Source organism: Microbacterium sp. MEC084 (genome assembly GCF_004514465.2).
Classification (GTDB): domain Bacteria; phylum Actinomycetota; class Actinomycetes; order Actinomycetales; family Microbacteriaceae; genus Microbacterium.
Genome location: NZ_MYFP02000011.1, coordinates 1 through 55,570, shown reverse-complemented (window position 1 = coordinate 55,570; position 55,570 = coordinate 1). Strand labels below are relative to the sequence as shown.

At 72.4% G+C, this 55,570-nt stretch carries 52 protein-coding genes and 1 pseudogene (1 of these 53 cut by a window edge); 31 read left to right on the top strand and 22 right to left on the bottom strand.

Annotated elements, in window-relative coordinates; genetic code table 11:
• Window positions 1-654: the final stretch of a glutamine-hydrolyzing GMP synthase gene (gene guaA / locus B5M43_RS10480; RefSeq protein WP_055992324.1), read on the top strand. The gene continues 960 nt to the left of window position 1, outside the view; only the last 654 of its 1,614 coding nucleotides appear in the window; its start codon lies off the left edge, out of view; its stop codon occupies window positions 652-654.
• Window positions 655-772: 118 nt separating this feature from the next.
• Here guaA and B5M43_RS10475 read toward each other — a convergent pair whose 3' ends face one another.
• Window positions 773-1,690 carry a LysR family transcriptional regulator gene (locus B5M43_RS10475; protein WP_134746016.1) on the bottom strand — a complete coding sequence of 306 codons (918 nt, stop codon included), beginning with the start codon at window positions 1,688-1,690 and terminating at the stop codon, window positions 773-775.
• Between the two features lie 167 nt (window positions 1,691-1,857).
• Between B5M43_RS10475 and B5M43_RS10470 the strand changes: the two genes are divergently transcribed.
• The 10 genes from B5M43_RS10470 (at window position 1,858) to B5M43_RS10425 (ending at window position 10,937) form a co-directional block, all read left to right on the top strand.
• The gene (locus tag B5M43_RS10470) at window positions 1,858-3,225 is read left to right on the top strand and encodes an MFS transporter (RefSeq protein WP_134746017.1); all 1,368 of its coding nucleotides are present in this window, start codon (window positions 1,858-1,860) and stop codon (window positions 3,223-3,225) included.
• Entirely contained in the window at window positions 3,222-3,980 is a 759-nt protein-coding gene (locus tag B5M43_RS10465) for a 3-hydroxybutyrate dehydrogenase (protein WP_134746018.1), read from the top strand. Before B5M43_RS10470 ends, B5M43_RS10465 begins: the two co-directional genes overlap by 4 nt.
• Before the next feature lie 122 nt (window positions 3,981-4,102).
• Window positions 4,103-4,990: a formate/nitrite transporter family protein gene (locus tag B5M43_RS10460; protein ID WP_055992333.1), complete on the top strand. Its 888-nt coding sequence runs from the start codon at window positions 4,103-4,105 to the stop codon at window positions 4,988-4,990.
• Window positions 4,991-5,064: 74 nt separating this feature from the next.
• Window positions 5,065-6,351: a histidine kinase gene (locus tag B5M43_RS10455; RefSeq protein ID WP_134746019.1), complete on the top strand. Its 1,287-nt coding sequence runs from the start codon at window positions 5,065-5,067 to the stop codon at window positions 6,349-6,351.
• Window positions 6,339-7,016 (top strand): response regulator transcription factor, encoded by a 678-nt coding sequence (locus B5M43_RS10450; RefSeq protein ID WP_134746020.1) that lies wholly within the window; start codon window positions 6,339-6,341, stop codon window positions 7,014-7,016. The genes B5M43_RS10455 and B5M43_RS10450 overlap by 13 nt, the downstream gene beginning before the upstream one ends.
• Window positions 7,013-7,897 carry a hypothetical protein gene (locus B5M43_RS10445; protein WP_134746021.1) on the top strand — a complete coding sequence of 295 codons (885 nt, stop codon included), beginning with the start codon at window positions 7,013-7,015 and terminating at the stop codon, window positions 7,895-7,897. The genes B5M43_RS10450 and B5M43_RS10445 overlap by 4 nt, the downstream gene beginning before the upstream one ends.
• A 77-nt stretch (window positions 7,898-7,974) precedes the next feature.
• Window positions 7,975-8,322 (top strand): helix-turn-helix domain-containing protein, encoded by a 348-nt coding sequence (locus B5M43_RS10440; RefSeq protein WP_134746022.1) that lies wholly within the window; start codon window positions 7,975-7,977, stop codon window positions 8,320-8,322.
• A 78-nt stretch (window positions 8,323-8,400) separates the two neighbouring features.
• Window positions 8,401-9,030: a ClpP family protease gene (locus B5M43_RS10435; protein WP_134746023.1), complete on the top strand. Its 630-nt coding sequence runs from the start codon at window positions 8,401-8,403 to the stop codon at window positions 9,028-9,030.
• Window positions 9,030-9,620 (top strand): ClpP family protease, encoded by a 591-nt coding sequence (locus B5M43_RS10430; protein WP_134746024.1) that lies wholly within the window; start codon window positions 9,030-9,032, stop codon window positions 9,618-9,620. The genes B5M43_RS10435 and B5M43_RS10430 overlap by 1 nt, the downstream gene beginning before the upstream one ends.
• Window positions 9,621-9,653: 33 nt before the next feature.
• On the top strand, window positions 9,654-10,937 hold the full coding sequence (locus B5M43_RS10425) for an alpha/beta fold hydrolase (protein ID WP_205829498.1): 1,284 nt from the start codon (window positions 9,654-9,656) through the stop codon (window positions 10,935-10,937).
• A 70-nt stretch (window positions 10,938-11,007) separates the two neighbouring features.
• On the opposite strand, the gene B5M43_RS10420 is transcribed toward B5M43_RS10425, so the two are convergent.
• A complete protein-coding gene (locus tag B5M43_RS10420; protein ID WP_055992357.1) occupies window positions 11,008-11,886 on the bottom strand; it encodes a Bax inhibitor-1/YccA family protein in 879 nt (292 codons plus the stop codon).
• A gap of 155 nt (window positions 11,887-12,041) precedes the next feature.
• Here B5M43_RS10420 and B5M43_RS10415 point away from each other — a divergent pair, with 155 nt between their 5' ends.
• On the top strand, window positions 12,042-13,052 hold the full coding sequence (locus B5M43_RS10415) for a glycerophosphodiester phosphodiesterase family protein (RefSeq protein ID WP_055992360.1): 1,011 nt from the start codon (window positions 12,042-12,044) through the stop codon (window positions 13,050-13,052).
• 8 nt (window positions 13,053-13,060) lie between these two features.
• Here the strand turns inward: B5M43_RS10415 and B5M43_RS10410 are convergent, their stop codons facing one another.
• Entirely contained in the window at window positions 13,061-13,780 is a 720-nt protein-coding gene (locus tag B5M43_RS10410; protein ID WP_134746025.1) for a hypothetical protein, read from the bottom strand.
• Between the two features lie 159 nt (window positions 13,781-13,939).
• On the opposite strand from B5M43_RS10410, the gene B5M43_RS10405 reads away from it, so the two are divergent.
• Window positions 13,940-16,357 carry an ATP-dependent helicase gene (locus B5M43_RS10405; RefSeq protein WP_134746026.1) on the top strand — a complete coding sequence of 806 codons (2,418 nt, stop codon included), beginning with the start codon at window positions 13,940-13,942 and terminating at the stop codon, window positions 16,355-16,357.
• Between the two features lie 42 nt (window positions 16,358-16,399).
• On the opposite strand, the gene B5M43_RS10400 is transcribed toward B5M43_RS10405, so the two are convergent.
• Window positions 16,400-17,044 (bottom strand): YigZ family protein, encoded by a 645-nt coding sequence (locus B5M43_RS10400; protein ID WP_134746027.1) that lies wholly within the window; start codon window positions 17,042-17,044, stop codon window positions 16,400-16,402.
• 96 nt (window positions 17,045-17,140) lie between these two features.
• Here B5M43_RS10400 and B5M43_RS10395 point away from each other — a divergent pair, with 96 nt between their 5' ends.
• Together B5M43_RS10395 and ligD are read left to right on the top strand one after the other, a co-directional pair.
• Window positions 17,141-18,409 (top strand): SseB family protein, encoded by a 1,269-nt coding sequence (locus B5M43_RS10395; protein WP_134746028.1) that lies wholly within the window; start codon window positions 17,141-17,143, stop codon window positions 18,407-18,409.
• 149 nt (window positions 18,410-18,558) lie between these two features.
• On the top strand, window positions 18,559-19,608 hold the full coding sequence (ligD, locus tag B5M43_RS10390) for a non-homologous end-joining DNA ligase (protein WP_055992375.1): 1,050 nt from the start codon (window positions 18,559-18,561) through the stop codon (window positions 19,606-19,608).
• Window positions 19,609-19,622: 14 nt separating this feature from the next.
• Here ligD and B5M43_RS10385 read toward each other — a convergent pair whose 3' ends face one another.
• Complete coding sequence (locus B5M43_RS10385) at window positions 19,623-20,165, bottom strand: RimK/LysX family protein (protein ID WP_055992378.1); 543 nt, start codon at window positions 20,163-20,165, stop codon at window positions 19,623-19,625.
• A gap of 34 nt (window positions 20,166-20,199) precedes the next feature.
• Between B5M43_RS10385 and rimK the strand changes: the two genes are divergently transcribed.
• Window positions 20,200-21,393: a 30S ribosomal protein S6--L-glutamate ligase gene (gene rimK, locus B5M43_RS10380; RefSeq protein WP_134746029.1), complete on the top strand. Its 1,194-nt coding sequence runs from the start codon at window positions 20,200-20,202 to the stop codon at window positions 21,391-21,393.
• 321 nt (window positions 21,394-21,714) lie between these two features.
• On the opposite strand, the gene B5M43_RS10375 is transcribed toward rimK, so the two are convergent.
• From B5M43_RS10375 to B5M43_RS10365, 3 genes are all read right to left on the bottom strand, one after another.
• Window positions 21,715-22,779, bottom strand: a complete 1,065-nt coding sequence (locus B5M43_RS10375) for an ATP-dependent DNA ligase (RefSeq protein ID WP_134747166.1) — start codon at window positions 22,777-22,779, stop codon at window positions 21,715-21,717.
• A gap of 182 nt (window positions 22,780-22,961) precedes the next feature.
• A complete protein-coding gene (locus B5M43_RS10370) occupies window positions 22,962-24,413 on the bottom strand; it encodes an NAD(P)/FAD-dependent oxidoreductase (RefSeq protein WP_134747164.1) in 1,452 nt (483 codons plus the stop codon).
• 252 nt (window positions 24,414-24,665) lie between these two features.
• A complete protein-coding gene (locus B5M43_RS10365) occupies window positions 24,666-25,895 on the bottom strand; it encodes an acyl-CoA dehydrogenase family protein (RefSeq protein WP_134747162.1) in 1,230 nt (409 codons plus the stop codon).
• Between the two features lie 135 nt (window positions 25,896-26,030).
• On the opposite strand from B5M43_RS10365, the gene B5M43_RS10360 reads away from it, so the two are divergent.
• The 3 genes from B5M43_RS10360 (at window position 26,031) to sucD (ending at window position 28,476) form a co-directional block, all read left to right on the top strand.
• The gene (locus tag B5M43_RS10360) at window positions 26,031-26,189 is read left to right on the top strand and encodes a hypothetical protein (protein WP_156377179.1); all 159 of its coding nucleotides are present in this window, start codon (window positions 26,031-26,033) and stop codon (window positions 26,187-26,189) included.
• 190 nt (window positions 26,190-26,379) lie between these two features.
• On the top strand, window positions 26,380-27,546 hold the full coding sequence (sucC, locus tag B5M43_RS10355) for an ADP-forming succinate--CoA ligase subunit beta (protein ID WP_055992393.1): 1,167 nt from the start codon (window positions 26,380-26,382) through the stop codon (window positions 27,544-27,546).
• Window positions 27,547-27,573: 27 nt separating this feature from the next.
• Complete coding sequence (sucD, locus tag B5M43_RS10350) at window positions 27,574-28,476, top strand: succinate--CoA ligase subunit alpha (RefSeq protein WP_055992396.1); 903 nt, start codon at window positions 27,574-27,576, stop codon at window positions 28,474-28,476.
• A gap of 132 nt (window positions 28,477-28,608) precedes the next feature.
• Here the strand turns inward: sucD and B5M43_RS10345 are convergent, their stop codons facing one another.
• Complete coding sequence (locus tag B5M43_RS10345) at window positions 28,609-29,046, bottom strand: nitroreductase family deazaflavin-dependent oxidoreductase (protein WP_055992399.1); 438 nt, start codon at window positions 29,044-29,046, stop codon at window positions 28,609-28,611.
• 76 nt (window positions 29,047-29,122) lie between these two features.
• Here B5M43_RS10345 and B5M43_RS10340 point away from each other — a divergent pair, with 76 nt between their 5' ends.
• Both B5M43_RS10340 and B5M43_RS10335 read left to right on the top strand, forming a co-directional pair.
• Window positions 29,123-29,563 carry a nitroreductase family deazaflavin-dependent oxidoreductase gene (locus tag B5M43_RS10340; RefSeq protein ID WP_055992402.1) on the top strand — a complete coding sequence of 147 codons (441 nt, stop codon included), beginning with the start codon at window positions 29,123-29,125 and terminating at the stop codon, window positions 29,561-29,563.
• A 144-nt stretch (window positions 29,564-29,707) separates the two neighbouring features.
• Window positions 29,708-30,991, top strand: coding sequence for a DUF6350 family protein (locus B5M43_RS10335; RefSeq protein ID WP_205829530.1), 1,284 nt, complete (start codon window positions 29,708-29,710; stop codon window positions 30,989-30,991).
• 41 nt (window positions 30,992-31,032) lie between these two features.
• Here the strand turns inward: B5M43_RS10335 and B5M43_RS10330 are convergent, their stop codons facing one another.
• Together B5M43_RS10330 and fdhA are read right to left on the bottom strand one after the other, a co-directional pair.
• A complete protein-coding gene (locus B5M43_RS10330) occupies window positions 31,033-31,437 on the bottom strand; it encodes a heme-binding protein (RefSeq protein WP_134746635.1) in 405 nt (134 codons plus the stop codon).
• Window positions 31,438-31,453: 16 nt separating this feature from the next.
• The gene (fdhA, locus tag B5M43_RS10325) at window positions 31,454-32,674 is read right to left on the bottom strand and encodes a formaldehyde dehydrogenase, glutathione-independent (protein ID WP_134746637.1); all 1,221 of its coding nucleotides are present in this window, start codon (window positions 32,672-32,674) and stop codon (window positions 31,454-31,456) included.
• Between the two features lie 137 nt (window positions 32,675-32,811).
• On the opposite strand from fdhA, the gene B5M43_RS10320 reads away from it, so the two are divergent.
• The 7 genes from B5M43_RS10320 (at window position 32,812) to B5M43_RS10290 (ending at window position 42,578) form a co-directional block, all read left to right on the top strand.
• On the top strand, window positions 32,812-34,062 hold the full coding sequence (locus B5M43_RS10320; protein ID WP_230667945.1) for a LuxR C-terminal-related transcriptional regulator: 1,251 nt from the start codon (window positions 32,812-32,814) through the stop codon (window positions 34,060-34,062).
• Between the two features lie 99 nt (window positions 34,063-34,161).
• Entirely contained in the window at window positions 34,162-34,749 is a 588-nt protein-coding gene (purN, locus tag B5M43_RS10315) for a phosphoribosylglycinamide formyltransferase (protein WP_134746641.1), read from the top strand.
• Window positions 34,750-34,786: 37 nt separating this feature from the next.
• Window positions 34,787-36,397 (top strand): bifunctional phosphoribosylaminoimidazolecarboxamide formyltransferase/IMP cyclohydrolase, encoded by a 1,611-nt coding sequence (purH, locus tag B5M43_RS10310; RefSeq protein ID WP_055992417.1) that lies wholly within the window; start codon window positions 34,787-34,789, stop codon window positions 36,395-36,397.
• 118 nt (window positions 36,398-36,515) lie between these two features.
• Window positions 36,516-38,087, top strand: a complete 1,572-nt coding sequence (locus B5M43_RS10305; protein WP_230667942.1) for an AlkA N-terminal domain-containing protein — start codon at window positions 36,516-36,518, stop codon at window positions 38,085-38,087.
• On the top strand, window positions 38,084-38,578 hold the full coding sequence (locus tag B5M43_RS10300; RefSeq protein WP_134746643.1) for a methylated-DNA--[protein]-cysteine S-methyltransferase: 495 nt from the start codon (window positions 38,084-38,086) through the stop codon (window positions 38,576-38,578). Before B5M43_RS10305 ends, B5M43_RS10300 begins: the two co-directional genes overlap by 4 nt.
• A 287-nt stretch (window positions 38,579-38,865) precedes the next feature.
• Window positions 38,866-40,767: an ABC transporter ATP-binding protein gene (locus B5M43_RS10295; RefSeq protein WP_134746645.1), complete on the top strand. Its 1,902-nt coding sequence runs from the start codon at window positions 38,866-38,868 to the stop codon at window positions 40,765-40,767.
• Window positions 40,764-42,578 carry an ABC transporter ATP-binding protein gene (locus tag B5M43_RS10290; protein ID WP_134746647.1) on the top strand — a complete coding sequence of 605 codons (1,815 nt, stop codon included), beginning with the start codon at window positions 40,764-40,766 and terminating at the stop codon, window positions 42,576-42,578. Before B5M43_RS10295 ends, B5M43_RS10290 begins: the two co-directional genes overlap by 4 nt.
• Window positions 42,579-43,208: 630 nt before the next feature.
• Here B5M43_RS10290 and B5M43_RS10285 read toward each other — a convergent pair.
• The 3 genes from B5M43_RS10285 to B5M43_RS10275 form a co-directional block, all read right to left on the bottom strand.
• Window positions 43,209-43,658, bottom strand: coding sequence for a GNAT family N-acetyltransferase (locus B5M43_RS10285; RefSeq protein WP_055992427.1), 450 nt, complete (start codon window positions 43,656-43,658; stop codon window positions 43,209-43,211).
• A gap of 61 nt (window positions 43,659-43,719) precedes the next feature.
• A complete protein-coding gene (locus tag B5M43_RS10280) occupies window positions 43,720-45,210 on the bottom strand; it encodes a L,D-transpeptidase family protein (protein ID WP_055992430.1) in 1,491 nt (496 codons plus the stop codon).
• A 161-nt stretch (window positions 45,211-45,371) separates the two neighbouring features.
• Window positions 45,372-46,808, bottom strand: a complete 1,437-nt coding sequence (locus tag B5M43_RS10275; protein WP_134746649.1) for a family 20 glycosylhydrolase — start codon at window positions 46,806-46,808, stop codon at window positions 45,372-45,374.
• Window positions 46,809-46,979: 171 nt separating this feature from the next.
• Here B5M43_RS10275 and nagB point away from each other — a divergent pair, with 171 nt between their 5' ends.
• Window positions 46,980-47,759: a glucosamine-6-phosphate deaminase gene (nagB, locus tag B5M43_RS10270; RefSeq protein ID WP_134746651.1), complete on the top strand. Its 780-nt coding sequence runs from the start codon at window positions 46,980-46,982 to the stop codon at window positions 47,757-47,759.
• Between the two features lie 259 nt (window positions 47,760-48,018).
• On the opposite strand, the gene B5M43_RS10265 is transcribed toward nagB, so the two are convergent.
• The 7 genes from B5M43_RS10265 to B5M43_RS10235 all read right to left on the bottom strand — a co-directional run bounded on the left by B5M43_RS10265 (window position 48,019) and on the right by B5M43_RS10235 (window position 53,409).
• Complete coding sequence (locus B5M43_RS10265; protein WP_134746653.1) at window positions 48,019-49,383, bottom strand: FAD-binding oxidoreductase; 1,365 nt, start codon at window positions 49,381-49,383, stop codon at window positions 48,019-48,021.
• Between the two features lie 3 nt (window positions 49,384-49,386).
• On the bottom strand, window positions 49,387-49,764 hold the full coding sequence (locus B5M43_RS10260; RefSeq protein ID WP_134746655.1) for a YrdB family protein: 378 nt from the start codon (window positions 49,762-49,764) through the stop codon (window positions 49,387-49,389).
• 125 nt (window positions 49,765-49,889) lie between these two features.
• The gene (locus B5M43_RS10255) at window positions 49,890-50,234 is read right to left on the bottom strand and encodes a hypothetical protein (protein WP_134746657.1); all 345 of its coding nucleotides are present in this window, start codon (window positions 50,232-50,234) and stop codon (window positions 49,890-49,892) included.
• A 123-nt stretch (window positions 50,235-50,357) separates the two neighbouring features.
• A complete protein-coding gene (locus B5M43_RS10250; protein WP_134746659.1) occupies window positions 50,358-51,341 on the bottom strand; it encodes a hypothetical protein in 984 nt (327 codons plus the stop codon).
• 156 nt (window positions 51,342-51,497) lie between these two features.
• Window positions 51,498-52,145 (bottom strand): hypothetical protein, encoded by a 648-nt coding sequence (locus tag B5M43_RS10245; protein WP_055992454.1) that lies wholly within the window; start codon window positions 52,143-52,145, stop codon window positions 51,498-51,500.
• Between the two features lie 42 nt (window positions 52,146-52,187).
• Complete coding sequence (locus tag B5M43_RS10240) at window positions 52,188-52,490, bottom strand: hypothetical protein (RefSeq protein ID WP_055992457.1); 303 nt, start codon at window positions 52,488-52,490, stop codon at window positions 52,188-52,190.
• Between the two features lie 217 nt (window positions 52,491-52,707).
• The gene (locus B5M43_RS10235) at window positions 52,708-53,409 is read right to left on the bottom strand and encodes a DUF3800 domain-containing protein (RefSeq protein ID WP_055992460.1); all 702 of its coding nucleotides are present in this window, start codon (window positions 53,407-53,409) and stop codon (window positions 52,708-52,710) included.
• Between the two features lie 213 nt (window positions 53,410-53,622).
• On the opposite strand from B5M43_RS10235, the gene B5M43_RS10230 reads away from it, so the two are divergent.
• Together B5M43_RS10230 and B5M43_RS10225 are read left to right on the top strand one after the other, a co-directional pair.
• Entirely contained in the window at window positions 53,623-53,877 is a 255-nt protein-coding gene (locus B5M43_RS10230) for a hypothetical protein (RefSeq protein WP_230667935.1), read from the top strand.
• Window positions 53,874-55,319: pseudogene (locus B5M43_RS10225) on the top strand (FAD-dependent oxidoreductase); the annotation flags it as partial. The gene B5M43_RS10230 and the pseudogene B5M43_RS10225, both read left to right, overlap by 4 nt.
• Window positions 55,320-55,350: 31 nt before the next feature.
• On the opposite strand, the gene B5M43_RS10220 reads toward B5M43_RS10225, so the two are convergent.
• Complete coding sequence (locus tag B5M43_RS10220) at window positions 55,351-55,497, bottom strand: integrase core domain-containing protein (protein ID WP_374198165.1); 147 nt, start codon at window positions 55,495-55,497, stop codon at window positions 55,351-55,353.
• Window positions 55,498-55,570 lie beyond the last annotated feature (73 nt).

Sequence of the window (55,570 nt, the reverse complement as noted above, 5' to 3'; positions counted from 1 at the left end):
ATCCGCGCGTTCGAGAAGGTGCAGAAGGACCTCATCCGCGAGGCGGCCGCCGAGGGCGAGCCCATCAAGTTCCTCGTGCAGGGCACGCTGTACCCCGACGTCGTCGAGTCGGGCGGCGGCACCGGCACCGCGAACATCAAGAGCCACCACAACGTCGGCGGCCTGCCCGAGGACCTCGAGTTCGAGCTCGTAGAGCCGCTCCGGACGCTGTTCAAGGACGAGGTCCGCGCGATCGGCCGCGAGCTCGGCATCCCGGAGGCGATCGTCGGCCGCCAGCCGTTCCCCGGCCCGGGCCTCGGCATCCGGATCATCGGCGAGGTCACGCGCGAGCGCCTCGAGATCCTGCGCGAGGCCGACGCGATCGCCCGCGAGGAGCTCACCAAGGCCGGTCTGGACGGCGAGATCTGGCAGTGCCCCGTGGTGCTGCTGGCCGACGTCCGCTCGGTGGGCGTGCAGGGCGACGGCCGCACGTACGGCCACCCCATCGTGCTGCGCCCCGTCTCGAGCGAGGACGCCATGACCGCCGACTGGACGCGCCTGCCGTACGACGTCCTCTCGAAGATCTCGAACCGCATCACGAACGAGGTGCGCGAGGTCAACCGCGTCGTGCTCGACGTCACGTCGAAGCCCCCGGGGACGATCGAGTGGGAGTGATCCCGCCCCTTTCGTGAGAGCACGTGTCCTGAGCGAGGACACGTGCTCTCTGCGTCGAGAGGGCGTGTCGTCGCTGACAACACGTGTTGTGAGGGGCCGGGGGTGTGGTGCCCGCGGCTCAGGGGGCGCGCTCGCCCAGGAGGACCTCGCGCTGGGCGGCGGTCTCCGCCACGATGGCCTCCATCACGGCCGCGACGGCGGGCCGCCGCCAGCTCTCGAGATGCACCACGGCGAAGTAGGGGAGGCGGTCGTGCACCTCATCCGGCAGCAGCCGCACGAGATCCGGGTGCCGCGATGCCATGAAGCAGGGCAGGAAGCCGATCCCCGCGCCCGCGCGGGTGGCCTCGAGGTGCACGAACACGTTGGTCGAGGTCAGCGCGTCGCGGATCCCGGGCAGCAGCCGGCGGGGCGCGTCGAGCGCGTCGACCTGCAGCATCGAGTCGACGAAGTAGACCAGGCGGTGCCCGAGCGCCTCCTCGACCGACGCGGGCGCGCCGTGGCGCGCCACGTAGTCGCGCGACGCGTACAGCCCGAGCGCGTACTCGCCGAGCTTCACCGCGCGGGCGCGGCTGACCTGCGGGGTGCCGACGACCACCTCGATGTCGACGCCGGAGCGGTGCTGCGCGGCCAGGCGCGTGACCGTGACGATCTCGACCGAGAGATCCGGATGCCTCTCCCGCAGCCGGGCGATCGCCGGGGACGCGATGTAGGCGGCGAAGCCGTCGGTCGTCGACATCCGCACGACGCCCGTCACCATGTCCTGCTCGCTCTCGTCGCCGCCCAGCGCGGACATGGCCGCGGCGATCGTCTCGCCGGCGCGCACCGCGCGCTCGCCCAGCCGTGTGAGCTCCCAGCCGTCGGCGCCGCGCACCAGTACGCGCCCGCCCAGGGCGTGGTCGAGCGCCGCGATGTTGCGGGCCACCGTGGTGTGGGTGAGGCCCAGCGCCTGCGCCGCGGTCGTGTACCGGCCGGAGCGCGCGACCTCGAGCAGCACGAGCAGGTGCTCGGGGGAGGGCGCGGGCGACGGTGCGGGCATGGAGGCCACGGTACCCCCCGATGTGCAGAATCGTTCACCGCGTGTGCCGAGTTGACCATTGTGTGCACATGCGGGGATCGCGAGGATCGTGACGTCACGCGACCCGTGACCCGCGCACCGGCAGAGCGGCCGGCGCGACGTCGATGAAGACGACCCAGGAGGATCCCATGGCTGCCGACAGCGCGCCGTCCACATCCGCACCCGCCCGCGACCAGTCCCTGCTGCGCAGGGTGGTGGCCGCCTCGATGGCGGGCACCGTGGTCGAGTGGTACGACTTCTTCCTGTACTCGACCGCGTCGGCGCTGGTCTTCTCGAAGGTGCTGCTGCCGCAGATGGGCAACGTCTACGACGGCATCATCGCCGCCTTCGTGACGTACGCGGTCGGCTTCGCGGCCCGTCCGCTCGGCGGCATCGTGTTCGGCCACATCGGCGACCGCCTGGGCAGGAAGCACACCCTGCAGCTGACCATCATGCTGATCGGCGTCGCCACGGTGCTGATGGGATGCCTGCCCACGTACCAGCAGATCGGCGTCGCCGCGCCGATCGCGCTCGTGCTGCTGCGCTTCGTGCAGGGCCTGGCGCTCGGCGGCGAGTGGGGCGGCGCGGTGCTGCTGGTCGGCGAGCACGCCCCGGACGACCGGCGCGCGACCTGGACGGCCTGGCCGCAGGCCGCCGTGCCCGTCGGCAACCTGCTCGCCACGCTCGTGATGGGCGTGATGTCGGGCGTGCTCAGCGAGGAGGCGTTCCTCGGCTGGGGCTGGCGCGTCGCGTTCTGGCTCTCGGCCCTCGTCGTGCTCGTCGGGTACTGGATCCGCACGACCGTGTCCGAGTCGCCCCTGTTCGAGGCCGCGCGCAGCGAGCAGTCCGCCGAGGAGTCGGCCGGCTACGGCGTCGTCGAGGTGCTGCGCCGCTACCCCCGCCAGGTGCTGATCGGGATGGGTCTGCGGTTCGCGGAGAACATCATGTACTACCTGGTCGTGGCCTTCTCGATCGTGTACCTCAAGGAGGGGCTCGGGATGGACACCACGTCGGTGCTGGGCCTGATCGCGATCGCGCACGTCAGCCACTTCGTCGTGATCCTCGCCGCGGGGCGCGCGATCGACGCGCTCGGCCGCAAGCCGGTGTACCTCGCCGGCGCCATCCTCGGCGGCACGTGGGGCTTCTGGGCGTTCCCGCTGCTGGGCACCATGAGCACGCCGCTCATCCTCGGCGCGATCATCGTGGGCCTCGCGTTCCACGCCATGATGTACGCCGGCCAGCCCGCGATCATGGCCGAGATGTTCCCGACCCGCACCCGGTACTCCGGGGTGTCGATCTCGTACCAGGTGACGTCGATCTTCGCGGGCTCGCTCGCGCCGATCCTCGCGACCACGTGGCTGCGGGACACGGGGTCGTGGGTGCCGACAGCGGTGTACCTGCTGGTCGCGGGCGCCGTCACGGCCGTCGCGGTGCTGATGCTGCGCGAGACGAAGGGGGCCTCCCTGACCGAGCTCGACGCCGCCGATGCGGCGCGGCGCGAGCGGGTGCCGGCGTGACGGATCCCGCGGCGACGCTCGCCGGCCGGAAGGCGCTCGTCACGGGCGGCGCCTCCGGCATCGGCGAGGCCGTCGCCGCCGAGCTCGCGGCCCGCGGCGCGCACGTCACGGTCGCGGACGTCGCCGCCGACGCCGCCGAGCGCGTCGCGGAGCGGATCGGCGGCACCGCCTGGGCCGTGGACCTGTCGGACACGACGGCGCTCGACGACCTGTCGCTCGACGTGGACGTCCTGGTCAACAACGCGGGCATCCAGCACGTCCGGCCCCTCGAGGAGTTCGAGCCCGACGCGTTCCGGCGCCTGCACGCGATCATGCTGGTCGCGCCGTTCCTGCTGATGCGGGCGGCGCTGCCGGGGATGTACGCGCGGGGCTGGGGGCGGATCGTGAACATCTCGTCGGTGCACGGGCTGGTCGCCTCGCCGTACAAGAGCGCGTACGTGTCGGCCAAGCACGGCCTCGAGGGGCTCAGCAAGGTCGCCGCGCTCGAGGGCGGTCCGCACGGCGTCACGAGCGTGTGCGTCAACCCCGGCTACGTGCGCACGCCGCTCGTCGAGAAGCAGATCGCGGATCAGGCCGCCGTCCACGGCATCGGCGAGGACGAGGTGCTGGAGCGCGTGCTGCTGGCCGAGCAGGCCGTCAAGCGCCTGGTCGAGCCGCACGAGGTCGCGTCCCTCGTCGGCTGGCTGACGGGACCGGACGGCGCGATGGTCTCGGGCGGCTCCTGGACCATGGACGGGGGCTGGAGCGCCAAGTGATCTCACACCCCGCCGCCGCGGCGGGTGAGGGAATCTGTCGCTGCCTGTAACGTGCGGGCGCGGGTGGGCGTAACGACCGTGGGCGATCCTGGGGGACGACCCAGCCCCCGAGGAGTCCCGCCATGTCGTACGTGAAGCCCGCCGAACTGATCACGCAGATGATCGACGCCGGCGAGTCCAAGGTCCTGATGTCGACGCGCGACACCCTGATCCGCGCCTTCATGGGCGGCGCGACGCTGACGATCGCGGCCGCGTTCGCGGTGACCGTGTCGACGAACACGGGGCAGCCGCTGATCGGCGCGCTGCTGTTCCCGGTCGGGTTCGTGCTGCTGTACCTGCTCGGCTACGACCTGCTCACGGGCGTGTTCACGCTGGCTCCGCTCGCGCTGTTCGACCGCCGCCCCGGCGTCACGCTCGGCGGCATCGGGCGCAACTGGGGCCTCGTGTTCCTCGGCAACTTCGGCGGCGCCTTCACGGTCGCGGTGCTGATGGCGATCTACTTCACGTACGGCTTCACGACCGAGCCGAGCGCCGTCGGGCAGGCGATCGGCGAGATCGGCCACGGCCGCACCGTCGGCTACGCGGAGCACGGCTTCGGCGGCATGCTGACCCTCTTCGTCCGCGCGATGCTGTGCAACTGGATGGTCTCGATGGGCGTGGTCGCGGCGATGATCTCGACCACCGTGACGGGCAAGGTCCTCGCGATGTGGCTGCCCATCATGCTGTTCTTCTACATGGGCTTCGAGCACTCGATCGTGAACATGTTCCTGTTCCCCGTCGGCCTGCTGATGGGCGCCGAGTTCACGCTGATGGACTACCTGATCTGGAACGAGATCCCGACCGTGCTGGGCAACCTGGTCGGGGGCCTGAGCTTCGTGGGCCTGATGATCTTCGCCACGCACGGCCGCACCGCGCCCAAGCGGGTGGTGCTGACCCGCCCGAACGGCAAGAGCTTCGCGGCGTCGCCGACCCGCGTCCCGGCCCACATGGCCGACCAGGCGCGCGACTGACTTTCCGGATAACCCGAACGGGAGCGGGGGCTCCCTCGGCGGTGCGGCGAGCGCCTCCGGCCTAGCTTTGAGGCATGACCTCACAGCCCACCTCCGCTCCCGCCCGCCGGATGCCGGAGCACGCCTCGCCGGCGCGGCTCGCCGGTGCCGCGGCCCATCTCGCGGCGCTCGGCGTCGTCGGCCCGATCGTCGTCACGATCCTGGCCACGCTGTTCGGCCTCGGGCTGGGCCTGCTGCCCGTGCTCGGCATCGGCCTCGTCTTCCTCCTCGCCTTCGTCTACGGCCTGTTCGTCGTCGCCGCCCTCGAGACCGCCCGCATCGACGGGCTGTACGGCGCCGGCCTGCCCCCGCTGCGCGCGCGGCGGGCGCAGCGCCCCGGCTTCGGCGGGTTCCTGCGGATGGTGTGGGCGCAGTTCACCGACCCGGCCATGTGGCGCGCGCTCGCGAACGCCGCCGTCGCCACCATCCTCGGCATGCTGACCCTGCCGGTCGCGGCGCTCCTCGCGTCGAGCGTCGCGCTCGCCTTCTCGCCGCTCTACGCGACCGAGGGCGTCGCGAGCCTCGCGGTGTTCGACCTGCTCGACCTCGACATCCCCACCGCGTGGGCGCCGCTGGTCGGCATCCTCGGGTTCCTGGCGGCCGCCGCCGCGCTGCTGGGCCTGGCGCTCCTGCACGGCGTGCTGGCGCGGGTCATCATCGTCCCGGCCCGCGAGGCACAGCTGGCCGAGCAGGCCCGGGTGTCCGACGCGCAGCGCGCCGGCGCCATGCGCGCCTCCGAGGTGGAGCGCACGCGCATCGAGCGCGATCTCCACGACGGCGTCCAGCCCCGGCTCGTCTCGGTCGGGATGACCCTGGGCCTGGCCCAGCAGAAGATCGCCAGCGACCCGGACGCCGCGCGGGCCCTCATCGAGGAGGCGCACACCTCCACGAAGGCCGCCATCACCGAGCTGCGGCAGCTGGCGCGCGGCATCCACGCATCCGTGCTCGACGACCGGGGGCTCGACGCGGCGCTGTCCGCGCTCGCCGGCCGCTCGCACATCCCCGTGCACCTCGACGTGCGCATCGACGGGCGCTGCAGCCGCGACGCCGAGGCGGCCGTGTACTTCGCGATCGCCGAGTCGCTCACGAACGCGGCCAAGCACTCGCGCGCCGGCGGATGCCGCGTCACGGTGCGCCGACGCGAGGACGGCACGCTGTGGGCCCGCGTCGAGGACGACGGCCTGGGCGGCGCCCGCATCCTGCCCGGCGGCGGCCTCGACGGCATCTCGAACCGCGTGCTCGCCGCCGGCGGCACGTTCCGCCTCGACAGCCAGCAGGGCGGGCCGACGGCTCTGGAGGTGAGCGTCCCGTGCGCATCCTGATCTGCGAGGACTCCGTCCTGCTGCGCGAGGGCCTCGTGCGCCTGCTCGAGGACGGCGGCCACACGGTCGTCGCCTCGCTCCCCGACACCGCCGGCCTCACCGAGGCGGTCGACGAGTACGACCCCGAGCTGTGCATCCTCGACGTGCGGCTCCCGCCGACGTTCACCGACGAGGGCATCCGCGCCGCGCTCGAGCTGCGCTCCCGCCGCCCGCACCTCCCCGTGCTCGTGCTGTCGCAGTACGTCGAGGAGCGCTACGCCAGCGAGCTCATCACGAGCCCGGGAGGCGCGCTCGGCTACCTGCTCAAGGACCGCGTGGCCGACGTGTCCGAGTTCCTCGAGTCGGTCGATCGCATCGGCCAGGGCGCCACGGTGCTCGACCCCGAGGTGGTCGCGCAGCTGCTCACGCGGCGGCGGCAGGACGACCGGATGGCGCACCTCACGGAGCGCGAGCGCCAGGTGCTCGCCCTGATCGCCGAGGGCAAGTCCAACCAGGCCATCGCGTCGCTGCTCTTCCTCTCCGAGGGGAGCATCGAGAAGCACATCACCTCGATCTTCCAGAAGCTGGGCCTCGAGCCCGACGAATCCGGCAACCGTCGCGTGCTCGCGGCGCTGGCCCACATCGAACGGAGCGGCGGATCGCCGCAGACAGGATCGGCACGATGAACGACATGCTCACCCCTCCCGCGGCCCCAGCGGCTCCCGCGGCCCCCACGCCTCCGCCGCCGTCCGGGACGAGCCCCGGCGGCGCCGGCCGGGTGGTGTCGATCCTCGCGATCGTCCTGGGCGCGCTCATCCTGCTCGGCACCGTGACCGGCGCCGTGGTGGGCACGGTCCGCGACGCCCTGCGCCAGAGCGGCACGTGGACCGCGGACGCGAGCGGCATCAGGTCGCTCGACGTGGAGGCGGCCGCCTCGCTCGTGACGATCGAGTTCGGCGACGTCGACGAGGCCGTGCTCGAGGTCACCGACGCGCGGCGCGGGGACTGGCGGCTCGAGCGCGAGGGCGACCGGCTCGTGCTGCGCAGCCCCGACCGGATGTTCGGCTGGGGCCCCGACTGGACGTGGGGCGGCTGGGGCGACGACGGCGAGACCGCCGTGCTGACGCTGCCCGAGAGCCTGCGCGACAGCGGGCTCGACGCCGACCTCGCGCTGTCGGCCGGCGAGCTGCGGGCCGACGGCGAGTTCGGTCGCCTGGCGCTCGAGCTCGGCGGAGGCGCGATGCACGTGACCGGCTCGGCCGAGACGCTGCACGCCGACGTGAGCGCGGGGCAGACCCAGATCGACCTCGAGGGCGTGACCGAGGCCACCTTCACGGTGTCGGCCGGGCGCCTGTTCGGCGACCTGACGGGCGACGCACCGGACGCGGTCGCGATCGACGTCAGCGCCGGATCCCTCGAGCTCGAGCTGCCCGACGACGAGTACGACGTGCGCTCGGACGTGTCGGCCGGCTCGTTCGACAACGGCCTGGACGTCGCCGCCTCCGCGCCGCACGAGGTCACGGTCGAGGTCTCCGCCGGCCGCGTGCAGCTCACCGAGGGCGACTGACGCCGCACCGCGCGCATCCCGTTCTGCTGTCGGCGGAACGGGATGCGCGCGTCCGCGCCCGCGCCTACCGTGAGGCCATGGCCGAGCTGCTGCCCCTGCGGAAGTCCCCGACCGTCGCGCCCGCGGAGCCGGATCCGCTGTGGCGCCACCTGGCCGGCGACCGGCTGCGGCGCATGCGACGCGAGCGGGGTGAGACCCTCGCCGAGGTCGCGCGCCGGGCGGGCATCTCGGTGCAGTACCTCTCCGAGATCGAGCGGGGCCGCAAGGAGCCCTCGAGCGAGATGGTCGCGGCCGTGCTGGGGGCGCTGGGCGGCACGCTGCTCGACCTGACGGCCGGCATCGCCGAGGACCTGCGCGCCGCAGCCCCGGATCGCGCGATCCACGGCGTCGCGCTGTCGGCCGGGGCGCTGGCGCTCGCCGCCTGAGCGGCGCCTCTGCCCACGGCGGATCGGCCCACGGCGGATCCGGCCCCGCGGCGGCCCGCCGCGGCGCACGCTGGGCGCATGGCTGACGAACCGAAGATCCCGCAGTTCACCCCCGAGGCCCGCCGCGAGCTCGCGCACCGCCGCGTGCTGATGCTCGACGGGCCGCTCGACGACGACAACGGCACCCTGCTGGCGACGCAGCTGCTCGCGCTCGCCGCGGAGGATCCAGTCTCCGACATCGCGCTCTGGATCCACTCGCCGGGCGGATCCGTCGCGTCGATGCTCGCGATCCGCGACATCCTGCGGCTGGTGCCGTGCGACGTGTCGACCCTCGCGATCGGCATGGCGGCCAGCGCGGGCCAGTTCCTGCTCACCGCCGGCACTCCGGGAAAGCGCCGCGCGCTGCCGCACGCGCGCATCCTGCTGCACCAGGGCTCGGCCGGCATCGGCGGCACCGCGGTCGACGTGGAGCTCCAGGCCGAGGACCTGCGGCACATGCGCGACACGGTGCTCGGGATCACGGCCGCGGACACGGGCCAGCCGCTCGAGCGCGTGTTCGAGGACTCGCTCCACGACCACTGGTACACGGCCGGCGAGGCCCTGGAGTACGGGTTCATCGACGCGATCGTGGAGCGCTTCGACGAGATCATGCCGCGCCCGCGGTCCCGCATCGGGATCGGCGCCGACGTGCGGACGGAGGCCGCGTGATGTCCACCTACCCCATCCCCAACGTGATCGCGCGGGACCCGCGCGGCGAGCGCATCCTCGACGTGTACTCGCACCTGCTGTCGGAGGGCGTGGTGTACCTCGGCACGGCGATCGACGCCGGCGTCGCGAACGCGCTCATCGCGCAGCTGCTCCACCTGGAGGCCGACGCCCCCGACCGCGAGATCCAGCTCTATCTCAACTGCGAGGGCGGCGATCCCTCGGCCATGCTCGCGATCCACGACACGATGCGGTACATCCGGCCGGACGTCGCGACGACGTGCGTCGGCCAGGCGGTCGGCGCGGGCGCCGTGCTGCTGGCCGCCGGGGCCGCGGGGCGCCGGGCGATCCTGCCGCACGCGCGCGTCGTGCTGCACCAGCCCGGCGCGCAGAGCCGGGGAGCCATCCCGGACCTGATCCTGCACGCCGACGAGCTCGTGCGCGTGCGGGGCGACATGGAGGAGATCCTCGCCGCGCACACGGGACGCACGCGCGAGCAGCTGCGGCACGACACCGACCGGGACCGCGTGTTCACGGCCGCGGCGGCGGTGGAGTACGGGCTCGTCGACCGGGTGCTGGCGCGCCGCGAGTGACGTCACCCGGCGGCGGCGGGGCAGGATGGTCGCATGACGACCACCTCCTATCGGATGCGCGACCGGATCATCCGGGACCACACCGTGACCGTGCCGCTCGACTGGTCCGCGCCGGACGACGGCCGGACCATCGAGGTCTTCGCGCGGGAGGTGGCGGACGTCGAGCGCGTGGACGCGCCCGTGCTGGTGTTCCTGCAGGGCGGGCCGGGCGGCAAGGGCCCCCGGCCCATGCCCGGCGGCGACTGGATCGACGAGGTGCTGCACACGCACCGCGTGCTGCTGCTCGACCAGCGCGGCACGGGCCGCTCCACGCGGATCGAGACCTCGTCGGTCGCGGGGCTGACGCCGGAGGAGGGCGCGGAGCTCCTCATGAAGTTCCGCGCCGAGCAGATCGTCGGCGACCTCGAGCACATCCGCCGCGAGATCTACGGCGGCGTGCGCTGGGAGACACTCGGGCAGAGCTACGGCGGGTTCCTCACGCTCACGTACCTGTCGCTGCACCCGGAGGCGCTGTCGGCCGCGTACGTCACGGGCGGCCTGACCTCGTTCGAGCCCGACGCGACCGACGTCTACCGGCGCACGCTGCCCCGCGTGGCGGCCAAGACCGCCGAGTTCTACCGGCGCTATCCGCAGGACGCCGACACGGTCGCGCGCATCGTCGACGTCGTCGAGGGCTCGGACGTGCGCCTGCCCAGCGGCGACCGGCTCACGGCTCGGCGCCTGCAGACGCTGGGCATCGAGTTCGGGATGCAGCCCGGCTACGACCGCGTGCACTGGATGCTCGACGAGGCGTTCACCGCGCGGGGGCGGCTGAGCGAGAGCTTCCTCGCCGAGGTCGACGCGCACACGCAGTACTGGGGCGCGCCGCTCTACGCGCTGCTGCAGGAGGAGATCTACGCCGACGGCCCCGGGGCCACGGCGTGGGCCGCCGAGCGCGTGCGCGCCGAGCTCGGCGGATTCGAGGCGGCCGGCGCGCCCGTGCCGTTCACGGGGGAGATGTTCTTCCCGTGGCAGTACGACGAGATCGCGTCGCTGCGGCCGTTCCGCGACGCCGCTCACGCGCTCGCCGAGCGGGAGGACCATCCGCGCCTCTACGACCCGGACCGGCTGCGCCGAAACGAGGTGCCGCTCGCGGCGGCCATGTACTACGACGACATGTACGTCGACTTCGGCTATGCCGAGGACGCCGCGGCGGCGATGCCGAACACCTACCTGTGGGTGACCAACGAGTATGAGCACGACGGCCTGCGCCAGGACACCCGCGTCGTCCGCACGCTCATCGACCGCGTGATCGCCGAGGGCGGCCCGCTCGCCTGAGCGGATCGAGCGGCGCCCATGACAAAGGGCCGCCCCATCCGGGACGGCCCTTCTGTCGTGAAGCGGTGCGTTACTCGTTGCCGCGCAGGATCGCGAGGATGCGCAGGATCTCGACGTAGATCCAGACGACGGTCGAGACGATGCCGAACGAGGCCTTCCAGCCGAGCTTGCGCGGCGCGCCGTTGCGGGCGCCGGTCTGCACGAACTCGAAGTCCATGACGAGCGAGTACGCGCCCATCAGGACGGCCAGGGCGCCGATGATGACGCCGAGCGGGATGCCCATGATCTCGACGGAGCGCATGCCCCAGGCGAGGTCGCTGAACGGGCCGCCGAAGACCATGAAGCCCAGGTTCAGCAGGCTGAAGGCCAGGTAGCCGAGCATCGCGACCATGAAGATCTTGGTCATGCGGGGCGAGGTGCGCACCTTGCCGTTGGCGAACAGCGCCAGCGTGACGCCGACGACCGCGACGGTCGCGAGCGTGGCCTGCATCACGACGCCGGGGAACATGATCTCCATGAGCAGCGAGAACGCGCCGATGAAGAGGCCCTCGAACGCGGCGTAGCCGAGCACCAGCGCGGCGCCGGGCATGCGCTTGAACGCGTTGACGAGGCCGAGCGCGAGGCCGCCGAGCAGGCCGACGAGCGCGAGGCCCATGCCCATGCCGGGGTTGAAGGCGGTGGCGAACCAGCCGACGACGCCCGTGACGAGCAGCACGCCGAACGACGCGAGCGTCTTGTGGATGGTGTCCTCGACCGTCATGCGGCCGGTGTCGACCGAGCTCGCGGCCGGGGCCGCGTACATGCCCTCGAGGCGCTCGGCGGGCGGCGGCACGAGTCCGGTCTGGCCCGCGAGAGGGCCGCCGGGGTAGGTCTGCGCGGCGTACGACGGCGCCTGCGGCGGGCGCGTGTCAGTGTGGAACGCGGGGTCCGTGAATCCGAACTTGGCCATGATGGTCAGCTCCAAATGGTTGCGGGACAGCGGTGTGAAGGCTGTGGTTCCACAGTACCCACGACACGCTATGGCTGAGCTGTGATCTCTACGCCCCCGGCGAACGGGAGCCGGGCGCTCAGGGAGGGCCTCGGGCCCGTGAATACGCTGGGCTCATGCCTCGTCCCCGTCCGCTCGTGATCGGCCACCGCGGCGCCCCCGGGTACCGCCCGGAGCACTCGCGCTCGTCGTACGACCTCGCCCTCGAGCTCGGGGTGGACGCGGTCGAGCCCGACATCGTCGCGACGCGCGACGGCGTCCTGGTCGTCCGGCACGAGAACGAGATCTCGGGCACCACGAACGTGGCCGACCGCCCGGAGTTCGCCGACCGCCGCACCACCAAGACGGTCGACGGCGTGAAGCTCACGGGCTGGTTCACGGAGGACTTCACGTGGGAGGAGCTGTCGACCCTGACGACGCGCGAGCGGATCCCGCAGATCCGTCCGCGCAGCGCGACGTTCGACGACGCGCAGCCCGTCCTGCGGCTGACCGACGTGCTGGATCTCGTGCGGGAGACGTCGCTCGCGCAGGGGCGCGAGATCGGCGTGGTGCTGGAGATCAAGCACGCGACGTACTTCTCCTCCGTCGGCCTCGACCTGGTGCCGCTGATCGAGGCCGACCTGCGCGCCACGGGATGGGCGACCGGCGAGCTGCCGCTCACGATCGAGGCGTTCGAGTCGACCGTGCTGCATCGGCTGCGGGAGCGCGGCGTGCCGGCGACCTACATCTACCTGCTCGAGGCGAAGGGCAGGCCGTTCGACCTGATCGCGGCGCGCGGCGACGCGGCCCCCACGTACGCGGCGACCGCGCGGCCGCGGGGCCTGGACCAGCTGGTCGGCAGGGTCGACGGCATCAGCGTCGACAAGCGGATGATCCTCGCCCCGGATCGCCTGGGCCGCGCGACGGGCCCTTCGCCGGTGGTCGCCGACGCGCACGAGCGCGGCCTGCAGGTGTACACGTGGACCGCGCGCCCGGAGAACGCGTTCCTCACCCCGGAGTTCCGCACGAAGGGCGGCAAGGCGGCGTACGGCGACTACGAGGCCGAGTGGGACGTCATCCGCCGCTCCGGCGTCGACGGCGTGTTCGTGGACCACCCGGACCTCGGGATGGCCTTCTTCCGCGAGTAGGTGCAGGGTCAGTCGATGCAGGGCGGGAAGCCGCCCTCCGGCTGCCGGTGCGTCAGGAAGAGGTCGATCCGGCCGTCGGGCACCTCGTCGCCCGAGGCGTAGGCCCAGCTGATCGCGAGCGACGCGCCGTCCGCGTCGCGCTGCTCCCAGGTGACGCCGCCGCCCCCGCCGAACGAGGGGTGGGTGTACGGGCCGCGGATCGCCGCCACCTCGGCGTTCGCCGTGCCGAGCCGGATGCCGTCCGCGGTCCGCGGGCCGGAGGCCGGGGCGTCCCGTCCCTCGGTGAGCTGGAGGCCGATCGTCCGCGCGGTGCCGTCCGTGCCGGCCGCCGACAGCACGAAGTCGCCCACGCGGTAGGCGGTGATCCCGGAGCAGCCCACCATGTACTCCGCGGCGGTGTAGGTCTCGACCCCGAGCAGCGCCGCGACGTCGTCGATGTCGTCGCCGAGCGCGATCGGGCCGATGCGGCTCGTGGTGATCCGCCAGGTGGCGGGGTCATCCGGGTCGTCGGCCGCGGGCTCCTCGGTCTGCGGCGGCTCGGGCGCGGACGTCGGTTCGGCCGCGGGCGCGTCCGGGGTCGGCTCCGGGGTCGGCTCCGTGGCGGTCGGCTCCGGGGTCGCGGACGGCGATCCGGATGGCGCGGCTCCGGCGCCGACGGGCGTCGCGCACGCCGGCAGCAGCAGGACGAGGGCGAACGCGGTCGCGAGACCGGCGCGTGTGCGGTTCATGGCGTTCCCTTGCGGTGCGGGGCCCCGGCGGGGCCGTTCACCAGGTATTGCACCGGGGGAGCGCAGTGCTTCGCATGCGCCGGTATCGCTTGCGTAACGGGTCGCGCCCTGTGGGCGGGCCAGCTCGGTGTCGGCCGCGCCGCCTAGACTCGAAGGGCCATGACCGACGCCTCCACCCCCATCATCGTCAGCGGCGGATCCGGTCCCCAGGGCCCCCGATCCAGCGCCGACGAGCTGCTCGACGGCCTCAACCCGCAGCAGCGCGAGGCGGTCGAGTACCGCGGCCCCGCCCTCCTGATCGTGGCGGGCGCCGGATCCGGCAAGACCCGCGTGCTGACCCACCGCATCGCGTCGCTGCTGCGCAGCCGCGAGGCGTGGCCGAGCCAGATCCTCGCGATCACGTTCACCAACAAGGCCGCCGGCGAGATGCGCGAGCGCGTCGAGCAGCTAGTCGGCGACAGCGCGCGCGGCATGTGGATCTCGACGTTCCACTCGGCCTGCGTGCGCATCCTGCGCCGCGAGGCGGACCAGTTCGGCTTCACCAAGGCGTTCACGATCTACGACTCGGGCGACTCCCGCGCGCTCATCAAGCGGCTCGTCAAGGAGCACGAGGCCGACGCGCTCGGCCTCACGCCGGCCGCGGTGCAGTCGAAGATCTCCAAGCTCAAGAACGAGCTGGCCGACGCCGAGTCGTACGCGCGCGACGCGAACATGAGCGACCCCGTCGAGCGGATGTTCGTGGAGCTGTTCGCGGACTACCAGCGCCAGCTGCAGCGGGCGAACGCGTTCGACTTCGACGACCTGATCGCGCAGACCGTGTACCTGTTCCGCGCGTTCCCGCAGGTGGCCGACGTCTACCGCAAGCGGTTCCGGCACATCCTGGTCGACGAGTACCAGGACACCAACCACGCGCAGTACGCGCTCATCCACGAGCTGACGCGGCCCGTCTCGTCGCAGACGGATGTCGGCGGCGGCATGCTCGCCCTCATGGACGAGGCCGAGGGTGCATCGCTCACGGTCGTCGGCGACTCGGATCAGTCGATCTACGCGTTCCGCGGGGCGGACATCCGCAACATCAGCGAGTTCGAGCGCGACTTCCCGGGCGCCAAGGTCGTGCTGCTCGAGCAGAACTACCGCTCGACGCAGAACATCCTGACGGCGGCGAACTCGGTCATCCGGAACAACTTCGACCGCAAGGAAAAGCGCCTCTGGAGCGACCAGGGCGACGGCGAGAAGGTCGTCGGCTTCACCGGCTACTCGCAGCACGACGAGGCGCAGTTCGTGGCCGACGAGATCGAGGCGCTGCGCCGCAAGGGCGTCGACTACGGCCAGATGGCGGTGTTCTACCGCACCAACTCGCAGTCCCGGGCACTGGAGGAGATCTTCATCCGCTCGGCCGTGCCGTACAAGATCATGGGCGGCACGAAGTTCTACGAGCGCCAGGAGATCAAGGACGCGCTCGCGTACCTCGTGGCGGTCGCCAACCCGGCCGACGAGATGGCGCTGCGCCGCATCATCAACAAGCCGCGGCGCGGCATCGGAGACGTGACGGTCGAGACCATCTCGTCGTTCGCGGAGCGGCACGGCATCACGTTCCGCGACGCGCTCGGGCACTACGCAGACCTCGGGTTCGGGCCGAAGATCCAGGGCGCGATCGCGCAGCTGCACAACGTGCTGGTCGAGGCGCAGGAGATCCTGCTGCCCTCGTCGGGCGAGCAGCCCGAGCCGATCTCGGTCGCCGAGGGCCTGCAGGTGCTGCTGAACAAGACCGGGTACCTGGATGCGCTGCGCGCGAGCCGCGACCCGCAGGACGAGGCCCGCGTCGAGAACCTCGACGAGCTCGTCGCCGTGACGCGCGAGTTCGCGCGGAACAACCCCGAGGGCACCGTGCTCGACTTCCTCACCGAGGTCGCGCTGGTCGCCGACAGCGACGACCTCGACGACGAGTCGGGATCGGTGTCGCTCATGACGCTGCACACCGCGAAGGGCCTCGAGTTCGACACCGTGTTCCTCACGGGCGTCGAGGAGGACCTCATCCCGCACCGCATCTCGGCGAACGAGCCGGGCGGCCCGCAGGAGGAGCGTCGGCTGTTCTACGTCGGCATCACGCGCGCCCGCAAGCGCCTGTACCTGTCGCTCGCCATGACGCGCGCGCAGTTCGGCGAGGTGTCGGTCGCGATGCCCAGCCGGTTCCTGCAGGAGATCCCGGTCGACCTGATCGACTGGCGCCAGTCGCCCGGCGACGTCAACTCGCGCGGCGGCACGCAGTCGCGCGCGCTGAACGCGCGGCGGCCCGGCGGGTCGGACCGATGGGGAGTCAAGCCTCTCGGGCCGGGCTCGGGCCTCAAGCCGAAGTCGACCGCGATGGACAAGTTCCCCGGCATGGTCACCAACAAGGTGCGCGACAACGGCGACCTCGAGCTCGCGCCGGGCGACCGCATCCGGCACGACGACTTCGGCGAGGGCCGCGTCGACGCCGTCACGGGCGAGGGCGCGAAGCGGATCGCGCACGTGCGATTCGACTCCGCGGGGGCGAAGAAGCTGCTCATCAAGATCGCCCCGATCACCAAGCTTTGACGTGGTGCGGATCAATGCCGCGAAGCGGCGTCGATGCGCGCGCTACGCGGGGACGTCGACGATCCGGGTCGCCCCTCGCTCGGGCGTGAGGGCGCCGGCCGTCCACGCGGCGGCCGCATCGGTCAGGTCGGGCAGCGCGTCGGCCGGGAGCCAGACGCGCAGGGTCGCCTGCCCCGCGTAGTCGGTGTCGCCCAGGGTGCCGCCGTGGCCGGCCGCCCAGTCGCGCAGCAGGTTGTCCAGGCGGCCGGCGTCGGCGTGATCCACCGTGAGCAGCGCCTCGGTGAGCTCGCGGCGCTCGACGAGCTGCGCGGCGTCCAGGCACTCGGACACCGCGGACGAGTACGCGCGCACGAGCCCGCCCGCGCCGAGCTTGATGCCGCCGAAGTACCGGGTCACCACCACGACGAGGTCGGTCAGCCGCCGCTGCCGCAGCACCTCGAGCATCGGCACGCCCGCCGTGCCCGACGGCTCGCCGTCGTCGTTCGACCGCGCCTGCTCGCCGCGCAGCCCGGTGATCATCGCCGTGCAGTTGTGGCGGGCATCCCAGTGCCGCTTCCGGATGTCCGCGATCACGGCCTCAGCGTCCGCGACGGATCCCACTGGCGCCGCGTGGGTCAGGAACCGTGACTTCCTGATCTCCAGCTCGTGCGAGACGGGGCGCGCGATCGTCGACGGGAAGGCGGGCATCCTGCCACGCTACCCAGCGCAGCCGCGCGACGTTGCGCATCGTCACGGGGAGCGCAACCCCCTGAGGCGGCCGCGGGCGGCACGTAGGCTGAGCGCATGGGACTGTTCTCCAGGAAGAAGAAGAGCGACGACCAGACGGCCGCCGAGGCTTCCGCCGAGGACAGCGCGGTCGAATCGCAGGCCCCGGCTCCGGAGGCCCCGGCTGACGCACCCGCGGCAGAGGCGTCCGAGGCGCCTGCCGCCGACGCGGCGCCGCAGGTCGGCATCTCGATGTCGTCGTTCCGCGGACTGGGCGGGCCCGCCGGGCCCGAGGTCGCGCCGCCGCCCGCCGACCAGCCGCGCCGCGACCCGAGCATCCCGACCCCGAACGACACCCTGAAGCCCGGCACGGCCAAGCCTGCCGCCCCCGCGCCGCGCGAGCTGCCGCTGGCGCCGGCCGCGCCGCCCGAGAAGCTCGAGACGGTCCCCGGCCTGCGCGACAACGCGCTGCTGCGCGACGCGCTCGCGGCGCTGCCCGCGAACCCGACGGGCGCGCAGCTGATCGGCGTCGTGCGGCAGATGATGCACGGCCACCTGTTCCTGCGCGTGCAGGGCAATGCGCGCGAGCAGCTGCAGCAGGGCGACGGGCGCCTGTCGTTCGGCATCGCGCGCGACGGCGACCGCACCTACATGCTCGTGTTCAGCTCGGGCAAGGCGCTGCACGACGCGGTGCGGGCCGACGGCGACGCCTCCACGTCGGCGGTCGGCCAGCCGGTCGGCGCCATCCTGAAGCACCTGGTCGAGCAGGACTTCGCGGGCATCATCGTCGACAACAACTCGGCGCCGGCGCGAGCCGTGCTGCCGCGCGAGGTGCTCGTGCGGGCGCTCGAGCAGGCCGACCCGGCCATGCGCCTGAAGGCCGCGATCGCCGCGCCGCGCGAGGCCGACACCCCGCACCGCATCGCGACGCTGCTCGCCGAGGGCGTGCCGCTGTGGGTCGCGATCGGCAAGGCACCGCAGGACGAGGGCAAGCTCGGGATCGCCGAAGCGCGCCTCGCCGACGGCACGCGGCTGCTGCAGGTGTACTCGCACCCGCTCGAGGTCGCCGCGCAGGGCCGCGAGGAGCGCGCCCTGCCGCTCTCGGTCGCGAAGATCGGGCAGATCCTGCGCGACCACGACTCCGTGGGCGGCATCATCATCGATCCCGCGGGCCCGCTCATGACGCTCACGCGCGAGGAGCTCGCGCCCGTCATCGCGCTCGCCGCCGAGGCCGATCGCGCCGACGCGGAGCGCAAGGCCGGCGCCGAGCAGGCCAGGGAGTCGGCGCAGACGGCCGAGCCGGCGTCCGCGCCCGACGCCCCGGCATCCGACGCCGACGGCGACTGAGCCACCGCCCCCGGCCTCACAACACGTGTCGTCACCGGGGACACGCGATCTGAGCGCGCGGACGACGTGTCGCCGCTCACAGCACGTGTTGTCAGGGGCCGAGGTCAACCCCGTACCGCGCGGGGCGCTCCTCTGCGTAGGGTGACGGCATGGCGTCCGAACGCATCACGCTGACCATCCCCGGACCGGACGGCGACCGCGAGGTGGGGCTCTCGAGCCCGAACCGCGTGCTGTGGCCCGAGCTCGGCATCACCAAGCGCGAGCTCGCCGACTACGCGGTGACGGTGAGCGAGGCGTTCCTCGCGCACAACGGCCATCGGCCCGTGTCGCTCGAGCGCTACCCCGACGCCGTCGGGGGCGAGATGTTCTTCTCCAAGAACCCGCCCAAGGGCACGCCGTCGTTCGTCGAGGCCGAGACCGTCACCTACAACAGCGGGCGGCGGCATCCGCAGATCGTCCTCACGGAGCCCGCCGCGATCGTGTGGGCCGTGCAGATGAACACGGTCGTGTTCCACCCCTGGGCGTCGCGCGTGCCGGTGACCGACAACCCGGTCGAGCTGCGCATCGACCTCGACCCGCAGCCCGGCACGGGCGTGAAGGAGGCCATCCCGGCCGCGCACGCGCTGCGCGAGGTGCTGCGCGAGGCGGGACTCGAGGCGTGGATCAAGACCAGCGGCAACCGCGGGCTCCACGTGTTCTGCCCGATCGTGCCGGAGTGGGAGTTCCTCGACGTGCGTCACGCCGTGATCGCGGCGGGCCGCGAGCTGGAGCGCCGGATGCCGGATCGCGTCACCACGGCCTGGTGGAAGGAGGAGCGCGGCGAGCGCGTGTTCGTCGACTTCAACCAGGCCAACCGCGACCGCACGATGGCGGGCGCCTACAGCCCCCGCGCGCTGCCGCACGCCCCGGTCTCGACGCCGCTCCACTGGGACGAGGTCGACGACGTCGACCCGAAGCGGTTCACGGTGCGCACCATCCCGGAGCGGCTGGCGCAGGGCGATCCGTGGGCGGGCATCCAGGACAGTCCCGGCCGCATCGACACGCTGCTCCAGTGGTGGGAGCGCGACCTCGAGAACGGGCTCGGTGAGATGCCGTTCCCGCCCGAGTTCCCCAAGATGCCGGGGGAGCCGCCGCGCGTGCAGCCCAGCAAGAAGGTCGCCGAGAACTGGGACGCCGAGGGCAATCGGATCGGCGACTGACCGGCGGTGCCGCGTCAGCCGTCGCTGCGGCGGCGGTGCGGCCAGTGCGGGTGCTCCTCGCCCGGGGGCCGCTTGTTCGCGCGGCGCACGGCCCGCGGCGGCTTGCCGCCCAGGTACGAGGCGGCCGAGTCGACCAGGAACCCCTTGGCGAGCAGCTCGCGGCCGACGAGCATCCGGAAGCCCATGGCGTCGCGGCGCGTCAGCGTGATCTCGGTCGGGATGACCTGGTCGTGCAGGCGCACATCCAGCAGCACGACGACCCGCTTCTCGGCGTGGCCCGACGAGCTGCGCACGCGGCGGCGGTCGTGCACGGGCAGCTCGAGCTTGACGGCGTCGTCCGCGCTGCGCTGCCACGGGTGCACCTCGAAGCGCACCCACGAGGCGCCGCCGCGCGTGAACTCCTTCATGCCGAACGCGTGCAGCGACGACGTCTGCGCGCCGGTGTCGACCTTGGCCTTGAGCCACTCGATCCCGACGCCGGGAAGACCCACCCACTCGCGCCACCCGACGAGGGCGTGCGTCGGCACGCTCTCCGACGGGGGAAGATGAGTGGACACGCCCCCATCCAATCAGGAACCACAGGATCCCCACGTGAAGATCGCCATCTTGTCGCGCGCTCCGCGCGCCTACAGCACCCAGCGCCTCAAGGCCGCGGCCCTCGATCGCGGCCACGAGGTCAAGGTGCTGAACACCCTGCGGTTCGCGATCGATCTGTCCAGCGATGATCCGGACCTGCAGTACCGGGGGCGCCGTCTGTCGGAGTACGACGCGATCATCCCGCGCATCGGCAACTCGATCACCTACTACGGCACGGCCGTCGTGCGGCAGTTCGAGCAGATGGACGTCTACACGCCCAACACCGCCAACGGGATCGCGAACGCGCGCGACAAGCTGCGGGCGAACCAGATCCTCTCGCGGCACGACATCGCCATGCCCGCGACGGCGTTCGTGCGCAACCGCGCCGACGTGATCCCCGCGATCGAGCGCGTCGGCGGCGCACCCGTCGTGATCAAGCTGCTCGAGGGCACGCAGGGGATCGGCGTGATCCTCGCGCCCGAGATCAAGGTCGCCGAGGCGATCGTGGAGACGCTGCAGTCGGCGCGTCAGAACGTGCTCATCCAGCGCTTCATCAAGGAGTCCAAGGGCCGCGACATCCGCGCCCTCGTGGTGGGCGACCGGGTCGTCGCTGCGATGCGGCGGTCGGCGAAGGGCGACGAGTTCCGCTCGAACGTGCACCGCGGCGGCTCCGTGGAGCGCGTGGAGCTCGACGCCGAGTACGAGCGCACCGCGGTGCGCGCCGCGCAGATCATGGGCCTCAAGGTCGCCGGTGTGGACATGCTCGAGTCGGACGAGGGTCCGCTCGTCATGGAGGTCAACTCCTCGCCGGGCCTCGAGGGCATCGAGACCGCGACGAAGCTCGACGTGGCCGGCGCGATCGTCGACTACATCGCGAACCAGGTCGCGTTCCCGCAGATCGACGTGCGCGAGCGCCTGTCGGTCTCCACCGGCTACGGCGTGGCCGAGCTCGTCGTGCACGGCGACGCCGACCTGGTCGGCAAGAAGCTCGCCGACTCCGGCCTGCGCGAGCGCGACATCACGGTGCTCACGCTGCACCGCGGGCCGCAGGTCATCCCGAACCCGAAGGGCTCGTACATCCTGGAGTCCGAGGACCGGCTGCTCTGCTGGGGCAAGCTCGAGGAGATGCGCTCGATGATCCCCGAGCGCCCGAAGCGCCGCCCGCGCGTCAAGAAGCTCCCGAAGCACCCCCTGCCCCACGACGACTGAGCCCGACCCCCGGTCGTTGAGCGGAGGCGCGCCAGCGCCGGAGTCGAAACGTGGCCGGATCATCCCGGCCGGCTGGGGAGCATCAGCGCGTTTCGACTCCGCTTCGCTCCGCTCAACGACCGGGTGCTCCCCTGAGGTCGTTGAGCGGAGGCGCGCCAGCGCCGGAGTCGAAACGTGGCCGGATCATCCCGGCCGGCTGGGGAGCATCAGCGCGTTTCGACTCCGCTTCGCTCCGCTCAACGACCGGGCCCTCGGGCATCGAGAGTCGTGCGAGCGAAGCGAGCGTGGAGCGAAGCGACCCCCGCAGCGTGCGAGACGTCCCTAGAAAGAACTGATCACGTCGGCGAGGTCGTACTTCGCGGGGACCTCGAGCTGGTCGAAGCGGCAGGAGGCGGGGTCGCGGTCGGGGCGCCAGCGCTCGAACTGCACCGTGTGGCGGAAGCGGGCGAAGCGCGAGGGATCGCCCTCGAGCTGGTCGTAGCGCACCTCGAGCACGCGCTCCGGGCGCAGCGGCACGAACGAGACGTCCTTGCTCGCCGAGAAGCGGCTGCGCTCGCCCTCGCGCCGCAGGATCTCGCCGGACTCGTCGCGCTCCACGAGCGGCTCGAGCTCGTCGATCAGCTCCAGGCGGCGCTTGTCGCTGAACGCCGAGACGCCGCCCACGTTGTGCAGCGTCCCCGACGCGTCGTGCAGCCCGACCAGCAGCGATCCGACCCCGCGCCCGCTCTTGTGGACGCGGTACCCGACCGCCACGACGTCCGCTGTGCGGGCGTGCTTGACCTTGAGCATGGTGCGCTTGTTCGGCGCGTACGGCTGGTCGGCGGGCTTGGCGACCACCCCATCCAGGCCCGCGCCCTCGAACTGCTCGAGCCAGCGCTGCGCGAGCTCCGGGTCCTCGGTCGTGCGCGTCAGGTGCACGGGGTGCGGCGCATCCTGCAGCAGCGCCTCCAGGCGCGCGCGGCGTTCGCGGAAGCGCAGGTCCATGAGCGACTCGTCGCCGACCGACAGCAGGTCGAACGCGATCAGCATCGCCGGGGTCTCGGTCGACAGCTTCGCGATGCGCGACGCGGCGGGGTGGATGCGCTGCGAGAGCGTGTCCCACGACAGCCGCTGCGACCCCTCCGGGCCGACCGCGATCACGATCTCGCCGTCGATCAGGCACGGGCCGGGCAGGATGCGCGCCAGCGCCTCGACCAGCTCGGGGAAGTACGGGGTCAGCGGCTTCGCGCCGCGCGAGCCGAGCTCGACGCTCTCGCCGTCCCACGACACCAGCACGCGGAACCCATCCCACTTGGGCTCGAAGATCAGCCCGCCCGGATGCTTCGCCGGATCCGGGATGGCCGACACGGCCTTCGCGAGCATGGGCGCGGGGATGTCGTGGCTCATGGGGACATCCTGCCGCCCCCGTGAGCGCCCCGGCCACCCGCCGCACGGCTTCGACTGGTCCCGGGGGACGAGACTGGTCTCGCCGACACCAGTCTCGTCGCCGGGGACCAGTCTCGGCGGATAGAGGGCGGGGCGCGCGGCGCCGGGGCGGGGCGCCGGGCGCGCGGCGCCGGCGCGGGGCCTCAGAACAGGTCGGTCAGGCGGGCGGGCTCGCCCGCGTCGCGGAGCGCGGTGCGGGCCGCGTGCCAGCCGGCCATCCCGTTCACGCCGGGGCCCGGGGGCGTCGCCGACGATGCGAGGTAGACGCCCTTCATGGGCGTGCGCCACGGCGCGGTCGACACGACCGGGCGCCGCACCGCCTGCCACAGCGTGAAGTCGCCGCCCAGCACGTCGCCGCCGATCTCGGCCGGGTTCTCGGCCTCGCGGCGCGACGCCGGCACCGCGTGCGTGGCGAGGATGCGGTCGCGGAAGCCGGGCGCGAACCGCTCGATCTGCCGCGTGATGTGCTCGGTCGGGTCGAGCCGCGACCCGTGCGGCACGTGCATGTAGGCCCACAGCACCGCCTTGCCGGCGGGTGCCCGCGACGGATCGAGCACCGAGGGCTGCACCGCGAGCACGTACGGGCGGTCGCTCACCTCGCCCCGCGCCACGGTGTTCTCGCTCGCCTCCACCTCCGCGCGCGTGCCGCCGAGGTGCACGGTGGGGGAGCGATGCACGTCGGGGTTCGCCCATGGCACCGGCCCCTCGAGCGCGAAGTCGACCTTGGCGGCCGCGTGGCCGTAGCGGTAGCCGCGGACGGCGCGCGCGTAGCGCTCGGGCACATCCGGATGGGTCAGTGCGAGCCGCGGCGACGTGTCGAGCAGCAGCAGGTCGCCCGCGGCGGGATCGCCCCAGTCGAGCGTCGCGAGATCGCGGACGCGGTGCCCGGTCTCGATGCGGCCTCCGTGCGCGTGGAGGTCGGCCGCCAGCGCGTCGGCGATCGCCTGCGCGCCGCCGATGGGATAGGCCCAGCCGCCGGGGGCGTGCGCGAGCGCCGCGAGCATGAGCCCTGCGGCCGCGCTCGCGAGCGACGGGAGCGGGGTGTTGGCGTGCGCCAGCACGCCGCTCAGCAGAGCGTCGGCCTCGGCCGTGCGGAACGTGCGGTGACCGAGCCGCGTGCCCGCCTCGAGCGCGCGCAGGCCGAACCGGAGGGCCGCGCGCGGGTCCTGGGGCACGCGCAGCAGCTGGTTGCCCGTGAAGTCCAGGACTCCCTCGATGTGCCGGGCGAGCGGGCGGAGCATCGCGAGCCAGGCCCGGCCGTCCGGGCCGAGCTCGGCGGCCGTCCGGTCGATGTCGCGCCACGCGACGGCCGCGCGCCCGCCGTCGAGCGGCTGCGCGTACGACGCGTCGGGGACGACCCATCCGATCCGCTCGTGGAGCCCGAAGGCCCGGAAGAACTCCGAGGTCAGCGCGGCCGGATGCACGGCCGAGCACACGTCGTGGCGGAAGCCGTGCAGCGTCAGCTGCGCCGTCCGGATGCCGCCGCCGAACGTCTTCGCCGCCTCGAGCACCGTGACGTCGTACCCCGCGCGCGCCAGCGCGACCGCGGCCGCCAGGCCGTTCGGCCCGCTCCCCACTACGGTGGCGCGCGTCATGTGCTCAGTCTTTCAGACGCGCTGCCGCCGCGGCGGGGGCTCGACCCGAGCGCACGCTTCGGGCGTTTCGGCTCCGCTTCGCTCCGCTCAACGACCGGCACCGAGCCCGGGTCATCGACCGTCGTGCGAGCGAAGCGAGCGTGGAGCGAAGCGACCAATCGCAGCGCGAAGCGCTGCCGAACGGAGCGTCAGCGACGTTCCTCGCTCGCGAGTGTCCGGCGCGGAGCGTCGGCGCGAGCGTGCGAGACGCTTCTAAACGAATGCCCCCATGCCGGTGATGTCCCTGCCGATGAGGAGGGCCTGGACGCTCTCCGTGCCCTCGTAGGTGTGGATCGCCTCGATGTCGGCGAGGTGCTGCATGACGCGGTTCTCGAGCAGGATGCCGTTGCCGCCGAGCAGGTCGCGCGCGGTGCGCGCGATGTCCCGCGCCGTGCGGGTGTTGTGGTACTTCGCGAGCGACGCCTGGGTGGGGCGCAGCGCGCCCGACGCCTCGAGCTCGGCGAGGCGCCGGCAGTACAGCTGCATGGCCGTGAGCTGCGACAGCATCTGCGTCAGCCGCTCCTGCACCATCTGGAACCGCGCGAGCGGACGGCCGAACTGCACGCGCTGCCCCGCGTACGCCAGCGCCGCCTCATAGCAGGCGGTCGCGTGGCCGAGCGCCGACCAGGCGACGCCCGAGCGGGTCGCGAAGAGCACGGTCGAGGCGTCCTTGAAGGAGTGCGCGCCCGGCAGCACGGCGTCGGCGCCCACGCGCACGTCGTCGAGCGCGATGTGCGCCTGGTGGATGCCCCGCAGCGAGAGCTTGCCCGTGATCACCGTGCCCGTGTAGCCCGGGGTGTCCTGCTCCACGAGGAAGCAGCGCACCTGCCCGTGATCCGGGTCGTCCGCCCGGTCGATGCGGGCCCACACGAACGTCACGCCGCCCGAGGCGCCGTTGCCGATCCACTTCTTGGCGCCGCGGAGCACCCATCCGTCGTCGCTCCAGCGCGCCGTGGTCTCGAGCGACGTGGAGTCCGAGCCGTGGTCGGGCTCGGTCAGCGCGAATGCGCCGGGGACCTCGCCGCGCGACAGCGGGCCCATCCAGCGCTCCTGCTGCTCCGGGCTGCCGAACAGCGCGAGCGTCCGCAGCGCGAGCCCGCCCTGCACGGCGAGGATCGTGCCGAGCGACCCGTCCACGCGCGAGAGCTCCATGTTCACGAGGCCGGCCGCGAGCGGCGACATCGGCGTGACGCCCGGGTGATCGACCCCGTCGGCGTAGAGGTCGGCCTCGCCCAGCGCCGTGAGCGCCTCGAGCGGGTACTCGGCGCGGTCCCACGCCTCGGCCATGCGGGGCGCGAGCGCCTCGCCGACCTCGCGGGCCCGCGACCACTGCGCCCGGTCGGGTCCGCCGACGTCGGCGAACACGGCGTAGTAGTCGGTGTCGAGAGGGGATGTCACGTCGTAGGCGAGGACGTTCTCGCCCGGGAAGAGCTCCGATGCCATGCCGCCAGGCTAGGCACGGGCGGCCGCGCGGCACACGTCGTTTGGAGGTCTCCGCCATCCGGAGCCGCCGGATCCGGGGTGCGGATTGCCCTAGACTGGAAGCGGTTCCCGACAGCGCCTTCACGGAGGTCCTCAATGTTCATCATCTCGCTGCTGCTCTTCCTCGGCGGCATGGCGCTGTTCGGCGTCGCGCTGAACATCGAGGCCTGGCAGGGTGTCGTCTTCACGGCGGGCATCCTGGCGATCTGCCTGGCGATGGCGCTGCCGATGCACTTCAGCAAGACCTCGAAATAGCGGCCCGCACAGACTTCGCGAACGCGGCTCCGGATGATCCGGGCCGCGTTCGGCGTATCCGGGGACCGCATGGGCCGGGCCCCTTCGGGCTCGGGCGCCCGGAACGCGGTAGTAGGCTGGGATCTCGGTCGAGATCTCTCGACGTCGAGACGTCCAGTCTCCTCCCGTGGCCCCACCGAAGGATTGCAACGTGGACCTGTACGAGTACCAGGCTCGAGACCTTTTTGAGAAGTACGAGGTGCCGGTGCTCGCCGGCATCGTCGCCGACACCCCCGAGGAGGTGAAGGCAGCGGCCGAGAAGATCGGCGGCGTCGTGGTGGTCAAGGCCCAGGTCAAGACCGGCGGACGCGGCAAGGCCGGCGGCGTGAAGGTCGCCAAGACCCCCGACGAGGCGTACGAGGCGGCGAAGGCGATCCTCGGCCTCGACATCAAGGGCCACGTCGTCAAGCGCGTCATGGTCGCGCAGGGCGCGGACATCGCCCGCGAGTTCTACTTCTCGGTGCTGCTGGACCGCGCCAACCGCTCGTACCTGTCGCTGTGCAGCGTCGAGGGCGGCATGGAGATCGAGCAGCTCGCGGTCGAGAAGCCCGAGGCGCTCGCGCGCGTCGAGGTGAACCCGCTCACGGGCATCGACAAGGAGAAGGCGATCGAGATCGCCAAGGCCGCGAACTTCGACGAGGACCTCGTCGAGAAGGTCGCCGACGTCTTCGTGAAGCTCTACGACGTCTACAAGGGCGAGGACGCGACCCTGGTCGAGGTGAACCCGCTCATCCTGTCGGGCGCCGGCGACATCATCGCCCTCGACGGCAAGGTCACGCTCGACGACAACGCGAGCGAGGTGCGCCACCCCGAGCACGAGGAGCTCGAGGACAAGGAGGAGGCCGACCCGCTCGAGGCGAAGGCCAAGGCCAACGGCCTCAACTACGTCAAGCTCGACGGCCAGGTCGGCATCATCGGCAACGGCGCGGGTCTGGTCATGTCGACCCTCGACGTCGTCGCCTACGCCGGCGAGAACCACGGCGGCGTGAAGCCCGCCAACTTCCTCGACATCGGCGGCGGCGCCAACGCGCAGGTCATGGCCAACGGCCTCGACGTGATCCTCGGCGACGAGCAGGTCAAGAGCGTCTTCGTGAACGTCTTCGGCGGCATCACGTCGTGCGTCGCGGTCGCGGAGGGCATCGTCAAGGCCCTGGAGATCCTGGGCGACCACGCCACCAAGCCGCTCGTCGTCCGCCTCGACGGCAACCAGGTCGAGGAGGGCCGCGCCATCCTCGCCGCCGCGAACCACCCGCTCGTCACCCTCGCCTCCGGCATGGATGAGGGCGCCGACAAGGCCGCCGAGCTGGCGAACGCCTGAGCCCCGGATCGGATAAGGACTAGAGAGATGTCGATCTACCTCAACAAGGACTCCAAGGTCATCGTCCAGGGCATCACCGGCGGCGAGGGCACCAAGCACACGGCGCTCATGCTCAAGGCGGGCACCAACATCGTCGGCGGCGTGAACGCGCGCAAGGCCGGCTCGACCGTGACGCACGAGACGGCGCACGAGGGCGAGGTGGACCTGCCCGTGTTCGGCACGGTCGCCGAGGCCATCGAGAAGACCGGCGCCGACGTGTCGATCGCGTTCGTTCCCCCGGCCTTCACGAAGGACGCGATGATCGAGGCCATCGACGCCGAGATCCCGCTGCTCGTCGTGATCACCGAGGGCGTGCCGGTCGGCGACACCGCCGAGGCGTGGGCCTACGCGCAGTCGAAGGGCAACAAGACCCGCATCATCGGCCCGAACTGCCCCGGCATCATCACGCCGGGCGAGGCGCTCGTGGGCATCACGCCCGCGAACATCACGGGCAAGGGCCCGATCGGCCTCGTGTCGAAGTCGGGCACGCTGACCTACCAGATGATGTACGAGCTGCGCGACCTGGGCTTCTCGACCGCCATCGGCATCGGCGGCGACCCGGTCATCGGCACCACGCACATCGACGCGCTCGAGGCGTTCGAGGCCGACCCCGAGACCAAGGCGATCGTGATGATCGGCGAGATCGGCGGCGACGCCGAGGAGCGCGCGGCCGACTTCATCAAGGCCAACGTCACCAAGCCGGTCGTCGGCTACGTCGCGGGCTTCACGGCCCCCGAGGGCAAGACGATGGGTCACGCCGGCGCGATCGTGTCCGGCTCGGCCGGCACCGCGCAGGCGAAGAAGGAGGCCCTCGAGGCCGCCGGCGTCAAGGTCGGCAAGACCCCGTCGGAGACCGCCGCCCTCATGCGCGAGATCATCTCGAGCCTGTAAGCAGCAGCTTCACCCGCGAAGGCCCCGTCCGCTCGGACGGGGCCTTCGTCGTCCCCGGGGCCCGCCTGACCCGGCATGTCTCAGTTCGGGTCGGAATCCGGCCCGGATTCCGACCCGAACTGAGACATGGGATCAGGGGACGGGGGTGATCGCGAACACCGGATGCCGCGGCGCGACCGCCGCGAAGGCCGAGAGGTCGGCGTCGGGAGCCGCGGCGACGTGCGGGCGCACGATCGGGACGAGGCGGACGTACTCGCGCAGGACGGGGGCGGCGGCCTCCGGAGGGAGCTCCTCGACCCGGATGCGCTCCGCACGGCGCCCGCGCTCGAGCGTCGCCTCGCCGGCCGCGCGGATGTTCTTGACCCAGCCCACGGGGCCGTAGGGCGCGACGATGTAGCGGCGGCCGTCGACCGTGATCGGGGTGACCGGCACGGTGTGCGGCAGGCCGCTGCGGCGCCCCACCACGGTGAGCGCCGAGATCCCGGCGGGCGCGAGGCCGCGCCTGCCGAGCGCCGCCATGATCCGGTCGATCCGCCGGCGCAGGGGAGTGGTCTTGTACGTGCCCGCCATGCCGCCAGGCTAGGCGGGGCCGGTCCGTCCGCGTAACCCCGGCCCCCGCCCCCGCGATCGGCAATACCCTGGTGCCATGCCGCTGAACGGGGAGTACCTGCCGAGCACCGCCGAGTGGGCGCGCACGCAGGCCGAGACGTACGAAGCAACGAACGGCGCCGAGGCGAACACGCTGCGCGGGGTGCCGGTGATCGTCCTGACGACGGTCGGCGCCAAGAGCGGCGGCCTGCGCAAGACCGCCCTCATGCGCGTCGAGCACGACGGCCGCTACGCGGTCGTGGCGTCGAAGGGCGGCGCGCCGAAGCCGCCGCAGTGGTACTACAACCTGCGCGCGAATCCGCACGTCGAGCTGCAGGACGGCGCGGTCAAGCGCGACTACGTCGCGCGCGAGCTCGACGGCGCCGAGTACGACGAGTGGTGGGCGCGCGCCGTCGAGGTGTGGCCCGACTACGCCGAGTACCAGAAGAAGACCGACCGCCGGATCGCGGTGTTCGTGCTGGAGCCCACCGAGGCCTGAGCCTCGGACATGGGGGAGCTGGCTCCCCCCCCCCCGTGCTGGTTGAGCGAGCGAAGCGAGTCGCAACCCACGAAGCCGCCACCGGCCTCGACCCCGGAGAGCCGCAGGGCTCACGCAGGCCGCCGCGGGTAGGGTCGATCCGTCATGCATCGCCTGCTCGTCGCCCTGCTCGCTGCTCTGGATGCCGCCGTGGCGGCGATCGTGGGGCTCGCGGCCGTGCTCGTGCCGCTGCTGCTGATGTGGGTGTTCACGTTCGGCGGCGTCGCCGACTGGCAGGGGCTCTGGCCCGCCACCGTGCGCATCTGGCAGCTGGGCAACCTCGTGCCGCTGGCGCTCACCCTTCATGACGACTTCCTCGTCGAGACCGGCCTGCCGGAGGGCGCCGGATCGTTCGTCCTGTCGCTCGCGCCGCTGGCGTTCGCGGTGCTCGTCGCGGTCTTCGCCGCGCGATCCGGACGACGCGCGCTCGGATCGGGGCGCTGGCTGACGGGTGTCGCGGCCGGCACCGGCACGACCGCGCTCGCGGCCCTGATCGCGAACGTCACGGCCGGCAACCCCGTCGCCGCCGTCGACCCGTGGCTCGCGGTGCTGCTGCCCACGCTCGTGTACGCCGTCCCGATGCTGCTGGGCGCCGTGACGGGAGCCTGGAGTGAGGGCGACGAGGGCCTCGTCGATCGTCTGCACGACCTCGCCGACCGGCTGCCGAGCGGATGGCGCGAGCTGCCCGCGCTCGCGGCCCGCGGCGGCGGGATCGCCCTCGCGGGCGTGATCGGCTTCGCCGCGCTCGCCATCGCGGTCGCGGTCCCGCTGCGCGGCGGCGAGGCGATCGCGCTGTACGAGGCCTCGCAGGTTGACCTGCTGGGCGCCATCCTGCTCACGCTCGCGCAGCTCGCCTACCTGCCCACCATGATCGGCTGGGCCGTGGCCTGGATGGCCGGGCCGGGCTTCGCGCTGGGGGCGGGCACCGGCGTCACCCCGGTCGCCACGCAGCTCGGAGTGCTGCCCGGCGTCCCCATGCTGGGCCTGCTGCCGGAGAACGGATCGCCGCTGCTGCTGCTGTCCGTGCTCGCGCCGGTCGTCGCGGGCGCGCTCGCCGGATGGGGCGTGCGCACGGCCTTCCGCGCCGAGGCCCGCGCCGAGGGCGCCGACCACGAGCCGGTGGCCCCGCGAGCGCTCCTCGCCGCCGGCATCGCGCTGATCGCGGGCGCGGGCGGAGCGCTCATCGCGGCGCTCACGTCGGGCTCCATGGGCCCGGACCGGCTGGCGCACGTCGGACCCGAGCCGGGCGCCGTCGCGCTCGCCGTCGGCCTCGAAGTGCTCCTCGGCGCCGCGACCCTGCTGCTGACCCCGCGCTCCTACACCTCCCGCCTCGACCGCCTCGCCTCCGGCTGGGCGGACGAGGACGCCGACCACGCCCGCACGCGCTGAGGGGCCGCCCCGGCGGGACGACCCCTCGCATGCGCGGGCGGTCAGAGCGCGGCGGCGCCGGCCTCCGCGACGGTCTGGTCCTGCTCCCCCGAGCCGCCGCTCACGCCGACGGCGCCCACCACGACTCCGTCGCGGCGAAGCGGCACGCCGCCCGCGAAGATCGCGACCCCGCGGCCGTGCGCGTTCGTCGTGTGGATGCCGAAGAACTGCTGCGTGGGCTGCGCGTTGTCGCCCAGGTCCTTCGTCGAGATGTCGAACGCCCGGGACGTCCAGGCCTTGCTGATCGAGATCTCGATGCTGCCGATCCACGCGCCGTCCTGACGCACGTGCGACACGAGATTGCCGCCGGCGTCGACGACCGCGATGTTCATGGGCTGGCCGATCTCGTCCGCGCGCGTCTCGGCGGCGGCGATGATGCGACGGGCGTCCTCGAGGGTGACGGACATGGACTCTCCTTCTGGGTCAGGCGGCCTTGATGTAGCCGTTGGGGTCGAGCACGAACTTCTTCGCCGCGCCCTGATCGAACTCCGCGTAGCCGCGGGGTGCGTCCTCGAGCGAGATCGGCGTGGCGTTCACGGCCTTCGCGATCTGCACCTTGTCGTGCAGGATGGCCTGCATCAGCTTGCGGTTGTAGCGCATCACGGGGCACTGCCCGGTCGTGAAGGACAGGGACTTCGCCCAGCCGAGCCCGAGCCGCAGGGACAGCGAGCCGTGCTGCGCCGCCTCGTCGATCCCGCCCGGGTCGCCCGTGACGTAGAGCCCCGGGATGCCGATCGCGCCGCCCGCCGCCGTGAGGTCCATGAGCGAGTTGAGGACCGTCGCGGGCGCCTCGTGCGATGCGTCCGCGCCGTGGCCGCGCGCCTCGAAGCCGACGGCGTCGACGCCGGCGTCGACCTCGGGCACCCCCAGGATCTGCTCGATCTGGTCCTTCGGATCGCCCTGCGACACGTCGACCGTCTCGCAGCCGATCGCCCGCGCGGCGGCCAGCCGATCGGGGTTCAGGTCGCCGACGATGACGACCGCGGCGCCCAGGAGCTGCGCCCCCACGGCCGCGGCGATGCCGACCGGTCCGGCGCCCGCGATGTACACGGTCGAGCCGGGGCCGACGCCGGCCGTGTACGCGCCGTGGAAGCCGGTCGGGAAGATGTCGGACAGCATCGTCAGGTCGAGGATCTTCTCGAGCGCCTGGTCGCGGTCGGGGAACTTCAGCAGGTTCCAGTCGGCGTAGGGGACGAGCACGTACTCGGCCTGCCCGCCCACCCAGCCGCCCATGTCGACGTACCCGTACGCCGAGCCGGGGCGATCCGGATTCACGTTCAGGCAGATGCCGGTCTTGCCCTCCTTGCAGTTGCGGCAGCGCCCGCAGGCGATGTTGAACGGCACCGACACGATGTCGCCGACCTTGATGAACTCGACGTCGGGGCCGACCTCGACGACCTCGCCCGTGATCTCGTGGCCGAGCACCAGCCCGGCCGGGGCGGTCGTGCGGCCGCGCACCATGTGCTGGTCCGAGCCGCAGATGTTGGTGCTCACCGTGCGCAGGATCGCGCCGTGCGGCACCTTGCGGCCCACGTTCGCGGGGTTGACCCCCGGCCCGTCCTTCAGCTCGAACTCGGGGTAAGCGGTGTCGACGACCTCCACCTCTCCCGGACCCTTGTAGACAACAGCTCTGTTCCTAGGCATCTTCGCCCTCCGATCTGTGTGCGGGTGGTTGCATGACGAGCCTCTCGGGCCCGCCCAGGGGACACGATCACCCTGACGGGCCGTTTCCCCCACCCGAACGGGTAGGTCTAGGCTCGTGCCCCGAGGAGGGGATGCGGATGGAGACGCTTCGTGAGCTGTCCGAGGTGATCCACGGGCCCATCAGGGAGCTGCCGGCGGCGCTGTCCCGCCTGCTCGCGCCTGGCGCCGGCCACCGGGCGCTGACGATCCTCGCCGCGGATGTCGATGGCGGGCATCGACGCGGCGCCGGAGAGTCGTCCGTCCTCGATCAGGTCCCGTATCTCGATCTCGTCGAGATGCGCCGCCGTATGTCACCCGGCACGGTCCGGCGCGACACGATGGTTGCGGAGGGCGCTGCCGAGGAGGTGCTGCTCGCCCTGTCGCGCAACGGCGCGCTGCTGGCGCTCGCCGGCCCCACCTGCGACGCGGAGGGCGAGCGGGCGGTGCTCGACCTCTGGAACATCGTGAGCCTTCGGGTGCAGCGGCTCGCGGACACCGCTCCGCCGAGCTGGCTGCGCCTGGCCCGGATGTCGGCGGGAGAGCGGATGGAGGCTCTCACCGAGCTCGCGGACGAGTATTCGACCACTCTCGAGACCGTGCTCGCGGCGCTGCGCTCGCGGGCGCTCGACGACGCCGCGGCGCGCACGACCGCGACCGGCATCGCGGCGGCGGGGCTCGTCCACCTGCGCACGGTGAGCGACCGTGTCCGGACGGTCGCGGAGGAGCCCGTCACGACGGCGTTCGAGCGGCTGCGCGACGATCTGGGCCCGCTCGTGCGCTACCGCGAGATCGACATGCAGTTCGTCGAGCCGCCGCTCGACGGGCGTCCTCTCCCCAGCGAGGTCGCGCACGGGGCGCGGGCGGTGGTGCGCGGGACGATCCTGGCCATGCTCGACGACCCCGAGGTGGGGCGGGTGCGCGTGCAGTGGGACTGCGACGGCAAGAACCTCCTGATCGACATGCGCGACGACGGCGAGGGAGGACTGTCCCGCGAATCGATCCAGTACCAGCTGGTCGAGGACCGCATCCAGGCGCTGCGCGGGCGCATCGCGCTGGACGCGACGCCCGGGTGGGGGACCGACCTGTCCATCGTCATCCCGCTGGATCCGCCGCACGCACCGGCCGGACTCCCCGCGGATTGGGCGCTCGGGGCGCGCGAGCAGGAGATCCTGGTGCGGGTCGCAGCTGGCCTGCGCAACCGGGAGATCGCGGCGGAGCTGACCATCAGCGAGAACACCGTCAAGTTCCACCTGGCCAATGTGTACCGCAAGCTCGGCGTCTCGAGCCGCGCAGAGGCGACCGCCCTCTACTTCGCGCAGGCCCGCCAGGATGAGCCCGCGGCCCGCTGAACCGCACCCGCGCCCGGCGCAGCGATGGTGTGGCTCCGCAAGGGGAAGCAAAGACAACCCTTGCCCGAGCGGATGCGTCCGGCGTGAGAAACTAGCACCGTGCTGTCGGTCGCCGTTCTCATCTCGGGCACGGGCTCGAATCTCCGTGCCCTCCTCGAGGCGGCGGAGGACCCCGGATACCCCGCCCGCATCGTCGCCGTCGGCGCCGATCGCGACGCGGCGGGCCTGGCCCACGCCGAGGAGTTCGGCATCCCGACCTTCGTCGTGCCGTTCCGCGACTTCGCGTCGCGCGAGGAGTGGGCCGCCGAGCTCGGGCGCCGGCTCGACGACATCCGGCCCGACCTGATCGTGCTGAGCGGCCTGATGCGCCTGCTGCCCGCCTCTCTGGTGGCGAAGTGGCAGCCGCGCATCATCAACACGCACCCGGCGTACCTGCCCGAGTTCCCCGGAGCGCACGGCGTGCGCGACGCGCTCGCGGCCGGCGTCGCGCAGACCGGCGCGAGCGTGATCGTCGTGGACGACGGCGTCGACACCGGCCCGATCCTGGCGCAGGAGCGCATCCCCGTCCTGCCGGGCGACACCGAGGACACCCTGCACGAGCGCATCAAGCCCGTCGAGCGCCGCCTGCTGATCGACGTCGTGCGCCGCATCGCGACCGGCGAGCTCGATCCCGCCGCGCATCCCTGATCCCGCAACCCACCCGCCCGATCCACAAGGAGCACCCATGGCCGGCCCCCGTCACGACCCCTCGCTGTATCGCGATCGCGATGTGGTGCCGATCCGGCGCGCGCTGATCTCCGTCAGCGACAAGACCGACCTGCTGGTGCTGGCCGAGGCGCTCGCGGGCGCGGGCGTCGAGATGGTGTCGACCGGATCGACCGCCGCCACGATCCGCGACGCGGGCTACGACGTGACGGATGTCGCGAGCGTCACGGGCTTCCCCGAGATGCTCGACGGGCGCGTCAAGACGCTGCACCCGAACGTGCACGGCGGCCTGCTCGCCGACCTGCGTCTCGAGAGCCACGAGGCGCAGCTGGGCGAGTTCGGCATCGCGCCGTTCGAGCTCGTGGTCGTGAACCTGTACCCGTTCGTCGAGACCGTGCGTTCGGGCGCGCAGGGCGACGACGTGGTCGAGCAGATCGACATCGGCGGCCCGGCCATGGTGCGCGCGTCGGCGAAGAACTTCGCGAACGTCGCGATCGTCGTCTCGCCCGAGTCGTACCCGTCGATCATCCAGGCGGTCGGCAAGGGCGGCACGTCGCTGTCGCAGCGTCGGGAGCTCGCGGCGCGCGCGTTCGCGCACACGGCGTCGTACGACACCGCCGTGGCGCAGTGGTTCGCCGAGGAGACCATCGCGGGCGAGGTCGACCTGCCCGACCACCTGACGATCCAGGCCGAGAAGCTGTCGAACCTGCGCTACGGCGAGAACTCGCACCAGCGCGCCGCGATCTACTCGCGCGTCGGCGGCCACGGCATCGCCCAGGCCACGCAGCTGCAAGGCAAGGAGATGTCGTACAACAACTACGTCGACGGCGACGCCGCCCTGCGCGCCGCGTACGACATGGTGCTGCCGGCCGTCGCGATCATCAAGCACGCCAACCCGTGCGGCATCGCGGTCGCCGCGCCGAGCGCGCTCGACCCGATCGCCAGCGCCCACCTGCGCGCGCACGAGTGCGACCCGGTGTCGGCGTTCGGCGGCGTGATCGCGGCGAACCGCCCCGTCACGCTCAAGATGGCCGAGAACCTGCGCGACATCTTCACCGAGGTGATCGTGGCGCCCGACTTCGAGCCGGCCGCGCTCGAGGTGTTCAAGGACAAGAAGAACCTGCGCCTGCTGAAGCTGCCGGAGGACTGGCAGCAGGAGCGGATGGACGTCCGCCTCGTGTCGGGCGGCCTGCTGCTGCAGGATGCCGACCGCTTCCCCGAGGACGACTTCGAGTCGGTCGCGAAGGACTGGCAGCTCGTCGCGGGCGAGGTGCCCGAGGACGTGTCGGTGCAGGACCTCGTGTTCGCGTGGAAGGCGTGCCGCGCGGTCAAGTCGAACGCGATCGTGCTCGCGAAGAACGGCGCCACGGTCGGCGTCGGCATGGGCCAGGTGAACCGCGTCGACTCGTGCCGCCTGGCGGTCGAGCGCGCCGGCGACCGCGCCGCCGGATCGATCGCGGCGTCGGACGCGTTCTTCCCGTTCTCGGACGGCCCCGAGGTGCTGATGAACGCCGGCGTGAAGGTGATCATCCAGCCGGGCGGCTCGGTCCGCGACGAGGAGACCATCGCCCTGGCCCGCGAGCGCGGCGTCACGATGTTCTTCACGGGCGAGCGCCACTTCTTCCACTGAGCCGGCTCCACCCCGCGAGGTTGCACTCCTTCGAGTGCAACCTCGCGGTGTTTCGCCGCGCAAGCGCCATGTCCGAAAACCGCCAGCCGTTCGCCGTCCGGCGTGTCAGGATCGAGGCATGGCCCCGGACATGACCTTCGCCGAGCGGTACGCGGCGATCTCGTCGCGCGATGTGCGGTTCGACGGGCAGTTCGTGACCGCCGTGCGGTCGACGGGCATCTACTGCCGGCCGTCGTGCCCCGCGCGGACGCCGAAGGAGGAGAACGTCACGTTCTTCCCCACGAGCGCCGCGGCGCACGAGGCCGGGTATCGCGCGTGCAAGCGGTGCCTGCCCGAGGCGGCGCCCGGGTCGCCCGACTGGAACGTGCGCGGCGACGTCGCGGGCCGCGCGATGCGGCTGATCGCCGACGGCGTGGTCGAGCGCGAGGGCGTGTCGGGCCTCGCCGGCCGGCTCGGGTACTCGTCGCGCCACCTCACGCGGCTGCTCGCCGCCGAGCTGGGCGCGGGTCCGCTCGCCCTCGCCCGCGCGCACCGGGCGCACACCGCCCGGCTGCTGCTCGTCGGCACGGACCTGCCCGCGGCGGATGTGGCGTTCTCGGCCGGCTTCGCGAGCGTGCGGCAGTTCAACGACACCGTGCGCGAGGTGTTCGGGATGACCCCGACCGAGCTGCGCGCGCGCCGCCGCGGCGCGGCCGTGGACGCGCCGACGGGCATCGACCTCGCGCTGCCCTACCGCGAGCCGTTCGACCCGACTGGGCTGTTCGCGTGGATGTCCGTGCGCGCGCTGCCTGGCGTGGAGGAGGGCGACGAGGCGTCGTTCGCCCGCACGCTGCGGCTGCCGCACGGCGCGGCGTGGTTCCGTCTGAGCCACCGCGGCGGTCGCCTGCGGCTCGAGGCGAAGCTCGAGAGCCTGGCCGACCTGTCGACCCTGGTCTCCCGTGCCCGCCGGCTGTTCGACCTGGACGCCGACCCGCTCGCGATCGACGAGGCGCTCCGGCGCCATCCGGAGCTCGCGCCGCACGTGGCGGACAGCCCGGGCATCCGGCTCCCGGGCACGGCCGATCCGCACGAGCTGCTCATCCGCGCCATGGTCGGCCAGCAGATCTCCGTGGCGGCGGCCCGCACCCACCTCACGCGCCTCGCGGAGGCGCTGGGCGAGCGCATCGAGCTGGCGGGCGAGCAGCGCCTGCTGTTCCCCACCATGGCCGCCATCGCCGAGCGGGGTCCCGAGGTGCTGCGCGGCCCGGCCGCGCGCATCCGGGCCATCACCGGGGCGGCCGCGGCGCTGGCCTCGGGCGACCTCGCGCTGACCACCGGCGACGACGCCGTCGCGCAGCGCGCCGCCCTCATGGCCCTGCCGGGCGTCGGCGCCTGGACCGCGGACTACGTGCGCATGCGCGTGACGGGCGACCCCGACGTCGTCCTCACGGGTGACGTCGCCCTGCGCACCGGCGCCGCGCGGGCGGGCATCCCCGCGGAGCCGCGCGAGCTTGCCGCGTGGGCCGCCCGCACGGCCCCGTGGCGCTCGTACCTGTCCATGCACCTGTGGCGCCTCGCCGCCGGCCCCGCCGGATCCGCGCCGACCACCCCGCTGAGACTGGTCCCGGGCGTCGAGACTGGCGCCGGGAGCACCAGTCTCGACCCCCAAGACCGGTCAAAGCCGCTCAAGCCCGCCGAGGAGGCATCATGACCGCCACCATCCAGACCCTCGAGACCGCCGACGGCGCATTCACGCTCGTCGTCGACGCGGACGGCGCCGTGCTCGCCTCGGGCTGGACCGCCGACCCCGACGCGATGCTCGCCCGCATCCACCCGGCGCTGCGCCCCGCGGACGTCCGCGACGGCGAGACCGGCGCCGCCGACGCCGTACGCGCGTACTACGCGGGCGACCTCGCGGCGATCGACGCCGTGACGGTGCGCCAGCGCGGCACCGAGCTGCAGGCGGCCGGATGGTCGGCCCTGCGGCGGATCGCGCCGGGCGCGCCCCTGACGTACACGGAGTTCGCGGCGGCGCTCGGATCGCCCCGCGCGGTGCGGGCTGCGGCCTCGATCTGCGCGCGCAACGCTCCCGCGCTGTTCGTGCCGTGCCACCGCGTGCTGCGCGGCGACGGGACGCTCGGCGGGTTCGCGTGGGGCCTCGACGTGAAGCGGGCCCTGCTCGCGCGCGAGGCGGGGGAGTAGGGGCCGCGGGGCGGTTCCTGGGTTTCGACTCGGTCGCTGGCGCTCCCTCGCTCAACCACCACGGGTCGGTCGCTGGCGCTCCCTCACTCAACCACCACGGGTCGGTCGCTGGCTCTCCCTCGCTCAACCACCTCGGGGATGGTGCGCGACGGAGCCGGTGCTCCCACACAGCGGTAGCGTCGAGAGGGGCGCCGCGCCGCCTCATATCGCCATTGCGGCGCGCGCTCGAAGCTCAATAGGCTGGAAGGCTCCGCCGATCCGGCCTTTCTCTGACTCCCACGAGGAACATGTCCAGTCCTTCCCCGCGCCCGTCCGCGCCCCGTCTGTCCACGGCACGGGCGCTGCTCCGCCTGCTCGAGTTCGCCCGTCCCGTGCTGCCGCGCCTCGCGCTCGGCGCGGTGACCGCGCTCGGCGCGGCGCTCATGGCCCTGATGATCCCGATCGCCCTCGAGTGGGTGGTCGGCGGCCCCATCGCCTCCGGCGAGACCACGGCGGTCGTATGGGGCGCGCTCGCCGTGCTCGGGCTGGGCCTCGCCGAGGCGCTCATGGTCTACCTGCGCCGCTGGCTCGTCGTCGCCCCGGCCACGTACGTCGAGTACGACCTGCGTCGCACGTTCTACGCACGCCTGCAGCACCTCCCCGTCGCGTTCCACGACCGGTGGCAGTCGGGTCAGCTGCTCAGCCGCATGATGCAGGACATCGGCCTCATCCGCCGCTGGCTCGCGTTCGGCCTCATCCTGCTCGTGGTCAACGTGCTCACGGTCGTCATCGGCGCCGTGCTGCTGTTCCAGTGGCACTGGGCGCTCGCCGCCGTGTTCGTCGCCTCGGGTATCCCGATGTGGATCCAGGGCTTCCTGTTCGAGCGCGAGTACGGCACGCTCACGCGCCTCAGCCAGGACCAGCAGGGTGACCTCGCCACGAGCGTCGAGGAGAGCGTGCACGGCATCCGCGTGCTCAAGGCCTTCGGGCGCGGCCCGCACGCGCTGCGCCGCTTCACGGGCCAGGCCCAGACGCTGCGCGACACCGAGATGCGCAAGGCCGGCGCGATCGCGCGCATCGAGTTCTGGCTCGTGTTCATGCAGGAGTTCGCGTTCGCGGTCAGCCTCATCATGGGCATCTGGCTCGCATCGCTCGGGCGGATCGGCGTGGACCAGCTGTTCGCGTACTTCGCGATGGTGACCATCCTGCGCTGGCCGATCGAGTCGATCGGGTTCCTGTTCGCGTTCATGATGGACGCCCGCACGGCCACCGACCGCATCTTCGAGGTGTTCGACGCGCAGAACACGATCACCGACCCGGAGCGCCCGGTCGAGATCGCCGAGCCGCGCGGCGCGCTGGCGTTCGAGGGCGTGCACTTCCGCTACCAGGACGCCGGATCGGCCGAGCCGGACCTGCTGAACGGCATCGACCTCGAGGTGCGCCCGGGCGAGACCATGGCGCTCGTCGGGCTGACCGGATCGGGCAAGACCACGCTCACGACGCTGCCCACGCGTCTGTACGACGTCACGGGCGGCCGCGTCACGATCGACGGCGTCGACGTGCGCGACCTGCGCCTGGTCGACCTGCGGCGGATCATCGCGACCGCGTTCGAGGACGCGACGCTCTTCTCCGCCTCGGTGCGCGACAACGTCCTGCTCGGACGCGACGACCTCGACCCACGCTCGCCGGAGGCGGACCGTGTGCTGCGCGAGGCGCTGGACGTCGCGCAGGCCGCGTTCGTCGACGACCTGCCCGATGGTGCGGACACGCTGATCGGCGAGGAGGGTCTGTCGCTCTCGGGCGGACAGCGCCAGCGCCTGGCCCTGGCCCGCGCGGTCGCCGCGCGCCCCGCGGTGATCGTGATGGATGACCCGCTGTCGGCGCTCGACGTGGACACCGAGGAGCGCGTGCAGGCCGAGCTGCGCCGCGTGCTCGCCGGCACCACGGCGCTGATCGTGGCGCACCGTCCGTCGACGGTCGCGCTCGCGGACCGCGTCGCGCTGCTCGAGGGCGGCCGGATCACGGCCGTCGGCACGCACGCCGAGCTGATGGCCCGGTCGGCGCACTACCGCTCCGTGATCTCGAGCTTCGAGCGCGAGGTGGAGCAGGAGGAGGCGTGGCGCAACGACAGGTCTCCCTTCGACGATCCAGGCCCCACCGCGGATCTCGACGTGATCGCGGGCGAGAAGGACGAGGAGGCCGCGCGATGAGCAGCACCGTGCAGGGAACCGCGGGCGAGGACCGCTCCGACTACACGCGCGAGGAGAGCCGGGCGATCCGCCGCCGCTCGCTGCGCCTGCTGATGTCGCTGCTCGCGCCGCTCAAGGCCCAGGTCATCCTGGTCGCGGTCGTGGTCGTGGCGCAGACCGGCGTGCGCGTGCTCGGCCCGGCGCTGCTCGGCATCGGGCTGAACACGGCGCTGCCCGCCGTGATCGAGCGGGCCGACTGGGGCCCGGCGTGGCTCGTGGGCGGCGCGTACGTCGCGACCGCGATCGGCGGCGCCCTGCTGCTGGCCTGGTACGACATCCTCGCGGCGCGCGTGACCCAGAACGTGCTGCTCGACCTGCGCACGCGGGTGTTCCGCCACACGCAGCTGCTGAGCCTCGAGTTCCACGAGTCGTACACGTCGGGCCGGATCATCTCGCGCCAGACCAGCGACCTCGACACGATCCGCGAGCTGCTCAACGGCGGCCTCACGCAGCTCGTGAACGGCGCGCTGTACGGCGCGTTCACGTTCATCGCGCTGATGATCGTCGACTGGCAGTCGGGCCTCGTGCTGGTCGCCGCGGGTGTGCCGCTCGCGATCCTGATGCGCTGGTTCTACCTGTCGTCGCAGCGCACATACCGGGTCTCGCGCGTGGTGAGCGCCAAGGTGATCGTGAAGTTCGTCGAGACCATGACGGGCATCCGCGCGGGCAAGGCGTTCCGCACCGAGCCGCGCAACGAGAAGCAGTTCGGCGACCTGGCGCTCGAGTACCGCGACGTCAACATGCGCTCGATCCGGCTGTTCGGGGTGTTCGAGCCCAGCCTGATGTCGATCTCGGCCTTCTCGATCGGCCTCGTGGTGCTGTGGGGCGGCATCCGGATCACATGGGGCGAGTTCTCCGTCGGCCTGCTGCTGGCGTCGGTGCTGTACGTGCGCAACTTCTTCAGCCCGCTGCAGGAGGTGGCCATGTTCCTGAACTCGTTCCAGGCGGCCTCCGCGGCGCTCGAGAAGGTGTCGGGCGTGCTCGAGGAGGAGCCCACGGTGCCGGATCCGACCGCGCCGGTGGAGCTGCCGGAGGCGCGGGGCCACGTGCGCTTCGAGGACGTCACGTTCGCGTACGGGACGGGCCGGATCGTCCTGCCGGAGTTCTCGCTCGACATCCCGGCCGGGCAGACGGTGGCGCTCGTCGGAACGACCGGCGCGGGCAAGTCGACGCTCGCCAAGCTCGTGTCGCGGTTCTACGACCCGAGCGTGGGCCGCGTGACGCTGGACGGCGTCGACCTGCGCGATCTGCACCCGCGCGACCTGCGCCGCGCGATCGTCATGGTGACGCAGGAGGCGTACCTGTTCAGCGGCACGGTGGCGGACAACATCGCGCTCGGGCGGCCGGATGCGACGTTCGACGAGATCGTGGAGGCCGCCAAGGCGGTCGGCGCGGACGCGTTCATCCAGGGCCTGCCGGACGGGTACCACACCGACGTCAACAAGCGCGGCGGCCGGGTCTCGGCGGGGCAGCGCCAGCTGATCTCGTTCGCGCGCGCGTTCCTGGCCGACCCGGCGGTGCTGATCCTGGACGAGGCCACGGCGTCGCTGGACATCCCGTCGGAGCGGGCGATCCAGGATGCGCTGCAGACGCTGCTCGCGGACCGCACGGCGATCATCATCGCGCACCGCCTCTCGACGGTCGCGATCGCCGACCGCGTGCTCGTGATGGAGCACGGCCGCGTGATCGAGGACGACGCCCCGGCCGCCCTGATCGCGGGCGACGGCAAGTTCGCGCAGCTCCACGCCGCCTGGCGCGAGAGCCTGGTGTAGCGGGCGGACGGAGCGGCTTCGACTCGCTCCGCTCGCACAGCCCGTTTCGTCTCCGCTTCGCTCCGCTCAACGACCGGGGATCCCTCCTGCGGTCGTTGAGCGGAGCGACGAAGGAGCGGAGTCGAAACGTGACTGAGCGTCCCCGGTCGGCTGGGTCGGTTCGGCGCCGTTTCGACTCCTCGCTGGCGCTCGTCGCTCAACGACCACGGGTGGCGTGCGTTTCGTCTCCGGCGCTGGCGCGCCTCCGCTCAACGACCGGGGATCCCTCCTGCGGTCGTTGAGCGGAGCGACGAAGGAGCGGAGTCGAATCGTGGCTGAGCGTCCCCGGCCGGCCGGGAGCTTCGGCGCCGTTTCGACTCCTCGCTGGCGCTCGTCGCTCAACGACCACACCCAGATCCCACATCTACCGTCGTGCGAGCGAAGCGCTGCCGAACGGAGCGTCAGCGACGTTCTCGCTCGCGAAGGGCGCCCGCACGCGTGCGACCGCTTCTGAAAAAGAGGATGGCGACGGGGTCTCGATGGGGGAGGGGGATTCGAGACCCCGCCGCCGGCATGATTCAGCGCAGACGTCTTTGGCGGCGCCGACGATTCAGTCGAAAAGCGTGTGTTCCCCCGTGGCAGGCGCGTCGATCAGACGCGGATCTCGGCCACCACCTCACCGTACTCCGTCTCACCCACGGGTGTGAAGCCGACACGGTGGAAGAACGCCTCGGGTCCGCCCTCACCGGCCTCGTACATGACCGTGATGTGGTCGAGGCCGCGGCGGCGGACCTCGTCGACCAGCGCCTCGACCAGGAAGCGGCCGATGCCGCGTCCCTGGTCGTCGGCGTCGACGTTGATGCGCAGCAGCACCGACTTGAAGTGCTCGTGCGGTGCGTCCTCGTCGAAGCTCGCGCTGATGAAGCCGACGACCTCGTCGCCGTCGACGGCCACGCGCTGCCACGCCTTGGCGGGGTCGATCACCGTGGCGGCGATGCTGTAGGAGATCGGGGCGAGGAACTCCTCCTGGCCGGGCTTCAGCGACATGGTGTTGACCGCGACGATCGTCGCGGGCGAGAGCTCGACCAGGTTCAGCGTCATATCGTCAGGCTAACCGCTCGGGTGGGCACGTGCATCCGGGAACTCCCGGATGACGATCCGCTCAGTCGTGCACCCACACCTCGGTGCCGGTCTGCGCGAAGTAGTACATGTGCTCGGCGGCCGCGCGGGTCATGTTGACGCAGCCGTGGCTCATGCGGGCGCCGGCGCCGAAGTTGTTGTGCCAGTAGGTGCCGTGGAAGCCCTGGTCGCCGTTGAAGTAGGTGACGTGAGGGACGTCCGCGGTGCAGTAGCCGAACTTGCCGCCCTCCTTGACGGTGCCGTCCGGGTTGCAGGAGCCCATGTCCTGGCTGGTCAGCTGGCCGTAGACCGTGAAGTGGCCGGTCTGCGTCTCGGTCTGGATGCCGTCGTGCACGCCGCCGCGGCCGATCGCGACCGCGTACGAGGCCACCAGCTTCTCGTTCTCGTACATGTAGGTCATGCCGGCGCTCTTGTCGACCTCGACGCGGCGGAACAGCTCCTGGGTCTGGAACTTCACCACCTCGCCCTCGAGCTCGAAGCGCAGGTCGCCGCCCTTGAGCGAGTCCGCGATCTGGCCCGAGACGCCGTCGGTCGACGTGATGCCGAAGCCGTCCTGGCCCTCCTGGATCACGCGCAGGTGCTCGCCCGCCGAGTTGGTGACGACCTTCTCGTCGACGACGTCCTGGTTGACCTGCTCGGGCAGGTTCTTGATGGCCTCGTCGATCGCGGCGACGTCGGGCGTGACGACGAAGTCTCCCGTTGTCGGGTCGGCCTGGATGTCCATCCAGCCGGCGATCGTGCGCAGCGGCACGCCGTGCGCGCGCTCGTCCTGCAGGTAGAAGCCGGCCGTGTCGGCCTGCTCGTTGAGCTTCGCGGCGAAGGCCTCGGCCTCCTCGGTCGTGGCGGCGGCCTCGACCTCGGTCTGCTGCGGCTCGATGGTCGTGGTGCCGGCGGCGATCGCGTCGGTGGCGCTCGCGGCGATCGCCTCGACGTCGATGCCCTGGCCGGGCTCCGAGGGCGTGACGGTGAAGCGGCCGCTCTCCTCGTCGAGCACGACCTGCGCGTTGACGGAGTCGGTGTACATCGCGGGCAGCGCCTCGCGCAGCGCGACGGCGGCCTGCTCGGCGTCGATCGTGACGGCCGCGGCGGTCTCGCCGGTGCCCCACGCGCCGAGGTTCCAGGCGGGGTAGGTGTCGAACGTCTCGGATGCGAGCGCCTGGGCGTCGATCGACAGGCCCAGCTCCTCGCCCGTGAGGGTGGCGTCGCCGACCGTGAACTCGGTCGAGGCGAGCTCGGCGCTGATCGCCTCGGCGGCCGCGCCGGGCGTCATGCCGCCGACGGGCACGCCCGCGGCGGTCACGCCGGGCGCGATCAGGACGAGCGAGGCGGCGACAGCGCCCGCGGCGACGACGCCGGTCGGGATGCCGAGGCCCAGCCAGAGACCCAGCCGACGCTTCTTCTGCGGCTCGGCCGGCGCCCATTCGACGCGCGGCTGCTCCGCGATCACGGCGGTGGCGGCGGCATCGCCGCCGTCGTCAGTGGTGCCCTCCGGCCTGGTCGCCACGTCCGTCACGATTAACCCCCTGGTTGGCTCGACAAGCCGAGTCGGCAGAATGAGCCGTCATATCAGGGTACGGTCGGGCGACGCGCCCGGGCGGCGGGATTCGTTACGAAGTCACTACGATGCGCTGAGCATCCGCCGATCCGGGCCCGGTCAGCGGGCGCGCCCGATGCTCAGTGCCAGTCGATCTCGGGGCTGCGGTGGAACGCGATCGCCGCCTCGGCCCATGCCGGTCCGAGGCCCGCGACGCGCTCGCGGAACGACTCCCATGTGCGCTGCTCGGTGCCGGCGGGGGCCGACCATCCGGCCTCAGCCGCCGAACCCACGCGCGGGAACATCAGGGTGTCGATGTCCGCGAGGTCCGCGACGGTCTCGCTCCACAGGCATGCTTCGACGCCCAGGATCGCCGACTCCGGCACATCCGAGATCACGGCCGCCGGGTCCCACGCGTACGAGCGCTCGACGCTGGTCGGGCCGTCGGCCCAGGTCAGCCCGATGCGCGTCTCGGCGTCGTACTTCATGTCGAGGTAGATCGCGTCGGCGGGCGACAGGATGAGCCGGCCGCCGCGCTCGACGAACGCGCGGGCGCGCTCGGCCTGTTCGTCGCCCGGGCTGCGGAAGCCCCAGTACTGCGCGACGGAGCCGCGCGGCAGGTCGGCGGCGCTCGCCTCGTGCCACGCGATCGGGGTCTTGCCGTTCTCGGCGATGATGCCCGCCGCGAGCTCCACGACCGCGCCGAAGTCGGCGGGGTCGGTGCCGAGCGCCTCGTCGCCGCCGAAGTGCAGATACGGGCCCGGGGTCATGGCCGCCATCTCGCCGAGCACGTCGCGCAGGAGATCCTCCAGGCCCTCGGCGTCGCGCCGCAGGGACGAGAACCCCACCGCGGCGCCCGTGTAGGGCGTGCCGTTCGCGGGCAGCCCGCCGCCGGACTCCTCCGCCACCCGACGCACCTCGTCCGTGATCACCGGCTCGGCCACGAGCTCCGGGTGACTGAGGCCGACGGCGTGCGTGTGGCCGGGCAGGTCGAACTCGGGCACCACGATCATGTGGCGGGTGGCGGCGTAGTCGACGATGCGCCGCCAGTCCTCGAGCGTGTAGGAGCCGCCGGGGCCGCCGCCCAGCTCGCTGCCCGAGCCGTGCTCGGCGAGCTCGGGATGCGAACGCAGCTGCAGCCGCCAGCCCTGGTCGTCGGTGAGGTGCAGGTGCAGGGCGTTGAGCTTGAGCGACGCGGCGCGGTCGATCACGGCCTCGACCGTCTCGACCGGATGGAAGTGCCGCACGACGTCGAGCATCAGCCCGCGGTAGGCGAACCGCGGGGCGTCGCGGATCTCGACCGCCGGCAGCAGCGGGCCCTGCTCGTCGAACTCGATCAGCTGCGCGAGGGTCTGCCGCGCGTAGAACGCGCCGGCCTGGGTGGACGTCTCGACGCGCACGCCGTTCGCGCTCACGAGCAGCAGGTATCCCTCGAACCCGTGCCCCTCGGCGAACGTGAGCTCCGCCCGATCCGCCAGCCGGTCGGCGATCTCGCGCCGCGATCCCGGTGCGGTCCGCAGCGGCGGGCCCTCGACGACGGTCACGGATGCGGGCCACGGCAGCAGTGCGAGAGGCATGTGCGCGACGCTAACACCCGGTCGCGACCGGCCGAAGGGGGTTGCGCGGCGGCTTTCGTTCGATCATCGGGACGGCCGCGAACGGGACACGCGTGCGCCTCCGCCCTAGGATCGGGGCGTGCGCGCCGGGCGCTCGGCTCGCGTCATCCCCACCCGAAAGAGGCGTGCTGCATGGCTGAGATCGTCATCGTCCCGAACAAGACCGCCGCCGGAGAGCTCGTCGCCGACGAGATCGCGAAGCTCATCGCGCGCCGCCCCGACGCCGTGCTCGGCCTGGCCACCGGATCGACGCCGCTCCCGGTCTACGAGGCCCTGCGCCCGCGCCTCGAGGGCGTGGACCTGTCGCAGGTGCGCGGCTTCGCCCTGGACGAGTACGTCGGCATCGACCCGGCGCACCCCGAGAGCTACCGCTCGGTCATCACGCGCGAGGTCGTCGAGCCCCTCGGCCTGGACCCCGCCCGCATCCGCGTGCCGGACGGCTCGCTCGAGGGCATCGAGCACCACGGTGAGGACTACGAGGCCGCGATCGCGGAGGCCGGCGGCGTCGACCTGCAGATCCTCGGCATCGGCACCGACGGCCACATCGGCTTCAACGAGCCCGGATCGTCGTTCGCGTCGCGCACGCGCGTCAAGACCCTGACGCAGCAGACCCGCGAGGACAACGCCCGCTTCTTCGACTCGATCGACGACGTGCCGATGCACTGCATCACGCAGGGCCTGGGCACCATCCTGGAGGCGCGCCACCTCGTGCTGCTCGCGTTCGGCGAGGGCAAGGCCGAGGCCGTCGCCGGCGCAGTGGAGGGTCCGGTCACGGCGTCGCTGCCCGGCTCGGCGATCCAGCTGCACCCGCACGTCACGGTCGTGGTCGACGAGGCGGCCGCCTCGCGCCTCGCGCACGCCGACTACTACCGCTACACCTACGCCAACAAGCCCGCCTGGCAGGGCCTGTAAGCCGTTTCGTCTCCGCTTCGCTCCGCTCAACGACCGGACGTCACCCCCCCGGTCGTTGAGCGGAGCGAGCGCCAGCGAGCGGAGACGAAACGGGTTGAGCGAGCGAAGCGAGTCGAAGCCCGCCCCGTGGTGGTTGAGCGAGCGAAGCGAGTCGAAACCCGCTGAGCCTCCCCGCGGCGCACACCGTTGCGGGACGGTCCGGGCGGTTTCGACTCCTCGCTGGCGCTCGTCGCTCAACCACCACAGGGGGGCGAGCCCCTCAGCGCTCCTCGAACACCTTCCCGGGGTTGAGGATCCCCTGAGGGTCGAAGACGCGGGCGATGTCGCGCTGCAGGCGCCACTGGTCGTCGCCCAGCTCGTCCGCGAGCCAGCGGCGCTTGAGCAGGCCGATGCCGTGCTCGCCTGTGAGCGTGCCGCCCAGGCGGATCGCCGCGCGGAACAGGTCGTCGGCCGCGTCCCAGATGAGCTGAGGCACGTCCTCGCCCTGGAACACGAAGTTCGGGTGCAGGTTGCCGTCGCCCGCGTGCGCGACGGTCGGGATGGCGACGCCGTGCTCGCGCTCGACGCGCGCGATCTCGTCGAACATCGCGGCCATCTGCGACCGCGGCACCGAGACGTCCTCGATCAGGGCGTTGCCGAGCGACTCCATGGCCGGGTGCATGGCGCGACGGATGGCGAGCAGGCGCTCGCCCTCGGCGCGGTCGTGCGTCAGCGCCACGGTGCCGCCGGAGGCGCGCAGCACCTCGGCGATCGCGTCCGCCTCGGCCGCCGCGGCGGGCCCGTCGGTCTGGATGGTCAGCTGCGAGGCGCCGGGCGTCGGGGCCGGCAGCGCGAGCAGGCGGTGGACGGCCGCGAGGCTCGTGGCGTCCATCAGCTCCATGATCGACGGCTGGATGCCCGAGGCCGTGACGGCCGACGACGCGGCCGCGGCCGCGCGGACGGTCGGGAACGTCGCCGCGATCGTGCACACCGTGCCGGGCACGAGGCGCCGCAGCTTCAGGGTCGCGCCGACGATCACGCCGAGCGTGCCCTCGGAGCCGATCATGAGCGACGTGAGGTCGAGGCCGGTGACGCCCTTGACGCTGCGGTGGCCCATCCGGATGAGGCGCCCGTCGGCGAGCACGACATCGACGCCGAGCACCGCGTCGCGCACGACGCCGTATTTGGCGCACAGCAGCCCGCCGGCGCCCGTTGCGATGTTGCCGCCCACGGTCGAGATGTCGCGGCTGGCCGGGTCGGGCGCCCACCACAGCCCGTGCTGCGCGAGGTGCGCGTTCAGCTCGGCGTTGAGGATGCCCGGCTCGACCACCGCGAGCAGGTCGTCGGGGGAGACCTCGAGGATGCGCGTCATCCGGCGCACCGAGAGCGCGATCTCGCCGCCGCCGGCGTTGGCGGCGCCCGCGAGCCCGGTGCCCGCGCCACGCGTCACGACCGGCGTGCCGGTGGCGCTCGCGATGCGGAGGGTCGCCTGCACGTGCGCGACCGACTCGGCGTGCACGACCGCGATCGGGGGAGCCGCCGCGCGGTGCCCCGATTTGTCGGCGCGCGCGTCGTCGAGCGCGGCGGGAGAGGTGTCGACGAGGGGTCCGAGCTCGGCGCGCAGCAGCTCGAGGGCGTCGGCCACGGCTTACGCGGCCAGCTCGCGGCGGCCGTGCAGCACGCCGATCACGACGCTGACCACGCCGATGCCGAGGCCCAGCCACGGCTGACCCAGCGCCCACCACGCGACCGTCGCCGACAGGAACACCAGCAGTTCGACGAGCGCCCGGATGAACGGGTGCACCGAGAACACGGCCTTGGGTGAGACGAACAGGGCCCACACCAGGATGGCGAGGGCGGGCGCGCCGAGGCCGAAGACGATGTTCCACGGGAAGTCCCACGCCGCGAAGCCCCACACCGCGAGGCTCGCGATCGCCACCAGCTCCGACGCGAATCGCAGGATGTCGAGCACGGTGATGCGGGGCGGACGCACGCCGGCCGTCGCCTCGGAAGCGTTGTGGGACATGGGTTCCAGTCTAGGCGCGGGGCTTCAAGGCGTTTCGTCTCCGCTTCGCTCCGCTCAACGACCCGCGCATGTCCCCCGGTCGTTGAGCGGAGGCGACGAAGGAGCCGGAGACGAAACGCCCGCGCTCAGTCCGCCGAGCGCGAGAACGGCTCGTCCGAGTCCGGCAGCTCCGACTGCGCGTACGAGCCGGCGTCCGCCGACTGGCCGTCGGCCGACTCCTGCGGCAGGCCGAACGACTGCTCCGCGTCCTCGTCCGACGAGTCCTCCACGAAGGCCTCCTCCGAGGCCTCGTCGGCGAGGCGGTCGTCGGTGCGCTCGACGCCGTAGCCCTCGCGCGGGGTCTGCGGCGACTCGCTGTCGGGCGGGCCCCACTGCTCGGCCTCGTCCTGCCGGCCGCGGTACTGCTCGTCCGGTCGCTCGACGCCGTACCCCTCGCGCGGGGTGTCCGCGTCCTGGTCGGGAGTGCTCATGTCTTCCCCTTCGTGTTCGCCCGGGGTCCGCCCGGGATCCGGCGGGGCATGGCGCCCCGAGCGAGGGCACCGACGGGCGGGGAGAAGGAAGCGCCGTTTCGATCCCCGCCCGCCGGGCCGGTCTCACAGGTTGCTGCTGGTTCCGGGCTCGCCCTCGTCGACGTCGGTCGGGGCGCTGCCCGAGACGATCTGTCGTGAGAGCTCCTCGATCTGCTCGACGTCGGCGCTGATGCCCGCCTGGGTCAGCCGCTCCTCCAGCACGTGCTGCACCTCCGACTCCGCGAGGCGGTCGGTGCCGAGGTCGCCCTGCATCTGCACGACGATGCCCTGCACCTGCTGCGCGATCGTGGCGTCGTTGAGGTCCTGCCGCGTGCCGGTCTGCAGTCCGCTGCCGCCCGGGCCGACGGCATCCGGAACGCCCGCGATGCTCGGATCGGCCGAGCCGTGTTGCGTCGGGGCGTCCTCGACCGCCTGGGGGTCGGAGCCCGGCTCCGCGGCGGCGTTGGCGCCCGACGGCTCGTAGCCCGACGGAGCGGCCTCGCCGCCGCCCGACGCCGCGTCGCTACCCGAGGCCGGGCCGACGCCCGCGATGTCGTTCTGGCTCGAGCGCTCGACGTCGGGGCTCGAGGTGCCCTCGACGCTCACGCTGTCGACCGCGCCCGAGTCGGCGCCCTCGCGCCCGGCGGGAACCGTGCCCGCGCCGCCGCCGCCCGTATCCTGCTCGGTCTCGGGAGCGTCCGGCGTCCATCCGTCGGTCGCGTGCGAGGGGTCCATGCCCTGCTCGAGGCTGCTGCCGCCGGTCGCATCCGGGGCGGCGAGCTCATCCGGATCCGGGCGGAAGTCGTCGGCGGGGTACGGCGTGGTGTCGACGTTGTCGCCCTCGTAGACCACGTCATCCGGGCCCGGCGCGAGGCCCGCATCGCGGTCGGGCGAGGTCGTGAGCACGGGGCCGCCGAGGGCCTGGTCCTCGTTGATGATCGAGGCACCGATCTGGTCCGAGCGCTCGGGCCCGTCCTCGGGGGTGAGATCGCCCTGGCCCTCCTCGCCGAGCTCCGCGTCGAGGGGGTCGGTGCCCTGGGTGTCGGGCTGGTCGTCGTACGTGCTCATGTCCGCCTCCTGCTCGTGGATGGGATGGGTTCGCGCCCATCGTCCGCCGCAGTCGGCGCGCACTGAACGGGGTTGACGCAGGCCCGGGAACGCCCTAGGCGCGGGGTCCGCACGCTCTCGGGCGATCCCCGCGCCCGGCCCGGTCCCGCGCCCGGGTCACAGGCGCCGGCTGGCGCCCGGCTCCCCGTGCTCGACGTCGGTCGGCGCGGCCTCCGACGTGATCTGCTCCACCAGCCGCTGGATCTCGTCGTCGTCCGCCTCGATGCCGGCCTGCGCGAGGCGCTCCTCGAGCACGTACTGCACTGCCTCCGGCGCGAGCCGGCGGGTGGCGAGATCGGCCTCCATCTGCACGATCAGGCCCTGCACGCGCTGCGACGGCGTGGCGAGGTTGAGGTCCTCGCGCACGGCGCCGACGTGCGGGTGGATGACGTTGTGCACGTCGGCGGGGCCGTCGAGGTGGCCCGAGCGGCCGGCGGCGCGCGCGTCGGCGCCGGGGATGTACTCCTCGACGATCCGGCCGCTCTCGCCGATGCCGCTCGGCACCCAGTGGCCCGGGGCGTGCCGGGTGTCGGGCTCATCCACCTCGGCGGGGCGGTACTCCTCCGCGGAGTGCGGCATCGTGCCCATGTTCTCGCCGATGTACATCACGTCGTCGGGCCCGGGGTTGTGTCCCACGGGCGGCACCGGCGGGATCCCGGGCGGCAGGCCCGCCGCGGCCAGCCCGGCCTGCGTCTCGATCATGACCTCGTCGGGGTCGTCCCCGAAGCGGTGCGGTCGCCGTGCGTCCTTCTCCTCGGTGCTCATGTCCGCCTCCTGTTCGTGGTGGGGATGTGATGAGCTCTGCCTTCAGTGTCCGCCCTCCGGGTCGTGGATGGAACGGCCCGGCTGACCCCGGGTGTCCGCCGACGGCACGATCGTGTCGAGGTGGAACTCGCCGCCCTCGGTCCCGGTGGGCGTCCAGCGCCAGTGCGGACCCTCGCGCGGGTCGTCGTCGACCCACTCGCCCGGACGGAACGCATCGGCGGGGACGGGCAGGCCCCAATGTCGGGAGGAGCCGTAGTCCACGTCATCCGGGCCCGGCAGGTGGCGCTGGATGCGCTCAGGCGAGGTGAAGTAGTGGTCGTTGCGAGGGTCGTCCGTGGTGCTCATGTCCGCCTCCTGATGCGGAAGGGTCGGTTGGTCACCATCGTCCGCCCAATCGGGGGCGCCCGAAAGGGGCTCGACCCTCGGTCAGCGAGCATCCGAACCGATGAATCGCGGCAGGACACGCCGCAATGTCCGGGATTCGTGTTAACGTCGAAGGACGACGAGCCGGTTACCGGAGCGTTGTCCGCCGGAGGCCCCGCATCGCGGGGCTTTCGTGCTTCTACGGATCCCACCGTGAGGCGTGTCGGCAGATCGGCTGCAGGAGCTTCCAGAGGCGTTCCACCTCGCGTGCCGTCCGCGGATGCGTCTCGGTGTGAGCGTCCAGGCGTCGGTATAGGTAGACCGCCAGATCGGCGAGCTGGATGCCTGGAGACTCCGCTGAGGACCCGAACACGATCGGCATCTGGATCTGCGCAAGCCGACTCGAGCGCGATCCACCCGTCCCGTTCTGCTGGTACCAGGCGGCGCGCGCGATGTGATCCGCCTGATCCTGGATCTCGTCGGCGATCACGGTCACGACATCGCCACGCGAGCGCGCGAGGTCGTCGATTCGCTCGAGAAGGTGACGCAACGTCAGCTCGTGCGGGCGCTGCGGATACCGGTAACGCGCGTGCAGCCGGGGGATATCGACGCCTCGGATGATCAACGTCGCCGGCAGTCGGGCCATGCGGGTCAGGGCGTCGCGGTAGATCGCGAGCGCGGCGCGGGTCTTGCCGCGCACTGGTTCCCATCCGCTGCGTCCGGTCATCAGCGCGTGAGCGTGGAACTCGATCTGGGCCTCGTCGACGCCGAACGTCTTCGCATACGCTCGAGCTTCCGTGAGCGCGCGGCTGACCGTGCCGAGGTGCTCTTCCTTCACGACGACGGCCGCCACGTAGTACCGGTCCGCAGTGTAGGACTCGTCGATGAAGGCGTAGAGCACGGGATGACCCTACGCGTGGCCACCGACGCCTGGACCCACTACCGGGCCTGACGCCGCGTGTCAACCGGTGGAAGTCGGTGCACTTGTTTCGCACACTAAATGCGGAGGTGGTGACTCACCATGGACAACTATCGCCAACTCGAGCTCGTTCCCCTCGGTGAGGGGGCCTGGCGCGTGTGCGACCGCAGCGTGGCGTCGTGCGATGCAGCCAGTGTGATCGCGTACGTGGAGCAGATCCCGACGGACGACCACGAGCCGAGCTATGAGGCCGTGTGGGTGCAGGGCGCCCGCGGCACGACCAGGCACACCTCGATGCAGAGCGTGCTGCTCATGGCCGCCGACCTGCTCGCCGCGAGCGCGAGCCGCGCCGAGCGACCCAAGCCGATCGCGCACTTCCCGCCCGGCGGACGCCGCGGGGTCTCGCGCGCGACCACCCAGCCGCCGCTCGCGGCCGCGGGAGCCGGATGACGGCACCCCAGTCCCTCTGGCGGCTGACGTCGCCGCCCATCCAGACCGACGCCCAGCCGCCCGCGAACACCGACGTGGTGATCGCGGGCGCCGGGCTGGCCGGACTCGCCACAGGCGCGCTGCTCGCACGACGCGGGCAGCGCGTCGCCGTGTTGGAGGGGCGCGACGTCGGCGCCGCCACCACCGGCAACACCACCGCGAAGCTGAGCCTGCTGCAGGGATCGGTGTACTCGCAGATCCAGTCGCACGCCGGGCTCGAGGCGCTGGAGGCGTACGTCGAGGCGAACCGCGCCGGGCAGGACTGGGTGCGCCGCGAGCTGGCCGGCGAGCACGATGCGATCCAGCAGGTCGACGCCGTCACCTACGCCACCACCTCCGAGGGCGAGCGGGCCGTCGACCAGGAGGCCGAGGCGATGGCCGCGGTCGGCGTGGACGTGGACGTGCTCGCGCAGGGCCAGGACGCCGGGCTGCCGTACCCCGTGACGCGCGCGCTGCGCATGCACGGCCAGTCGCAGATCCATCCGATGCGCCTGCTCGCCAAGCTCGCGGCCGAGATCCGCTCGCACGGCGGGACCATCGTGACCGGATGCCGCGTGCAGGGCGCCGAGGTCGAGGACGGGGGAGTGGTCGTCCAGACCACGGCCGGCGAGCTCGACGCCGAGACCTTGGTCGTCACCACCGGATCGCCCGTGATCGACCGCGCCGCGTTCTTCGCCCGGCTGGTGCCGTCGCGCTCGCTCGTGGCCGCGTACCGCGTGGTCGGGCCGCTGCCGCGCGGGGTGTTCCTGTCGCTGGACCCCGAGGGGCGGTCGCTGCGCACCGCGCGCGGCGAGGACGGCCGCGAGCTGCTCGTGGTCGGCGGCGGCGCCTTCACCACCGGGCGCGAGCGCGAGACCGACCGGCTGCTGCGCGAGCTCGACGACTGGACCGGCGACAACTTCGCCGGCGCCGTGCGCGTCACGTGGTGGGCCGCGCAGGACTACCGCACCGTGAGCCGCGTCCCCTTCGCGGGCGCGATGCCCGGCACCAACGGCCGCATCTACGCCGCCACGGGCTTCGACAAGTGGGGCATGACCAACGCCCCCGCCGCCGCGCTCACCATCGCCGGCGACATCCTGCGCGAGCCCGTGCCCTGGGCCGAGGCGCTGCGCTCGCCGCATCTGCGGCTTGTGGATGGGGTCGACTTCGTGGCGGCCCAGGCCTCCGTCGCGGCGTCGCTCGTTGGCGGGGTCGTGCGGACGGTGACCGGATCGGGGGATTTGGCCGAAGGCGAGGGGCATGTGGTGCGGGACGGGCGGCATCCCGTGGCGGAGGCGCGGATCGACGGGGTGGTGTGCCGCGTGTCGGGGGTGTGCACCCACATGGGCGGGATCCTCGAGTGGAACACGGCCGAGCGGTCGTGGGACTGCCCGCTGCATGGGTCCCGGTTCAGCCCCGAGGGGGACGTGAAGCGTCCCCGGTTCTCTGCCGCTCCTATGCGGGTGCCAGCACCGGGTGGGATGGCGTTTCGAGGTCAGCGTAGTAGACGGCCTCGAACTCGTCGGGCGGGACATCGCCGAGCGTGGAGTGCAGGCGCCGGTGGTTGTACCAGTCGACCCATTCGGCGGTGACCCATTCCACGTCGTCGACGGTCCGCAGCGGCCCGTTGCGGAATGGGGAGTCGTCGCGGATGGCTTCGTTCTTGAACAGCCCG

What these genes read in the sequence shown, in the direction of transcription:
- B5M43_RS10475 (WP_134746016.1), bottom strand. Translation starts at nt 1,690, where the DNA reads ATGCCCGCACCGTCGCCCGCGCCCTCCCCCGAGCACCTGCTCGTGCTG.
- B5M43_RS10470 (WP_134746017.1), top strand. Translation starts at nt 1,858, where the DNA reads ATGGCTGCCGACAGCGCGCCGTCCACATCCGCACCCGCCCGCGACCAG.
- B5M43_RS10460 (WP_055992333.1), top strand. Translation starts at nt 4,103, where the DNA reads ATGTCGTACGTGAAGCCCGCCGAACTGATCACGCAGATGATCGACGCC.
- B5M43_RS10455 (WP_134746019.1), top strand. Translation starts at nt 5,065, where the DNA reads ATGACCTCACAGCCCACCTCCGCTCCCGCCCGCCGGATGCCGGAGCAC.
- B5M43_RS10445 (WP_134746021.1), top strand. Translation starts at nt 7,013, where the DNA reads ATGAACGACATGCTCACCCCTCCCGCGGCCCCAGCGGCTCCCGCGGCC.
- B5M43_RS10440 (WP_134746022.1), top strand. Translation starts at nt 7,975, where the DNA reads ATGGCCGAGCTGCTGCCCCTGCGGAAGTCCCCGACCGTCGCGCCCGCG.
- B5M43_RS10435 (WP_134746023.1), top strand. Translation starts at nt 8,401, where the DNA reads ATGGCTGACGAACCGAAGATCCCGCAGTTCACCCCCGAGGCCCGCCGC.
- B5M43_RS10430 (WP_134746024.1), top strand. Translation starts at nt 9,030, where the DNA reads ATGTCCACCTACCCCATCCCCAACGTGATCGCGCGGGACCCGCGCGGC.
- B5M43_RS10425 (WP_205829498.1), top strand. Translation starts at nt 9,654, where the DNA reads ATGACGACCACCTCCTATCGGATGCGCGACCGGATCATCCGGGACCAC.
- B5M43_RS10420 (WP_055992357.1), bottom strand. Translation starts at nt 11,886, where the DNA reads ATGGCCAAGTTCGGATTCACGGACCCCGCGTTCCACACTGACACGCGC.
- B5M43_RS10415 (WP_055992360.1), top strand. Translation starts at nt 12,042, where the DNA reads ATGCCTCGTCCCCGTCCGCTCGTGATCGGCCACCGCGGCGCCCCCGGG.
- B5M43_RS10410 (WP_134746025.1), bottom strand. Translation starts at nt 13,780, where the DNA reads ATGAACCGCACACGCGCCGGTCTCGCGACCGCGTTCGCCCTCGTCCTG.
- B5M43_RS10405 (WP_134746026.1), top strand. Translation starts at nt 13,940, where the DNA reads ATGACCGACGCCTCCACCCCCATCATCGTCAGCGGCGGATCCGGTCCC.
- B5M43_RS10400 (WP_134746027.1), bottom strand. Translation starts at nt 17,044, where the DNA reads ATGCCCGCCTTCCCGTCGACGATCGCGCGCCCCGTCTCGCACGAGCTG.
- B5M43_RS10395 (WP_134746028.1), top strand. Translation starts at nt 17,141, where the DNA reads ATGGGACTGTTCTCCAGGAAGAAGAAGAGCGACGACCAGACGGCCGCC.
- ligD (WP_055992375.1), top strand. Translation starts at nt 18,559, where the DNA reads ATGGCGTCCGAACGCATCACGCTGACCATCCCCGGACCGGACGGCGAC.
- B5M43_RS10375 (WP_134747166.1), bottom strand. Translation starts at nt 22,779, where the DNA reads ATGAGCCACGACATCCCCGCGCCCATGCTCGCGAAGGCCGTGTCGGCC.
- B5M43_RS10370 (WP_134747164.1), bottom strand. Translation starts at nt 24,413, where the DNA reads ATGACGCGCGCCACCGTAGTGGGGAGCGGGCCGAACGGCCTGGCGGCC.
- B5M43_RS10365 (WP_134747162.1), bottom strand. Translation starts at nt 25,895, where the DNA reads ATGGCATCGGAGCTCTTCCCGGGCGAGAACGTCCTCGCCTACGACGTG.
- B5M43_RS10360 (WP_156377179.1), top strand. Translation starts at nt 26,031, where the DNA reads ATGTTCATCATCTCGCTGCTGCTCTTCCTCGGCGGCATGGCGCTGTTC.
- sucD (WP_055992396.1), top strand. Translation starts at nt 27,574, where the DNA reads ATGTCGATCTACCTCAACAAGGACTCCAAGGTCATCGTCCAGGGCATC.
- B5M43_RS10345 (WP_055992399.1), bottom strand. Translation starts at nt 29,046, where the DNA reads ATGGCGGGCACGTACAAGACCACTCCCCTGCGCCGGCGGATCGACCGG.
- B5M43_RS10340 (WP_055992402.1), top strand. Translation starts at nt 29,123, where the DNA reads ATGCCGCTGAACGGGGAGTACCTGCCGAGCACCGCCGAGTGGGCGCGC.
- B5M43_RS10335 (WP_205829530.1), top strand. Translation starts at nt 29,708, where the DNA reads ATGCATCGCCTGCTCGTCGCCCTGCTCGCTGCTCTGGATGCCGCCGTG.
- B5M43_RS10330 (WP_134746635.1), bottom strand. Translation starts at nt 31,437, where the DNA reads ATGTCCGTCACCCTCGAGGACGCCCGTCGCATCATCGCCGCCGCCGAG.
- fdhA (WP_134746637.1), bottom strand. Translation starts at nt 32,674, where the DNA reads ATGCCTAGGAACAGAGCTGTTGTCTACAAGGGTCCGGGAGAGGTGGAG.
- B5M43_RS10320 (WP_230667945.1), top strand. Translation starts at nt 32,812, where the DNA reads ATGGAGACGCTTCGTGAGCTGTCCGAGGTGATCCACGGGCCCATCAGG.
- purH (WP_055992417.1), top strand. Translation starts at nt 34,787, where the DNA reads ATGGCCGGCCCCCGTCACGACCCCTCGCTGTATCGCGATCGCGATGTG.
- B5M43_RS10305 (WP_230667942.1), top strand. Translation starts at nt 36,516, where the DNA reads ATGGCCCCGGACATGACCTTCGCCGAGCGGTACGCGGCGATCTCGTCG.
- B5M43_RS10300 (WP_134746643.1), top strand. Translation starts at nt 38,084, where the DNA reads ATGACCGCCACCATCCAGACCCTCGAGACCGCCGACGGCGCATTCACG.
- B5M43_RS10295 (WP_134746645.1), top strand. Translation starts at nt 38,866, where the DNA reads ATGTCCAGTCCTTCCCCGCGCCCGTCCGCGCCCCGTCTGTCCACGGCA.
- B5M43_RS10290 (WP_134746647.1), top strand. Translation starts at nt 40,764, where the DNA reads ATGAGCAGCACCGTGCAGGGAACCGCGGGCGAGGACCGCTCCGACTAC.
- B5M43_RS10285 (WP_055992427.1), bottom strand. Translation starts at nt 43,658, where the DNA reads ATGACGCTGAACCTGGTCGAGCTCTCGCCCGCGACGATCGTCGCGGTC.
- B5M43_RS10275 (WP_134746649.1), bottom strand. Translation starts at nt 46,808, where the DNA reads ATGCCTCTCGCACTGCTGCCGTGGCCCGCATCCGTGACCGTCGTCGAG.
- nagB (WP_134746651.1), top strand. Translation starts at nt 46,980, where the DNA reads ATGGCTGAGATCGTCATCGTCCCGAACAAGACCGCCGCCGGAGAGCTC.
- B5M43_RS10260 (WP_134746655.1), bottom strand. Translation starts at nt 49,764, where the DNA reads ATGTCCCACAACGCTTCCGAGGCGACGGCCGGCGTGCGTCCGCCCCGC.
- B5M43_RS10255 (WP_134746657.1), bottom strand. Translation starts at nt 50,234, where the DNA reads ATGAGCACTCCCGACCAGGACGCGGACACCCCGCGCGAGGGGTACGGC.
- B5M43_RS10250 (WP_134746659.1), bottom strand. Translation starts at nt 51,341, where the DNA reads ATGAGCACGTACGACGACCAGCCCGACACCCAGGGCACCGACCCCCTC.
- B5M43_RS10245 (WP_055992454.1), bottom strand. Translation starts at nt 52,145, where the DNA reads ATGAGCACCGAGGAGAAGGACGCACGGCGACCGCACCGCTTCGGGGAC.
- B5M43_RS10240 (WP_055992457.1), bottom strand. Translation starts at nt 52,490, where the DNA reads ATGAGCACCACGGACGACCCTCGCAACGACCACTACTTCACCTCGCCT.